The organism is Arthrobacter sp. Y3221159 (assembly GCF_059089885.1).
This window is the reverse complement of the sequence record NZ_JBNHFC010000022.1, coordinates 1-54,008: the sequence shown is the minus strand read 5'-3', so window position 1 is coordinate 54,008 and position 54,008 is coordinate 1. Positions and strand designations below refer to the sequence as shown.

58 protein-coding genes and 1 pseudogene (1 of these 59 running past the window's edge) are annotated in these 54,008 nt (G+C 67.5%); 20 read left to right on the top strand and 39 right to left on the bottom strand.

Annotated elements, in window-relative coordinates:
• Positions 1–1,153 carry the 3' portion of an acetate kinase gene (locus AC5RT3_RS18325; protein WP_494102742.1) on the top strand. Its footprint begins 2 nt before the window's first position, so the window shows 1,153 of its 1,155 coding nt (coding positions 3–1,155); only part of the start codon is in view: it crosses the left edge, with 1 base visible at position 1; its stop codon occupies positions 1,151–1,153.
• Here AC5RT3_RS18325 and AC5RT3_RS18320 read toward each other — a convergent pair.
• From AC5RT3_RS18320 to AC5RT3_RS18305, 4 genes are read right to left on the bottom strand one after another with little or no spacing between them, the layout of a single operon-like run.
• Positions 1,150–2,346 (bottom strand): NAD(P)/FAD-dependent oxidoreductase, encoded by a 1,197-nt coding sequence (locus tag AC5RT3_RS18320; RefSeq protein WP_494124867.1) that lies wholly within the window; start codon positions 2,344–2,346, stop codon positions 1,150–1,152. The two genes, AC5RT3_RS18325 and AC5RT3_RS18320, sit on opposite strands and share 4 nt — an antisense overlap.
• A gap of 4 nt (positions 2,347–2,350) precedes the next feature.
• Entirely contained in the window at positions 2,351–2,557 is a 207-nt protein-coding gene (locus AC5RT3_RS18315) for a hypervirulence associated TUDOR domain-containing protein (RefSeq protein ID WP_494124866.1), read from the bottom strand.
• A gap of 8 nt (positions 2,558–2,565) precedes the next feature.
• A complete protein-coding gene (locus AC5RT3_RS18310) occupies positions 2,566–4,977 on the bottom strand; it encodes a zinc metalloprotease (RefSeq protein ID WP_494124865.1) in 2,412 nt (803 codons plus the stop codon).
• Between the two features lie 6 nt (positions 4,978–4,983).
• Positions 4,984–5,652: a peptidoglycan-binding protein gene (locus AC5RT3_RS18305; protein ID WP_494010045.1), complete on the bottom strand. Its 669-nt coding sequence runs from the start codon at positions 5,650–5,652 to the stop codon at positions 4,984–4,986.
• Positions 5,653–5,886: 234 nt separating this feature from the next.
• On the opposite strand from AC5RT3_RS18305, the gene AC5RT3_RS18300 reads away from it, so the two are divergent.
• Complete coding sequence (locus AC5RT3_RS18300) at positions 5,887–6,339, top strand: SRPBCC family protein (protein WP_494010046.1); 453 nt, start codon at positions 5,887–5,889, stop codon at positions 6,337–6,339.
• Between the two features lie 17 nt (positions 6,340–6,356).
• Here AC5RT3_RS18300 and AC5RT3_RS18295 read toward each other — a convergent pair whose 3' ends face one another.
• The gene (locus AC5RT3_RS18295) at positions 6,357–8,591 is read right to left on the bottom strand and encodes a S9 family peptidase (RefSeq protein ID WP_494124864.1); all 2,235 of its coding nucleotides are present in this window, start codon (positions 8,589–8,591) and stop codon (positions 6,357–6,359) included.
• Positions 8,592–9,213: 622 nt separating this feature from the next.
• On the opposite strand from AC5RT3_RS18295, the gene AC5RT3_RS18290 reads away from it, so the two are divergent.
• The gene (locus AC5RT3_RS18290) at positions 9,214–9,636 is read left to right on the top strand and encodes an Hsp20/alpha crystallin family protein (RefSeq protein ID WP_494010048.1); all 423 of its coding nucleotides are present in this window, start codon (positions 9,214–9,216) and stop codon (positions 9,634–9,636) included.
• A 387-nt stretch (positions 9,637–10,023) separates the two neighbouring features.
• On the opposite strand, the gene AC5RT3_RS18285 is transcribed toward AC5RT3_RS18290, so the two are convergent.
• The 6 genes and pseudogenes from AC5RT3_RS18285 to AC5RT3_RS18260 form a co-directional block, all read right to left on the bottom strand.
• Positions 10,024–10,965 carry an NAD(P)H-hydrate dehydratase gene (locus AC5RT3_RS18285; protein ID WP_494051312.1) on the bottom strand — a complete coding sequence of 314 codons (942 nt, stop codon included), beginning with the start codon at positions 10,963–10,965 and terminating at the stop codon, positions 10,024–10,026.
• Positions 10,934–11,710 carry a histidine phosphatase family protein gene (locus AC5RT3_RS18280; RefSeq protein ID WP_494010050.1) on the bottom strand — a complete coding sequence of 259 codons (777 nt, stop codon included), beginning with the start codon at positions 11,708–11,710 and terminating at the stop codon, positions 10,934–10,936. The genes AC5RT3_RS18285 and AC5RT3_RS18280 overlap by 32 nt, the downstream gene beginning before the upstream one ends.
• 129 nt (positions 11,711–11,839) lie before the next feature.
• Positions 11,840–13,528 carry an alkaline phosphatase D family protein gene (locus AC5RT3_RS18275; RefSeq protein ID WP_494124863.1) on the bottom strand — a complete coding sequence of 563 codons (1,689 nt, stop codon included), beginning with the start codon at positions 13,526–13,528 and terminating at the stop codon, positions 11,840–11,842.
• 187 nt (positions 13,529–13,715) lie between these two features.
• Entirely contained in the window at positions 13,716–14,831 is a 1,116-nt protein-coding gene (locus AC5RT3_RS18270) for an LCP family protein (RefSeq protein WP_494124862.1), read from the bottom strand.
• A gap of 218 nt (positions 14,832–15,049) precedes the next feature.
• On the bottom strand, positions 15,050–15,712 hold the full coding sequence (locus tag AC5RT3_RS18265) for an arsenate reductase/protein-tyrosine-phosphatase family protein (RefSeq protein WP_494124861.1): 663 nt from the start codon (positions 15,710–15,712) through the stop codon (positions 15,050–15,052).
• A gap of 135 nt (positions 15,713–15,847) precedes the next feature.
• A pseudogene (locus AC5RT3_RS18260) lies at positions 15,848–17,006 on the bottom strand (IS30 family transposase).
• A gap of 178 nt (positions 17,007–17,184) precedes the next feature.
• Between AC5RT3_RS18260 and AC5RT3_RS18255 the strand changes: the two are divergent.
• Complete coding sequence (locus tag AC5RT3_RS18255; RefSeq protein ID WP_494124860.1) at positions 17,185–18,441, top strand: FAD-dependent oxidoreductase; 1,257 nt, start codon at positions 17,185–17,187, stop codon at positions 18,439–18,441.
• Positions 18,442–18,537: 96 nt separating this feature from the next.
• Here the strand turns inward: AC5RT3_RS18255 and AC5RT3_RS18250 are convergent, their stop codons facing one another.
• The 4 genes from AC5RT3_RS18250 to AC5RT3_RS18235 all read right to left on the bottom strand — a co-directional run bounded on the left by AC5RT3_RS18250 (position 18,538) and on the right by AC5RT3_RS18235 (position 22,132).
• Positions 18,538–19,161 (bottom strand): DUF305 domain-containing protein, encoded by a 624-nt coding sequence (locus AC5RT3_RS18250; RefSeq protein ID WP_494124859.1) that lies wholly within the window; start codon positions 19,159–19,161, stop codon positions 18,538–18,540.
• Between the two features lie 73 nt (positions 19,162–19,234).
• The gene (locus AC5RT3_RS18245; protein WP_494124858.1) at positions 19,235–19,723 is read right to left on the bottom strand and encodes a hypothetical protein; all 489 of its coding nucleotides are present in this window, start codon (positions 19,721–19,723) and stop codon (positions 19,235–19,237) included.
• A gap of 41 nt (positions 19,724–19,764) precedes the next feature.
• Positions 19,765–21,906, bottom strand: a complete 2,142-nt coding sequence (locus tag AC5RT3_RS18240) for a heavy metal translocating P-type ATPase (RefSeq protein ID WP_494124857.1) — start codon at positions 21,904–21,906, stop codon at positions 19,765–19,767.
• A 58-nt stretch (positions 21,907–21,964) separates the two neighbouring features.
• Positions 21,965–22,132, bottom strand: coding sequence for a hypothetical protein (locus AC5RT3_RS18235; protein WP_494124856.1), 168 nt, complete (start codon positions 22,130–22,132; stop codon positions 21,965–21,967).
• A 290-nt stretch (positions 22,133–22,422) separates the two neighbouring features.
• On the opposite strand from AC5RT3_RS18235, the gene AC5RT3_RS18230 reads away from it, so the two are divergent.
• Both AC5RT3_RS18230 and nhaA read left to right on the top strand, forming a co-directional pair.
• Positions 22,423–23,097 carry a PAS and ANTAR domain-containing protein gene (locus tag AC5RT3_RS18230; RefSeq protein ID WP_494051303.1) on the top strand — a complete coding sequence of 225 codons (675 nt, stop codon included), beginning with the start codon at positions 22,423–22,425 and terminating at the stop codon, positions 23,095–23,097.
• Positions 23,098–23,245: 148 nt separating this feature from the next.
• Positions 23,246–24,598 carry a Na+/H+ antiporter NhaA gene (gene nhaA, locus AC5RT3_RS18225; protein WP_494124855.1) on the top strand — a complete coding sequence of 451 codons (1,353 nt, stop codon included), beginning with the start codon at positions 23,246–23,248 and terminating at the stop codon, positions 24,596–24,598.
• Positions 24,599–24,697: 99 nt separating this feature from the next.
• On the opposite strand, the gene AC5RT3_RS18220 is transcribed toward nhaA, so the two are convergent.
• From AC5RT3_RS18220 to AC5RT3_RS18180, 9 genes are all read right to left on the bottom strand, one after another.
• Entirely contained in the window at positions 24,698–24,961 is a 264-nt protein-coding gene (locus tag AC5RT3_RS18220) for a GlsB/YeaQ/YmgE family stress response membrane protein (RefSeq protein ID WP_461172356.1), read from the bottom strand.
• Positions 24,962–25,030: 69 nt separating this feature from the next.
• Entirely contained in the window at positions 25,031–25,276 is a 246-nt protein-coding gene (locus AC5RT3_RS18215; protein WP_494051301.1) for a hypothetical protein, read from the bottom strand.
• Between the two features lie 89 nt (positions 25,277–25,365).
• The gene (locus AC5RT3_RS18210; protein ID WP_494051300.1) at positions 25,366–25,590 is read right to left on the bottom strand and encodes a hypothetical protein; all 225 of its coding nucleotides are present in this window, start codon (positions 25,588–25,590) and stop codon (positions 25,366–25,368) included.
• Between the two features lie 143 nt (positions 25,591–25,733).
• Positions 25,734–26,219, bottom strand: a complete 486-nt coding sequence (locus tag AC5RT3_RS18205) for a universal stress protein (RefSeq protein ID WP_494124854.1) — start codon at positions 26,217–26,219, stop codon at positions 25,734–25,736.
• A gap of 12 nt (positions 26,220–26,231) precedes the next feature.
• Positions 26,232–26,672, bottom strand: a complete 441-nt coding sequence (locus AC5RT3_RS18200) for an arsenate-mycothiol transferase ArsC (RefSeq protein WP_494124853.1) — start codon at positions 26,670–26,672, stop codon at positions 26,232–26,234.
• A 25-nt stretch (positions 26,673–26,697) separates the two neighbouring features.
• Positions 26,698–28,089, bottom strand: coding sequence for an FAD-dependent oxidoreductase (locus AC5RT3_RS18195; protein WP_494051297.1), 1,392 nt, complete (start codon positions 28,087–28,089; stop codon positions 26,698–26,700).
• A 140-nt stretch (positions 28,090–28,229) separates the two neighbouring features.
• The gene (gene trxB / locus AC5RT3_RS18190) at positions 28,230–29,207 is read right to left on the bottom strand and encodes a thioredoxin-disulfide reductase (protein WP_494051296.1); all 978 of its coding nucleotides are present in this window, start codon (positions 29,205–29,207) and stop codon (positions 28,230–28,232) included.
• Between the two features lie 15 nt (positions 29,208–29,222).
• Positions 29,223–29,657 carry an arsenate reductase ArsC gene (locus AC5RT3_RS18185; protein WP_494124852.1) on the bottom strand — a complete coding sequence of 145 codons (435 nt, stop codon included), beginning with the start codon at positions 29,655–29,657 and terminating at the stop codon, positions 29,223–29,225.
• Between the two features lie 142 nt (positions 29,658–29,799).
• On the bottom strand, positions 29,800–30,474 hold the full coding sequence (locus AC5RT3_RS18180) for an arsenate reductase/protein-tyrosine-phosphatase family protein (RefSeq protein WP_494124851.1): 675 nt from the start codon (positions 30,472–30,474) through the stop codon (positions 29,800–29,802).
• A 46-nt stretch (positions 30,475–30,520) separates the two neighbouring features.
• Here AC5RT3_RS18180 and AC5RT3_RS18175 point away from each other — a divergent pair, with 46 nt between their 5' ends.
• From AC5RT3_RS18175 to chrA, 3 genes are all read left to right on the top strand, one after another.
• Positions 30,521–31,261, top strand: a complete 741-nt coding sequence (locus tag AC5RT3_RS18175) for an aquaporin (RefSeq protein ID WP_494124850.1) — start codon at positions 30,521–30,523, stop codon at positions 31,259–31,261.
• A 71-nt stretch (positions 31,262–31,332) separates the two neighbouring features.
• A complete protein-coding gene (locus AC5RT3_RS18170; RefSeq protein ID WP_494010070.1) occupies positions 31,333–31,701 on the top strand; it encodes an ArsR/SmtB family transcription factor in 369 nt (122 codons plus the stop codon).
• The gene (gene chrA / locus AC5RT3_RS18165) at positions 31,698–32,906 is read left to right on the top strand and encodes a chromate efflux transporter (RefSeq protein WP_494124849.1); all 1,209 of its coding nucleotides are present in this window, start codon (positions 31,698–31,700) and stop codon (positions 32,904–32,906) included. The genes AC5RT3_RS18170 and chrA overlap by 4 nt, the downstream gene beginning before the upstream one ends.
• 278 nt (positions 32,907–33,184) lie before the next feature.
• Here chrA and AC5RT3_RS18160 read toward each other — a convergent pair whose 3' ends face one another.
• From AC5RT3_RS18160 to AC5RT3_RS18150, 3 genes are all read right to left on the bottom strand, one after another.
• On the bottom strand, positions 33,185–33,553 hold the full coding sequence (locus AC5RT3_RS18160; RefSeq protein ID WP_494124848.1) for an ANTAR domain-containing protein: 369 nt from the start codon (positions 33,551–33,553) through the stop codon (positions 33,185–33,187).
• A gap of 233 nt (positions 33,554–33,786) precedes the next feature.
• Positions 33,787–33,927, bottom strand: a complete 141-nt coding sequence (locus AC5RT3_RS18155; protein ID WP_494010073.1) for a hypothetical protein — start codon at positions 33,925–33,927, stop codon at positions 33,787–33,789.
• Between the two features lie 338 nt (positions 33,928–34,265).
• On the bottom strand, positions 34,266–34,517 hold the full coding sequence (locus tag AC5RT3_RS18150) for a hypothetical protein (protein WP_494010074.1): 252 nt from the start codon (positions 34,515–34,517) through the stop codon (positions 34,266–34,268).
• A gap of 406 nt (positions 34,518–34,923) precedes the next feature.
• Here AC5RT3_RS18150 and AC5RT3_RS18145 point away from each other — a divergent pair, with 406 nt between their 5' ends.
• The gene (locus AC5RT3_RS18145; RefSeq protein ID WP_494051286.1) at positions 34,924–35,673 is read left to right on the top strand and encodes a TetR/AcrR family transcriptional regulator C-terminal domain-containing protein; all 750 of its coding nucleotides are present in this window, start codon (positions 34,924–34,926) and stop codon (positions 35,671–35,673) included.
• An 80-nt stretch (positions 35,674–35,753) separates the two neighbouring features.
• A complete protein-coding gene (locus tag AC5RT3_RS18140) occupies positions 35,754–36,098 on the top strand; it encodes a hypothetical protein (protein ID WP_494051285.1) in 345 nt (114 codons plus the stop codon).
• A gap of 173 nt (positions 36,099–36,271) precedes the next feature.
• On the opposite strand, the gene AC5RT3_RS18135 is transcribed toward AC5RT3_RS18140, so the two are convergent.
• A complete protein-coding gene (locus AC5RT3_RS18135) occupies positions 36,272–36,853 on the bottom strand; it encodes a hypothetical protein (protein ID WP_494051284.1) in 582 nt (193 codons plus the stop codon).
• A gap of 19 nt (positions 36,854–36,872) precedes the next feature.
• Positions 36,873–38,021: a zinc-dependent alcohol dehydrogenase gene (locus AC5RT3_RS18130; protein WP_494124847.1), complete on the bottom strand. Its 1,149-nt coding sequence runs from the start codon at positions 38,019–38,021 to the stop codon at positions 36,873–36,875.
• 220 nt (positions 38,022–38,241) lie between these two features.
• On the opposite strand from AC5RT3_RS18130, the gene AC5RT3_RS18125 reads away from it, so the two are divergent.
• Both AC5RT3_RS18125 and AC5RT3_RS18120 read left to right on the top strand, forming a co-directional pair.
• Positions 38,242–38,736 (top strand): DUF2243 domain-containing protein, encoded by a 495-nt coding sequence (locus AC5RT3_RS18125; protein ID WP_494051282.1) that lies wholly within the window; start codon positions 38,242–38,244, stop codon positions 38,734–38,736.
• Between the two features lie 284 nt (positions 38,737–39,020).
• Positions 39,021–39,767, top strand: coding sequence for a GAF and ANTAR domain-containing protein (locus AC5RT3_RS18120; RefSeq protein ID WP_494051281.1), 747 nt, complete (start codon positions 39,021–39,023; stop codon positions 39,765–39,767).
• Positions 39,768–39,803: 36 nt separating this feature from the next.
• Here AC5RT3_RS18120 and AC5RT3_RS18115 read toward each other — a convergent pair whose 3' ends face one another.
• The 4 genes from AC5RT3_RS18115 to AC5RT3_RS18100 all read right to left on the bottom strand — a co-directional run bounded on the left by AC5RT3_RS18115 (position 39,804) and on the right by AC5RT3_RS18100 (position 41,359).
• On the bottom strand, positions 39,804–40,049 hold the full coding sequence (locus AC5RT3_RS18115; protein WP_494124846.1) for a hypothetical protein: 246 nt from the start codon (positions 40,047–40,049) through the stop codon (positions 39,804–39,806).
• Positions 40,050–40,113: 64 nt separating this feature from the next.
• Positions 40,114–40,551, bottom strand: a complete 438-nt coding sequence (locus tag AC5RT3_RS18110) for a hypothetical protein (RefSeq protein ID WP_494051279.1) — start codon at positions 40,549–40,551, stop codon at positions 40,114–40,116.
• The gene (locus AC5RT3_RS18105) at positions 40,551–40,808 is read right to left on the bottom strand and encodes a hypothetical protein (RefSeq protein WP_494051278.1); all 258 of its coding nucleotides are present in this window, start codon (positions 40,806–40,808) and stop codon (positions 40,551–40,553) included. The genes AC5RT3_RS18110 and AC5RT3_RS18105 overlap by 1 nt, the downstream gene beginning before the upstream one ends.
• A gap of 266 nt (positions 40,809–41,074) precedes the next feature.
• A complete protein-coding gene (locus AC5RT3_RS18100) occupies positions 41,075–41,359 on the bottom strand; it encodes a DUF1540 domain-containing protein (RefSeq protein WP_494051277.1) in 285 nt (94 codons plus the stop codon).
• 308 nt (positions 41,360–41,667) lie between these two features.
• Between AC5RT3_RS18100 and AC5RT3_RS18095 the strand changes: the two genes are divergently transcribed.
• From AC5RT3_RS18095 to AC5RT3_RS18075, 5 genes are all read left to right on the top strand, one after another.
• Positions 41,668–42,039 carry a DUF8129 domain-containing protein gene (locus tag AC5RT3_RS18095; protein WP_494124845.1) on the top strand — a complete coding sequence of 124 codons (372 nt, stop codon included), beginning with the start codon at positions 41,668–41,670 and terminating at the stop codon, positions 42,037–42,039.
• 14 nt (positions 42,040–42,053) lie between these two features.
• Positions 42,054–43,607, top strand: coding sequence for a M20/M25/M40 family metallo-hydrolase (locus AC5RT3_RS18090; protein WP_494124844.1), 1,554 nt, complete (start codon positions 42,054–42,056; stop codon positions 43,605–43,607).
• The gene (locus AC5RT3_RS18085) at positions 43,588–44,757 is read left to right on the top strand and encodes a carboxylate-amine ligase (RefSeq protein ID WP_494051274.1); all 1,170 of its coding nucleotides are present in this window, start codon (positions 43,588–43,590) and stop codon (positions 44,755–44,757) included. Before AC5RT3_RS18090 ends, AC5RT3_RS18085 begins: the two co-directional genes overlap by 20 nt.
• Before the next feature lie 148 nt (positions 44,758–44,905).
• A complete protein-coding gene (locus AC5RT3_RS18080; RefSeq protein ID WP_494051273.1) occupies positions 44,906–46,294 on the top strand; it encodes a phosphoribosyltransferase family protein in 1,389 nt (462 codons plus the stop codon).
• Positions 46,291–46,413, top strand: a complete 123-nt coding sequence (locus AC5RT3_RS18075) for a hypothetical protein (RefSeq protein ID WP_494124843.1) — start codon at positions 46,291–46,293, stop codon at positions 46,411–46,413. The genes AC5RT3_RS18080 and AC5RT3_RS18075 overlap by 4 nt, the downstream gene beginning before the upstream one ends.
• On the opposite strand, the gene AC5RT3_RS18070 is transcribed toward AC5RT3_RS18075, so the two are convergent.
• The 6 genes from AC5RT3_RS18070 to AC5RT3_RS18045 form a co-directional block, all read right to left on the bottom strand.
• Entirely contained in the window at positions 46,410–47,159 is a 750-nt protein-coding gene (locus AC5RT3_RS18070) for an ABC transporter permease (protein ID WP_494124842.1), read from the bottom strand. The two genes, AC5RT3_RS18075 and AC5RT3_RS18070, sit on opposite strands and share 4 nt — an antisense overlap.
• Before the next feature lie 69 nt (positions 47,160–47,228).
• Positions 47,229–47,429 (bottom strand): DUF2795 domain-containing protein, encoded by a 201-nt coding sequence (locus AC5RT3_RS18065; protein WP_494010097.1) that lies wholly within the window; start codon positions 47,427–47,429, stop codon positions 47,229–47,231.
• A gap of 116 nt (positions 47,430–47,545) precedes the next feature.
• The gene (locus AC5RT3_RS18060) at positions 47,546–48,226 is read right to left on the bottom strand and encodes a potassium channel family protein (protein WP_494010098.1); all 681 of its coding nucleotides are present in this window, start codon (positions 48,224–48,226) and stop codon (positions 47,546–47,548) included.
• Between the two features lie 4 nt (positions 48,227–48,230).
• A complete protein-coding gene (locus tag AC5RT3_RS18055; RefSeq protein WP_494051269.1) occupies positions 48,231–49,697 on the bottom strand; it encodes a TrkH family potassium uptake protein in 1,467 nt (488 codons plus the stop codon).
• Between the two features lie 59 nt (positions 49,698–49,756).
• Positions 49,757–50,254 (bottom strand): hypothetical protein, encoded by a 498-nt coding sequence (locus tag AC5RT3_RS18050; RefSeq protein WP_494051268.1) that lies wholly within the window; start codon positions 50,252–50,254, stop codon positions 49,757–49,759.
• Positions 50,251–51,540, bottom strand: a complete 1,290-nt coding sequence (locus tag AC5RT3_RS18045) for a serine/threonine-protein kinase (protein ID WP_494124841.1) — start codon at positions 51,538–51,540, stop codon at positions 50,251–50,253. The genes AC5RT3_RS18050 and AC5RT3_RS18045 overlap by 4 nt, the downstream gene beginning before the upstream one ends.
• A gap of 217 nt (positions 51,541–51,757) precedes the next feature.
• Between AC5RT3_RS18045 and AC5RT3_RS18040 the strand changes: the two genes are divergently transcribed.
• Both AC5RT3_RS18040 and AC5RT3_RS18035 read left to right on the top strand, forming a co-directional pair.
• The gene (locus AC5RT3_RS18040; RefSeq protein WP_494124840.1) at positions 51,758–52,726 is read left to right on the top strand and encodes an ABC transporter ATP-binding protein; all 969 of its coding nucleotides are present in this window, start codon (positions 51,758–51,760) and stop codon (positions 52,724–52,726) included.
• A partial coding sequence (locus AC5RT3_RS18035) for an ABC transporter permease (protein WP_494124839.1) occupies positions 52,726–54,008 on the top strand: 1,283 nt, incomplete at its 3' end. The genes AC5RT3_RS18040 and AC5RT3_RS18035, both read left to right, overlap by 1 nt.

Genomic DNA, 54,008 nt, shown 5'->3' with positions numbered 1-54,008 from the left:
GCTCGTCCTCGTCATCAACTCCGGCTCGTCCTCGCTCAAGTACCAGGTGCGTGACGTCGCGGCCGGAACCGTCCTTACGGAGGGCCTGATCGAAAAGATCGGGATGGGCAACGGGGGAGAAGGCGACGGGGAGATCGTGGGCCCGCGGGACCATGCGGCAGCGTTGGAGCAGGTGGACGAAGCCATCCACCAGGAACTGGGCGACCTGCAGCTGGGGGCGGTGGGGCACCGGGTGGTCCACGGCGGCGAGCGGTTCGCCGAGCCGGTGCTGATCGACAACGAAATCACCCGTGCAATCGAGCGGCTCAACCCGCTGGCGCCGCTGCACAACCCCGCCAACGTCCTGGGTATCCGGGCCATCACCAAGAAGTGGCCGGACATGCCGCAGGTGGCCGTGTTCGATACCGCCTTCCACCGCACCCTCCCCGAGCACGCCTGGCGGTACGCCGTCCCGGACGAGCTCTACACAAACCACGGCATCCGCCGCTACGGCTTCCACGGCACTTCCCACGAGTACGTGACGCGCCGCGCCGCAGCGCTGCTGGACGTCCCGGTGGAGGAGTTCGACGGCGTCATCGCGCACCTGGGCAACGGCGCCTCCGTGACGGCCATCCAGGGCGGCCGGTCCGTGGACACGTCCATGGGCTTCACCCCGCTGGAGGGCCTGGTGATGGGCACCCGCTCCGGCGACCTGGACCCCTCCATCCTGGTGTTCCTGGGCAGGGCCGGCTGGACCCCCGAGGACATCGACACCATGCTGAACCGCGAATCCGGACTCAAGGGCCTGGCCGGCAACAACGACATGCGCTCCGTGGTGGAGGCCTCGGAAGACGGCGATGCGCGGGCAGCGACGGCGCTCGCGGTCACCTCCTACCGGCTGGCCAAGTACATCGGCGGCTACCACGTGGCGGTGGGTGGAGCCAAGGCCCTCGTGTTCACGGCGGGGATCGGCGAGAACTCCCACCAGTTCCGCGCACTGGTGGCGGACAAGCTGGGCGCTCTGGGAGTGGAGCTCGACGGCGGCCTGAACGCGGAGCGGTCCAAGGAACCGCGCGTGATCTCCACGCAGCAGTCGGCCATCCCCATCCTGGTGGTTCCCACCGACGAGGAGCGCGCCATCGCGGAGGCGACGGCCGCCGTCGTGAATCCCTAGGCCCGGCCCTTGAGGATCAGGTTCCAGTAGATCTGCGGGAACATGTCCCGGTCCACCACCCAGGACAGCTTGCTCTCGTTCCAGGTGGGCACCCGGGGGATGGTGGGCATGGGCCGGTACCGGTCGTCGAACTCGGCGAACACCACTGTGTCGCGTGAAACGGTAAACGGGCACACCGAGTAGCCGTTGTACTTCTGGGTCAGCGGCTTGCCCTTCCGCGCCGCCACCAGGTTCTTCGCCAGCACCTTGGTCTGCTTGCGCAGCGAACCTCCTGACTTGGAGTTGGTGGTGCCGGCGGCATCCCCCAGCGACCACACGTTGTGGTACCGGATGTGCCGCAGCGTCTGCCGGTCCACCTCCACGAAGCCGCCCTTGTCCCCGGCCGCCGGCAGGTCTGTGGCCTTCAGCCAGTCCGGCGCCGACTGCGGCGGCACGCCGTTGAGGACGTCGTAGTGCAGGGACTCCTGCTCACCGGTCTCAACATTGCGGATGTTGGCCGTCTGGCCGGCGGCGTCCACCGAGACCAATTCGCTGTTGGTCCACAGTTCGATCCCGTACTCGGCGATCTTGCGGTCCAGCTCCCGGTCCACCTCCGGCACGCCGAAGACGGTGGGGTAGGGCTGGACCATCACCACGCGGATCTCGTCCAAGACGCCCTGCTCCTGCCAGTAGTCGCAGGCCAGGTACATGGGCTTCTGGCTGGCGCCTCCACACTTGATGGGCCCTGCCGGCATGGTGAACACCGCGGTGCCGGAGGTCAGCCCGCTGAGGAGCGTCCAGGCCTTGGGGGCCAGTTCGAACTCGTAGTGCGAGGCGCCGTGGGGGGAGTGAACGGCCTCGGCCAGTCCGGGCACCGCGTCCCAGTCGTACTGCAGGCCCGGGCAGACCACCAGCTGCCCGTAGGCCACGGTGGAGCCGGACGCGAGCGTGACGGTGTTGGCGTTGGCATCTACGTCCACCGCGCTGTCGCGGATCCAGGTGACACCATTGGGGGTCACGGACTCCTGGCTGCGGACCGCCTCCTTGGCCGACGCGCGGCCCCCGGCGATATGCGAAAACAGGGGCTGGAAAAGGTGGTGGTCCTTCGGCTCGATGAGTGCCACGTCCTTGACCCCGTAGCGCTCCAGCCGCGCCGCCAGCGAGACGCCGGCATTGCCGCCGCCGATGATCACCACCTCGTGCTGCCCGGCCACGGCGCTACTTCTTCTCGGTCAGGGCGGAGGCCTTGTGCGCGGCCCGGGCACCTGTCTTGGCCGATTCCACCACATACTGCGGCTCGTCCTCGCTGGCCCGGTGCGTGTGGCCGTCCAGCTCGAAGTCGCTGGTTTTCTTCTCGATGATCTTGCCGTGCGTCCTGCCCTGCGACGTATTCCACTCCACGGATGTTCCCTTGCTCAACGACATTTGTTCTCCTAGCTGGGGTTTGCGGTGGGTTGGGGCTCCACGGCGGGGGCCGTGCCCCCAGTATCCGCCGTTGGCAGCGGTGTCTCAACGGGTGCGTACGACGGCGGCGCATCACTTGTCGCAGGCTGCGTTGCCGGGGCTGGTGCCGGCGCCGTTCCTGCCGGAGCCGGTGCCGTCCCACCCGGTGCCGGTTGGGAGGGAGCCGCCGTGCTTCCCGCTGGACCGTCTGTTCCCGCGGGGGCCTGCGCCGCGGAGGACGTGGCGGTACTGCCCGTGTTGCCGGAGGCGGCCGGAGCTGCTTTGACGATGGCGGTGATCTGTTCCTTGTACGCTGCGAGCCGGGCCTGGATTTCCGAGAGTGGAACGTTTTGGAGGTTCCGCCCGTATTCGGCAATCTCGGCCCACAGGGCGTTGAGCTGCGCCAGGCTGTCCCCGTCCAGAGGTCCGTCAAGCGTAAGGACCAACTGGCTGGCCAGCGCGTACGCAAGGCAATCGATGCAGTTGTAGTTCGCGGCTGCGGACCGGTTCTCCGGGACGATGACATCCGCCTGGCCAACGATGAGGACCACCTGGAAGCCGACAGCCACCGCCGCGCAGCCGCTGCAACTGGCGAACGCGTAGGCCTCGTTGCGGGTATCCACCGGCTCGCCGTCCTCGGCCCACACCAGGGCGAAGGCCACGCTGTAGGTGACCGAGCCGCCGGCGGTATTCACGGCCAAGGCCTGGTTGCCGTCCTCTTCCGGGGCGGCGGGCCGGTCGAACGGGAACACCCAGGAGGGGGCGGCCATGACTGGATCGCCCGTGGCTGCGGGCGCGGCGGCTGCTTCCGCCGGCACCAGCACCATGGCCAGCTGGGGATTGTCGCGGGTTGGTTTCGGGCTGCCTTCAGGCCAGAGCGCAACAGTGCGTCCGCTGCCGCCCTCGCGCAGCGAAGTAGTGCTGGCCTGGGGAAGGACTGTTGCGGTGGCATCAGCCAGCGTGCCGCGCTCGTAAGGCTGCACCGGACGGTACGTCCCGCCGTCGGGCCACCATGCCCACGCGAGGCCGGAAAGCAAAGCGGCAATGGCGGCCATGGCAGCCGTGCGCTGCAGGGCCTTCCCGCGGGTCTTCTTCCAGAGGCCGGTGACCAGCTGGCGCAGGAGCCGGACCAGGATGTACAGCATGCCAAGCATTGGCAGTGCGACGGCGCCGATCGCGAGGACCCGTACGGCGGCGCCGGCCAGGTCACCCGCGGCCAGGCCCGCGGCCAGCATCTCCTGCTGCGTGACCACGCTGTCCCAGGCCGTTGCCAACAGCCGCGGCAGTGCGATCACCATGACGGCCAGGCTGAGGAGGAGCAGCGGCACGGTTACCAGGACCCAGAGCGCCACCACCGCTCGGGCCCACGGCTTGAGCACGCGGTTTTCAGGCTTTCCCCAGTGCCACGGCAGCAGGCCCAGCAGTGTGGGCCTGATGCGCTGGAACAGGTCCGGGACGCCGGTGGTGTCCGCCAGGATGTGGTACCCGTCGAACCGGACCAGGGGGAGGAGCTGCCGGACCATCTGGAGGATCTGGGTCACCACCACCAGCAGCAGGGCATCGAACCCGGTGGCCCACCAGACGCCCATGATGGCGACCGCCACGATCGCGTTGAAATAGAGCCCGCCCAGGTCGGTGCGGAGCCTGCCCCCGCGGCCAAGCCGGTACGAATCCGTGACGTCCGTGAAGAAGGCGGGCCAGACCAGATACAGCCCTGCCCCCATGGCGCCTGGTGTTGCACCGCCCTTGCGCGCCGCGGCGGCGTGGCCGAACTCGTGGAACCCGGCCGAGAGGATGGTGATGGCGAAGATCAGCAGCAGCAGCCCGGGATTGGCGAAGGCCTCGTGCGTGGCGGAGCCCAGGCCCTTGACCATCAGAACCCACCAGCAGGCTGCAAGGAACGCGGCGGTAACGGCCACGATGATCAGTGGGTTGAAAAGCACTGTGAACGGGCCCGTGATCCTGCGGGTGCGCTCCGGGTCCGTCACGGTGTAGCGGAAGCGCATGCCCAGCAGGGGGTCGGCCTTGCGGACCTCGGGTTCTGACCCGTCGGCCAGGCGCAGCAGGCCCATCGGCAGCAGTTGCGAGTCCATCAGGGTGCGCACGTTGTCGGCGCTGACCTGCCGGCCCGAGCCCTGGCTCGCGTGCCGGGCAATGTCCTCCACGTCCCGTGTCCCGTCAGCCGCCTCCAGCACCAGATAGAGCAGGCGGGTCAGCTGCAGTGTCTGGCCGTCCGAGCGGCGCACCAGTGAGGGCGCTTCGCGGTAGCCGGACCCTTCGGACTGGCCGAGGAGCTGGACACCGCCGGCCCGGGCCGGAAACTTCCGCGGGTGCCTGGCAGCGGGGGCAAGGGACGACGGCGGGCCGGCCTGGGAGCGCGGCCCGCCGGTGACGTGGCTCATTTGGGCTTACTGCTGCAGGTCGGACTGCTGGTCGGCAGAGGCGTTGGCTGCGCCGTCGATGTTCTGCGAGATGATGGCGTCCTGCTCGGCCACCGCGTAGGCCTGGCTGTCGATGGAGCCGATGTTCGCGGCGACGGCGGCATCGATCGGGGCGGCCACGTTGGCGTTGGCTGCGACAGCACCGTTGATGGGTGCGGCGATGTCCGCGTCCGCGGCGAGGTCCACGTTGACGTTGAGCAGGTCCCCGTCCAGGGCAGCTGTGGGGTCGGTGGGCAGGGCGCCGACGTCCGGCAGGCTGCCGTCGGGAAGGACAGTGCCGCCGTCGACCGTTTCGGTGGCGTCTGGGGTGCCGCCGTCGATGGTGTCGTTGCTTTGGTCGATGGTGCTGTCCTGGGTGGACTCGGCGTTCGCGTCGGCGGTGATGCCCTGCTCGATCACCACGCCCTGGTCGGCCAGCGCCTGGGCGTCGGAACCGAAGGAGAGGATGTTGGCCGAGGCGGCGGCGTCAATCGGTGCTGCCACGTTGGCGTTGGCGGCGACGGCCAGGTCGATGGGTGCCGCGGCGTCGATGCCCAGATCGAGGTCCGCGTTCAGGTCCAGGACCGAGGCAACCTCCTTGTCCGGCAAAGCGGTGGCCTGCTCCGCGAGCAGTTCATCATCAGTCAGGGGACGCATTTCATGTTCCATGTTTCTGCAACCTCCGGTACGCGCGGGTTGGCCTGCCCCCAGCGGGCAGCCCTGCGCGAACCAATAGTAAGCATGATTAGCATTTTGGCGTACAGTCGGTTGCCAGTGTTAACGCACGTCAGATGCTATTGACAGGAGTTGGAGGCAGGTCCAAGCTGGCGCTGTGCCTGCCTTCCTGCCGGCAGAGCCGCCGGCATCAGGCGCCCTTCAAAGGAGAACCCAATGCCTGTTGTAGAAGAAAGCGTTGTTATTGCCCGGCCGCCGCAGGAGGTCTTTGACTTCGTGTCGAAGTTCCAGAACGTTGCGGTATTCGATTCCTCCGTCACCTCCTCGGAGCAGGTGGGGGACGGCCCCCTGGGCGTCGGCACCCGCGGGCGCGGTACCAGCAAAGTCATGGGCCGGCAGTTCGACTGGACTGTCGAGGTCACCGAGTTCGATCCGCCCCGGCGCATGGTGTCCCGTTCCGTTGAGGGCAAGCTGGACTTCACCATCACTTTTCAGGTTGAACCGGCCGACGGCGGCACCCGCCTCACCCAGCGCATCGATGCCGCATCAGGCCTGGGCGGCGTCTTCGGCAAGCTGGCTGATCCGTTGGTGGAGCGCGCGCAGGGGCGGACGGTCCGCGCCAACCTCGAAACCCTGGCGGAGTGGCTGGCAGAGCACCCGCAGACCTGAGTGGCCGGCGGAAGGCCTTACTTGAGCCCCGCGCCGGGGAGCAGTTCGGTGGCGCCGAGGGAATCGGCGATGAACGCGTAGTCCCACGCCCGCTCGCGCCACTGCACGTACCGGCCGGAGGCGCCGCCGTGCCCGCCGTCCATCTCGATTTTCATGAGGATGGGCTCGGATCCGGTGGTCCGGTTCCGCAGCTCCTGCACCCACTTGGCCGGCTCCACGTACAGCACCCGGGTGTCGTTGAAGGATGTGACGGCCGCGATCTTCGGATAGGCCACCTCCCGCACGTTCTCGTAGGGGGAGTAGGACTTCATGTACTGGTACACCTGCGGGTCCGTGATCGGGTTGCCCCATTCCTCCCACTCGAGGGCGGACAGCGGCAGGTCCGGGTCCAGGATGCTGGTGAGCGGATCCACGAACGGCACCTGCGCCACGATGGCGGCGTACTTTTCGGGTGCGATGTTCGCCACCGCGCCCATCAGCAGGCCGCCGGCGGAGCCGCCCAGTGCCGCGATCCGCGCCGGGTCCACCCAGCCCGAGCCGGCCAGCCAGTCGGTGGCGGCGATGAAGTCGGTGAAGGTGTTCTTCTTGGTGAGCTTCTTGCCGTCCTCGTACCAGTGCCGGCCCAGCTCACCGCCGCCGCGGATGTGCGCGATCACGAACACCACGCCGCGGTCCAGCAGCGAAAGGCGCGCAATGCCGAAGCCCGGATCCATGCTCAGCTCGTAGGAGCCGTACCCGTACACCAGGCCCGCCGCCGTCGAATCCTGCTTGACGCCCTTGTGCCGCAGCACCGAGAGCGGGATCCGGGTGCCGTCCGCCGCCGTCGCCCATTCGCGGGTGGCCACGTAGTCGCTGCCGTCGTAGCCGCCCAGCACCGGGCTTTCCTTCCGCAGCAGCAGCTCGCCGGCGGGCTGTTCCGGGGTGGGCAGGACGAAGTCGTAGACGCGCGACGGCGTGAAATAGGAGGTGTAGCCCAGCCGGATGACGGGGGCCTCATAGTCTGATCCGCTGACGCCTGCGGTGTAGAGCTCCTCGTCGAATGCCGGCTCCACCGGGGATTCTTGTGCCGGCGTGCCCAGCCCGGCGAGGCCCATCACCTGTACCCGTTCAATGGTGTCCTTCCGGATGGACACGATCAGGTGCGTGGCGGTGACGCCCGCGCCGTTGACCCGGACGTCGTCGGAATGTGCGACGACGGTCTGCCACGTCTGCTGGGCCAGCGGCTTCTCCAGCTCGGCCGGATCCGCCAGCGAAACCATGGAGTTGATGGCGCCGCGGTTGTGCGTGAGGAGGATACGCTCTGATTTCCCGTCCGGGCCCTCCAGCAGGAACGGCTCGGCCTCGTAAAGGACCCGCTCGTTGCGGGAAATAACCGTCCGGACGGTCCCGGAGGGGTCGTCGAAACGGAGCAGCCGGGTTTCGCTGTATTCGGAGCAGCCGATGCCCAGCACCAGGTAGCGCCGGTCCGCGGAGAGCTCAAAGCCCAGCCACATCGCGGCGTCGTCTTCCTGGTAGATAACCACGTCGTCGGTGACGGGCGTGCCCAGCACGTGCGCCTTCACCTGGTACGGGCGCCAGGAATCATCCACCACGGTGTAGAAGATGCGCGCGCCGTCCGGGGAGAACGAGACGCCGTAGAAGACGTTCTCGATGACGTCCGGCAGCAGTTCGCTGGTGCGGAGGTCCTTGATCCGGAGGGTGAAGCGCTCGTCGCCGGAGTTGTCCACGGCGTAGGCGTAGAGGTTGCCGTCCACGGTTACGGCCGAGCCGCCCACGGAAAAGAAGGGCTTGCCTTCAGCCTCGACGTTGCCGTCCAGCAGGACTTCCTCACCGGGAATCGCGACGCCGGGCTCCACGGCCGGCGGGGTCCAGTCGGCAATCCTGTCCCCGGTGTCGGAGGCCCTGACCCGGCACTGGATGCCGTATTCCTTGCCCTCCACGGAGCGGCTGTAGTACCACCAGTCGTCCTTGCGGTGCGGAACCGAGAGGTCGGTTTCCTGGGTGCGGCCCTTGATCTCCTGGAAGATGGCTTCGCGGAGCGGCTCCTGGTGGGCGGTGACCGCTTCCTGGTAGGCGTTCTCGGCCTTCAGGTGCTCCACAACCTCGGCGGATTCCTTGTCCCGCAGCCACTCGTAGTTGTCAACGAAAGTGTCCCCGTGGTGCGTCCGCTCCAGGGGGACCTTCCTGGCCACAGGCGGCGTGGCGGCGGACGCGGGCGTGCTGGCGGAATCCTGCAGCGGAGTGGAGGTCATGCCTTCAATATATCCACCGCCTCCGCGAAAGGCCGGGCCCGTTCGCTACCGGGGGACTGAACCAACGACCGCCGTCGCGATGCCCTGTCACTTATGGTCCCCAAACTGAAGTTTTGACGACCATAACTGACAGGGCAACCGGCCGGGACGGGGGCCTAGTGGCCTTCAGGCGGCAGGCGTATCCTGATCACGCCAGGCACATCAGCCACGCGTGAGAGGGGAAGTTTATGACCATCCCGCCAGTGCACGAACCCGAGCCGTTTCCGCCGGAACCAGGCCCTGAACCCACACCGCCAGATCCCACCCAGCCCCAGCCCGGGCATCCGTCCCCCAACCCGTTCCCGGCGCCGCCGTCTCCCGGCCCGCTGCCCGTGCCCGATCCGGGGCCGGCGCCGCTGCGCCCGGACCCAACCCGGAGCTAGCAGGGACCAGCCGGAGGGGGCCTTCCGCGGACCGTGGGAGGCCCCTTTTCCTTGCCCAAAACCGGTCCAAAAAAGTTGCAAATTTCCTTCCTGCACCGCTTGCGGATCTGCTTTTGCGGTGCTAAAAAATCTATATCAGCCAATACAGATCGGCTGATACTCGAAACGATGTTGGACCATCTCTTACGAGGAGGGAAGCCATGTTGATGCGAACCGATCCGTTCCGCGAGCTGGACAGGCTGGCCCAGCAGGTCCTCGGAACGGCAGCGCGTCCGGCAGCTATGCCGATGGACGCCTGGCGGGAGGACAAGGAATTTGTCGTGGCCTTCGATCTGCCCGGCGTCGCGGTGGATTCAGTGGATCTGGATGTGGAACGGAATGTCCTGACGGTGCGGGCCGAGCGGCCTGACGTTGCGGGCAAGGACACCGAATTGGTCGCCTCCGAGAGGCCGCGCGGCGTCTTCAGCCGCCAGCTGATCCTCGGGGACACCCTGGATGTCGACAAGATCAAGGCAAGCTACGATGCCGGTGTCCTGACGCTGCGGATTCCTGTCGCCGAAAAGGCCCAGCCGCGGAAGATCGAGATCGAGACAAAGGGGACAAAGCAGGAGATCGCGGCCTAGTTCCCTCCAGGGATCGGGACGTCGGGTTCTCTGTTGACTGCCATGATGGGGCGGGTCGCACCGAGTGCACGCCACAGCGCCAGACAGCGCATCGGCAGCGTCAACCCGTACTTCCCGATACGGTGGCCCCCGGCTCCGGCCGGGGGTCGTCCAAAGTTACCGGCGGGGATGCCTTGTCTTGGTCCGCATGCTGGTGCTAGAACAGGGTTACCGGGAGGATCCGAACGCGTTGTATCTGCCAGTTTTGGGCGGTTTGCCTTTAAGGAACGCCACAGCGCCGGTAGCGCATCGGCAGTTGCGAGTGATCCCCTCCGATACGATGGCCCCCGAGCTTCCAAGCAGGGGGCCATCCCTTTGCGCACGGGCAGGGTTTCCTTGTCCCGGGACTCAGGTGTTCAGTTCCAGCATCAGCGCGGGCAGTTCGTCGGCGAGTTCGCGGGCAAGGAACCCGAGCGGGCCCATCCTGCTGGCCAGCCGGTCGGCAGCCGCCGCGTGCAGGTGCGTTCCCCAGCACGCCGCCTGTGCCCCGCTGGTCCCGCGGGCCTTCAGGCCGGCAATTGCCCCGGCCAGGACATCCCCGCTGCCGGAGGTCCCCAGGCCGCCGTACCCGGTGGTGATCTTCCACAGCTCCGGTTCCCCGCCGCCCTCCGCACCGGGTGGCTGGGCAACGATGCCCTGGCAGCTCACCACGGCGTCGAACCGCCTGGCAACAGCGGCCACGTCGCTTTCCAGGTCCCCGAGGTCCCGGCCCAGCAGGATCTCCGTTTCCTTCGGGTTCGGGGTCAGGATCAGCCGTCCGCGCCACGGTTCCAGCTGCTCTTCAACCTTGGTCAGGCCGCCCAGGGCATAGGCGTCAAGCACGACGGCGGCGCCCCCTTCACCATCCGGCCCGCCGTCGGCGGACTCCCGCTCCAGCAGGGCCCGCAACAGTTCTTCAGCCAGTCCGGGGTCGTCCAGGCCCGGGCCCACCAGGATGGCGTCCGCCCGGTCCAGGTAGGAGGAGATCCGGTCCAGCCCATCAGCCTTGACCGATCCGTCGGCGGTCTCCGGCAGGGCGATCGCACCGCACTCCGGCAGCGCCACCCCCATCTGCACGGCCACAGACTCTGCAACGGCCACCGTCAGCTTCCCGGCACCGGCGCGCAGCGCTGCGGTTCCGGCGAGCAGGACAGCGCCGGGAGTGGCCCGCGCCCCGCCGATCACCAGCACCGAGCCCCGTGAATACTTGTCCTCACCCGGAGCCGGCAGCGGCCACTCGCGCAGCAGCGACGGCGTCACCAGCACGGGGCTGGTCCCGTCACCGCGGGTGGACACTCGTGTCCCCTGCATGCTCGGTGACCTCCACGCCCTGCTCCGTGAGGTGGTCGGCCACATTGAAGCTCTCCAAGGTCCACGGCCCGGCGCCGGACGGACGCACATACCTGGTGATCGACGCGTTCAGGATGGATGTGCTCGCAGCAAGGTCCAGGAGTTCCCGCTCGGACATGCCCTCCAGCACGTAGCGGAACAGCATGATCACGGCGTCGTGGCAGACGAGCATCACGCGGTGGCCGCTGCCCAGGTTGTTCAGCTCATCGAGGACCGAACGCAGCCGGAGGGCCACGTCCGCCCAGGACTCACCGCCCGGCGGCCGGTAGTACAGCTTGCCCAGCCAGGACCGGCGTTCCACCTCGTCCGGGTAGCGCTTCTCCACGCCCAGCCGGGTCAGCCGGTCCAGGATGCCCAGTTCACGGTCGCGCAGCCGTTCATCGGCGCGCACTTCCACCGGCCAGCCCGCCGCCTCCACGGCAATCTCCGCCGTCTGCCGGGCCCGGGCGTATGGGGAGGACACCACTGCATCGGGCCGGAACTCCTCGGCGATCCGGGCCAGCGCGGTGCCCAGCGCCTTGGCCTGTTCCTGCCCCGTGCCGGACAGGTTTACGTCGGCATCGCGGGCCGGCACGTCGATGACCTCCGCCCCCGCAAGCCGGGCCTCCGTGGCCGCCACGTTGCCTTCGCTTTCACCGTGCCGGATGAGCAGCAGCTCCACCGCCCCGGCCTCCTGCACAGCCTGTGTCAGTCCGTTTTCGTTCAAGAAAGATCACCCCGTCCGTGTGCGTGCCGAATGCAGGAACACTACCAGCGGCGTACCCACGGGGCGGGGAAAATAACCGGATTACGACGGCGGCGGCACCCTGGGCCGCCGCCGCCGCCGTCGAAAGACCTACCGCTCCGGCGTCAGCACCTTGGAGAACACGGTGGCGCCGTTGGCGTTGCGCAGGCTCACCGTGAAGGTTTCGGAATCAAGCTGGACGTGCCCGAAGAACTGGTTTTCGCCGTCGCGCGGTGACTCACCCGGGAAGCGGCCGGCCTTCGAGAACACCACCTCCGGCCCGAACGTGCCGTCCATCGCGTTCGGCCCGAAGGATCCGGCGGCGATGGGCCCGGCCACGAACTCCCAGAAGGGGTCGAAGTCTGTGAACGCGGCACGCTCGGGGGAGTAGTGGTGCGCGGCGCAGTAGTGCACGTCCGCGGTCAGCCACACGATGTTCTTCACCCGGTTCCGCTTGAACTCGCTGAGCACCCCCGCGATTTCCAGCTCGCGGCCCAGCGGAACACCGGCGTCGCGGTTGGCAACGCTTTCCTGGTTGACCGGACCGTCCGGCACGATGACGCCCAGGGGCATGTCCGCTGCGATTACCTTCCAGGTGGCCTTCGACGCCGACACTTCCCGGATCAGCCAGTCCACCTGCTCCTGGCCCAGGATGTTGGTGGTGTAGGTTTCCTTGCCGTCGGTGTTCGGGGATTTGAAGGCCCGCATGTCCAGGCAGAAGATGTCCAGCTGCGGGCCGCGGGAGATTTTCCGGTAGATGCGCGCGGGCTGGTACTGGCCGGCGTCGTCGAACGTTCCCGGGCGCCACAGCGCGGCACTGTCCGCGATGGGCATATTCTCCTGCCACGCCTGCCGGCCGCGGGCGGCGAGCGTGTTCACGTCGCGCACCGTGTAGCGGGGGTCCTCCAGGATCTCGCCGGGGTACCAGTTGTTGGTGGTTTCGTGGTCGTCCCACTGCGCGATCACGGGCACGTCCGCGAACATGGCCCGCATGTTCGCGTCCATCGAGTTATACCGGTGCCGGCCGCGGAACTCGGCCAGCGTTTCGGCCACCTTGGACACCTCCTGGGTCACCAGGTTCCGCCACACCTGCCCGTCCTTCTCCACAACGGTTTCGGTGATCGGTCCGTCCGCATACACGGTGTCGCCGGAGTGGATGAAGAAGTCCGGACGGGTCTGGTGCATGGCCCGGTAGCCGCGCATCCCGCCGATCTCCTCGTTGATGCCCCAGCCCTGCCCGGCAGTATCGCCGGTCCAGACGAAGCTTTGCGCGGACGACGCCGGGACCCCACCTCCGTTGCTCGTCTCGCCGGTGCGGCCCTTGCCGTTGTACGTCCCGGCGTCGGGGGCCGTGCGGAAGGTCCCGCGGACCGTCTCACTGGCTGCGCCGCCGTCGTCCTCGAAGCTGATCTCCAGCGCGAACCGCGTGTTGGACGGCAGGTTCCCGGCGTGGATCTTGGCGGTGAAGTCGGACGCCTGGGTGGCCCTTGGCCCGCGCAGGGTGCGCTCAAAGGCGCCGCGCCCGCGCAGGATCGCGCCGGCGTCGTCCACTGCGCGGAGGACCGCCGTCATCCGGCCGGCACCCGACGCGCGGGACCACAGCACCGCCGAATCGGAGGTGACGTCGCCGGTGGCGATGCCGCTGGGCAGGGTGAGCCGGTTGCGGACCAGCGCCACGCCGGCAGGGGAGCGGGTGGGTCCGGCGCTGGCGGCGGCGGGCACGGACGCCAATGCGGCGGCCAGGACCGAGCCCTTGACGATGGTGCGGCGGGAAATCTCAGTGCGGGAAGCGGAAGTCATGCCCTCAGGTTTCCGCCAGCCGGGGCATGGAGCTTTTCTCGCGGGTGAACTCCCGGTAAGGCGGGGCTGAACAGCGCGAATCGACGCTCAAATGCACCCGCGACACGGAAATTCCCTGGCGCGGCCGATCTCAGCCGCGCCAGGGAGTTTGCGCGTCGTCAGGGACCCTGCGCGTCGCCCGCGAACCCTAGGGCCTGGCGAACTCCGCGATCCGCCCATCCCGCAGGGCAGCCCCCACCGCAGCAATGGCGCCGTAGTCCGGGAACAGCACGGACTGGCCCGCCACGAACCCGGAACCTGCCGTGGGCAAGGTCATGGTGCCGATCGCGTTGGGGTCGAGGTTGCGGAGGCTGTAGGCCAGCATGGCGGCCTGCACGGGATCGAAGCCGCGGTTCACGGTGAGGCAGCAGGACGCGAAATCGACCAGGCCGCGGACGGCGTTGACGTCATTCAGCGCCCCTCCGCCGGTAAGGCGGGCCAGGATGGCACGCAGCAGGATCTGCTGGTTGCGGACCCGCTGGAAGTCGCCGTCCGAAAACGCGTAGCGCTCGCGGGCGAACTCCAGGGCTGACTGCCCGTCCAGGTGGTTCACCCCGGCAGCGAAGACACGCTGGGTGTCGTGCGTGGACTGGAACGCGATGGGCACGTTGACGTCGATCCCGCCCAGCCCGTCGATGAGTCCGCGGAAGCCGTGGAAGTCCAGCATCAGGGTGTGGTCGATGGTGATCCCCAGCAGCGACTGCACGGCCGAGGTCTGCATGTCAATGCCGCCGTACTGCAGTGCCGCATTGATCTTGGCACCGCCGAAGCCCGGGATGTCCACCCAGGTGTCGCGGTTGATGGACACGATGTAAAGCGTCCGGCGGTCGGCGGGGACGTGGACCACCATCAGCGTGTCGGCGCGGTGGTCGATGGGTTCGCCGGTCCTGGCCGTGTGGTCAGCGGCCTCCCGGGCACTGGCGCGGCTGTCGCTGCCGATCACCAACACGTTCATGGGGACCGCCGGCAGTTCCGGGATGGGCGGTGGCGGCGGGGGTGGCGGAGGCGGCGCGGGCGTTGTCTCCGTGGGTGTTGGCGAGGGCGTCGGCGTCGGGCTCGGCGACTCGGCCTGGGTCGCCGCCGGCTGCGCTTCCTGGCCGGCCCGGTTCAGGCTGATCACGGCCACCACGGCAGCCGCCACGAGCACCAGCGCCAGCAGCGCCGCGATCCAGCGACGCCGACCGTGCGCCACCATGCCGTGGCCTGCCGGGTCCGCGCCCGAACCTGTGGGTCCGGAAGGGCCGGAACCGCCTGGAGTGCTCATATTGCCTCCACATCATCGTGATTGGTGGGATCAGTGTCCGCCCACCAGCCCCTTGCTGGCTACCAACTTGTCCAAACTGTCATCTGCCAGTTCCCGGGCCGGTTTTCTGCAACGGCGCTGTGATCCGGGCACTGTCCTTCGGGGGAAAGCTAGCACCGGGAGCACGGCGGCACATCGGGGGAATCCGCACGAAAGCCGCACACTAGTCCGCAGTTTCGTTACAGCGTCCTGGCAGCCTTCCGGCGGTCGGGGGCATGCAGGCGTGCGTGCCGGAGGATGGAGACGATGGCCGGGGCGAGCTCGTCTTCCATCTGCCGGTATACCTCCGGGGCGCGGCGGTAGGGGTCGATGACGTCATTGTCGGCCGCATCAGCGGGGAGCGAGAGGTGGCGCACGCCAGCCGCCCGGGCGGGCAGGCTGCGCCAGAGGGCGGTGTTGGCAGCGAGGGGATCGCCGCCGTCGGGCCCCTCTGAAACTGCGGCGGGCGGCTGGGAGGAGGCGCCCCGCTGGTCCAGCACGTCGAGCATGCGGGCGAATTCGCGGATGGTGAACGTCCGCTTCAACAGGGAGGCGTCCAGCTGCAGCACCTCCCCGCGGTGGCCCGAGGTCATGGTGAGCACCAGGTCAACGCCGCGGAGGATTTTCGGGGTGAGCTGGCGGGCCGCGAAGCCATCCGGGTTGCCGCCAAAGGTCCGCACGATGTCCGCGGAGATGGGCTGGATGGGGTCGCCCACCATGGCGCGGGTTCCGGCGCTGGCCACCTCGAAACCACCCGGCAGCACCTGGTCGAGCCCTGCCTGCAGCAGCCGTTCGGCCACGGGCGAGCGGCAGATGTTGCCGGTGCAGACGGTGAGGATTCGTACTGGTGCGGATGTGTCCAAGGAGATGTCCCTCTTCCCAGCTGGCGGACGGACGTTCAGCCCGTGCCTTTCAACTTAACACGCAACACCCCGCGACGCTCTTTCACATCCTGCGCCTCCTGCCTGGGCGGATTCAAGTGGTGGTTGCAACACGTTCTATGCGGCTGATTCTTCCAGTATTTGCTGGAGGGCTTGAGCGGGTGTTTTCCAGCCGAGGGTTTTGCGTAGGCGTCCATTGAGTCCGGCGGCGGCGTAGTCGAGGTCCTCTGGGGTGACTTTGGTGAGATCCATGCCTTTGGGGAAGTACTGGCGCAGGAGTCCGTTGGTGTTCTCGTTGCTGCCGCGCTGCCAGGGTGAGTGAGGGTCGCAGAAGTAGACGTCCGCTCCGGTGGCGATCTTCACGCGTTCGTGAATGCCGACCATCTCCGCGCCCTGGTCCCAGGTCAGGGACCGGCGCAGCTGGGCCGGGAGCGTGGGCAAGGTGTCCTGGATGGCGGCCAGTACCTGCTCGCCGGTGTGCCCGTTGGGCAGGTGCAAGAGCATCACGAAGCGGCTGCTGCGTTCCACGAGTGTTCCGATCGCCCCGGTGCCGGGGGTACCGATGATCAGATCGCCCTCCCAGTGTCCGGGCACGGCCCGGTCATCGGCCTCCGCCGGGCGTTCGCTGATCAGCAGTTCCTTCGGGACCCGGGGCCGGCGCACTCCCGCACGCCGGTTTGGCTGCCGCACGGCCCGGCCGGTGCGCAGGGCCGCGGCGAGCTCGGCCTTCAGCCCGCCGCGGCCCTGGATATAGATGCACTGATAGATCGTCTCGGGGCTGATGCGCATGCTCTCATCATCGGGGAAATCGATCCGCAGCCGGACACTGATCTGTTCCGGGGACAACCGTTCCCGGGCCGTCAGCATCCCGGCGACGTAGAGTGCCAAGGCCTCGTTGGAAGCCAGTTTCCGGATCTTAGGCCTGCGTGCCAGCTTCTGCGCCCGTTTTTGGGCCGAGGACGCCAGATAAGGGCGCTTGCCTTCATTACGGATGTTCCCGGCCCAGTTCCCTGCTGATCGTGGACGGGCTCCGACCCAAACGCCGGCCGATCTCACGCACCCCGCACCCGGCCGCCCGCCAGACGGCAATCAACTCGCGTTCATCAAAGGACAAGAACCGTCGGCAGGCAGGCCTAATTCCAGGATTCACTCCACCATGCTGACGGACGATCAGCCGGGCCGCTGACAGGGAAAGACCGGCCGCCTCTGCCGCCATCTCATCAGATGATCCAGAAGACCTCGCCTCCCAGAAAACCCGGACCACCTCACGCAACATCTCAGGCCGACCAAAACGTCCCACAACACCACCAATCACTCAGGTGTTGCAACAACCCCTTGAACCCGCCCTGCACCCTCTCTCACCTATTGCGGCATTTCCCGCGAGGCTCCCGCACTACCCATCCCGTCCAGCTCACGCCACCATGGAAGCAGCCCGGAAACGGAAAGGGGATGACGTGACCGGAGAGACCTCGGAACATGATTGCGTGATCGCTGGCGGCGGACCGGCCGGCATGGTGCTCGGCTACCTGCTCGCGCGGGCCGGCCTCAAGGTTGCCGTGCTGGAAAAGCACGGCGACTTCTTCCGCGACTTCCGCGGCGACACCGTCCACCCCTCAACCGTGACCCTGCTGGGCGAACTCGGGCTGCGCGGGAATTTCCTGAAGCTGCCCCTGACACGCCTGTCAACGATGGACGCGGTGGTGGATGGCCAGCGCTTCACCCTCGTTGACTTCCACAGCCTCCGCGGTCAGGACAACTTCCTGGTCCTCGCTCCGCAGTGGGACTTCCTCAACTTCCTGGCCGGTGAGGCTGCGGCCTTCCCCACCTTCGAGCTGCACATGGAGACCGAGGCCACCGGACTCATCGTGGAGCAGGACCAGGTGCGGGGCATCCGGGCAACAGGGCCCGACGGCGGGCAAGAGTTCCGCGCACCGCTGACCGTCGCTGCCGACGGGCGGGCATCAGTGCTCTGCGCGGCGGCCGGGCTGACCCCCGACGAGTTCGGTGTGCCCATCGACGTGCTCTGGTTCGGCCTGCCCAAACCGCCCGACCCGCCGCCCGTAACCCTCGCCTACGTGTCATCGCGGGGAATGGTCCTCACCATCGACCGCGGCGACAGGTACCAGTCAGGCATGGTCATTGAGAAGGGTGGCTTCGAGGGCCTGGAAAAGGCGGGGCTCGGCGCACTACGTGAACGCATCACATACGCGGCACCCTTCCTGCAGCCGGTTGTTGACACGCTGCAGGACTGGGACCAGGTCAAGCTACTCTCCGTCCGGATCAACAGGCTCCGGCGCTGGCACCGCCCCGGCTTTATCGCGATCGGCGATGCCGCGCATGCGATGTCCCCGATGTTCGGCGTCGGCGTGAACTTCGCGATCCAGGATGCGGTGGCACTGGCCAACGCCATTGCCGGAGACCTTGCCGCCGGCACCGCACCGCCGGAGAAGCTCGCCGCCGTGCAGCGTCGGCGCGAGATACCCGTGAAGATCATGCAGCGGCTTCAGCGTGCAGGACACCGGGCCCTTGCCAGGGCAACCAAAGGCAGCCGGGTTGCGCCGCGCTGGCTGCCTCCTGTCCTCCGGCTCGCCTCGCCGGTGCTGCGGCGCGTGACCGCCCGGTTTGTCGGCGTCGGGATCCTGCCCGAACATGTGAAGCCGGTGGCACCAAGAGTCAGGCGCCGCCGGCCAGGACGACGCTCGCTCACTTAACGCAACTCCGGAACGCACGCTCGCTCACTTCCTTCAGGATAGTGAGCGAGCGTTGGCCGGTTGGTGCGGTAAGTGAGAGAGCGTCGCGGGTGAGGGTCAGAGCGTGCCGAGCAGCTCCTTCATCTCGGTGATCTCGGCTTCCTGTGCGGTGACGATGTCCCGGGCGAGCTGGATGGACTCCGGGTACTTGCCGGCGCCGATTTCCTGCTGGGCCATGTCGACGGCGCCCTCGTGGTGCTCGATCATGTGTTCGAGGAAGAGCCGGACGGCGTCGGTCCCCTCGGCGGCCTTGAACGTCTCGATGCCGTCAGCGTCCACCATGCCGCTCATGCCGTGCCCGGAGTGGTCGGACATCATGGTGGGCACGTTCCAGCTTTCCAGCCAGCCGGTCATGGTCTCGATCTCCGGCGCCTGGGCGTCCTTGATTCTGGTGGCCAGGGCAGTGACCTCGGCCGGGACGTCCTGCTTGGCCAGGATGATGTCGCTCATCTCCACGGCCTGGGCATGGTGCGGAATCATCATCTGGGAGAACACGATGTCCGCCTGGTTATGGTCTGCGCTGGCGTCCGGCATCATGCTGGACGTCGGGGCGGATGAACCGCCGTGATGCATGGGCATGGTGCTTCCGCCGGAGCTTCCGGAGCCGGCCGCGCAGCCGGCAAGGCCGAGCGAGGCAGCCAGGGCGGCGGCGAGGGAGAGGGTCTTGATTTTGCTGTTCATGGGAAATGTCCTTCAAGCGGGTCAGTGGAACTGGGCCGAAACGATGCGTGCAGCGGCGCGCCGCAGGGCTCGTTTACGTCCGGCTGATGGACAGTTCGCAGGGCGTGGGACCCGAAGGGATGTAGTTGTAGGCGGCGTACCGGGCTCCTGCCGCCAGGGGAAGCAGAGCTGCCAAGGTGCCAGGGGGAGGGGCGACGCCGGGCGATCCCGCCGGAACCAGCGGGATGCAGGCCGCTCCGGCTTCCTCCGCCCCTTGGCAGCCGGAGCTGCAGGAACCCGAGGCGGCGAAGGACCCGGCCGCGGGCCGGGTGAAGTGCCCTGCGTGGCCGTTATGGGACTGCCCGACGGCGGCCTCCCCGGCATGGCGGGAAGCGTCGCCGTCGTGCGCGGCACCGGTATGGCCGGCAGGCGCAGGAGCTGCGGAGGCCGCCGTCGCGTGGACTGAATGGCCTGCGGTCAGCACGTGCATCCCCAGGATCCCGGCCAGCAGGGCCAGGACTGCAGCGGCCAGCGCGGCCGGGCGGAGGGCAGCCACGACGGCGGTGCGGATGCCTGCCTTCATGCTGTTCCCTCCTTTCCCGTGGACCCGGAAGGCCACGCCTTTCAACGTACCCCGGACGGGTTCAGTTTCAGGCGCCGCAGCAGCTGGGCGTTCAGCGCCACCACAATAGTGGAGGCGGACATCAGCACGGCACCCGCCGCGGGCGATAGGACAACGCCCGCGAACGCCAGGACGCCTGCCGCCAGGGGCACGGACAGGATGTTGTAGCCCGTTGCCCACACCAGGTTCTGCCACATCTTCCGGTAGCTCGCCCGGGACAGGTCCACCATGGACAGCACCGCCCGGGGATCGTTTCCGGCCAGGACCACGCCGGCGGACTCCATGGCCACGTCGGTGCCGGCGCCGATCGCGATGCCCACCTCCGCGCGGGCCAGGGCCGGCGAATCGTTGACGCCGTCGCCCACCATGGCCACTTTCAGCCCGCGGGCCTGGAGTTCGGCCACCTTCTTGTCCTTGTCCGCCGGCAGGACCTCGGCGAACACCTCGTGGATCCGCAGGTCCGCCGCCACAGCCCGGGCCACCTGCCGCGCGTCGCCGGTGACCATGGCCACCTTGACGCCCCGGTTCTGCAGCGCCGCCACGGCCTGCCGGGACTCCGGACGCACCGCGTCCTCCAGGCTGACGGCGCCCAGGACGCGGCCGCCGTCGAGCACGTGCAGGACTGCCGCGCCGCGGTCCCTCCAGCCACGGGTCACCGCGGCCAGGGCAGGGGGTTCGACGGCGGCAAGCTCGCGCAGGAGTGCGGGTCCGCCCACGTGTAGCGTCCGTCCGTCCACGCTGGCCCGCACGCCGCGCCCGGTCAGCGCGGTGAACGAGCCGACGGCCGGCAGCGCCAGGTTCCGTTCCCGGGCGGCGCGGACGATGGCCCGCGCCACGGGATGCTCGCTGTCCGACTCGACGGCCGCGGCGAGGGCCAGCAACTGGCCGGCGTCAACGCCCTCGGCCACTGCCACGTCGTTCAGCTCGGGTTCACCGGTGGTGAGGGTGCCGGTCTTGTCGAAGAGGACAACGTCAACGGTCCGCATGCGTTCCAGTGCCATCCGGTTCTTGATCAGCACGCCGGCCCGGGCGGCCTGCTCGGTGGAGATGGCGATGACCAGCGGAATGGCCAGGCCCAGGGCATGCGGGCAGGCGATCACCAGCACGGTCACGGTCCGGGTGACCGCGTCCGGAACACTGCCAAGCAGCGTCCAGGCGATAAAGGTCAGCACGCCCGCGGCGGCGGCGAAGTAGAAGAGGAACGCTGCCGCGCGGTCAGCCAGCGCCTGGGCACGCGAGGACGAGGCCTGGGCTTCGGCCACGAGCCGCTGGATTCCGGCGAGTGCGGTGTCGTCGCCCACGGCCGTGACCCGGACGCGGACGCTGCTGTCCGTGGCGATGGTTCCGGCCACCACCGGAGCGCCGGGGCCCCGGAGAACGGTCTTGGACTCGCCGGTGATCATGGATTCATCGAACTCGGCCTGCCCTTCCACCACTGTTCCGTCGGCGGGCATCCGGGCGCCGGGCCGGACCAGGACCAGGTCGTCCGGGCGGAGTTCGGAGACCGGGACCGTTTCGGTGCCGCCGTCCGTGACGCGCTCGGCCTCGTCGGGCAGCAGCGCGGCGAGGGCGTCCAGGGCGCCCTGCGCGGAACCCAGGGCGCGCATCTCGATCCAGTGGCCCAGGAGCATGATGGCCACCAGCAGCGCGAGCTCCCACCAGAAGTCCAGGTCGAAGCCGCCCAGCCCCAGGCTGGTGATCCAGGAGGCCGCGAAGGCCACGGTGATGGCCATGGCGATGAGCAGCATCATCCCCGGCCGCCGGTCCTTCAGTTCCTGGAGGCCGCCTTTGAGGAACGGCTGCCCGCCGTACAGGAAAATGACGCTGCCGAGGACCGGCGGGATCCAGGCCGAGCCGGGAAACATAGGCGCCATGTAGCCCAGGATGTGGCCCACCATCGGGCTGAAGTAGACCACGGGGACGGACAGCGCCAGGGTGAGCCAGAACCGGTTCTTGAACATGGCGGTGCTGTGCCCGGCGTGCTGGCCGGACGTATGGACGGTGTGGTCGTCGTCGCCGTGGTGCTGGTGTGCCGTCTGGTGGTGCTGGTGCCCCTCGGGGGCGGCGGTGTGGCGGGTGAGCGTGCCGCCCGCCTGCCTGCCGTCGTCGTGATGGTGCGTTGGGTGGTGCGTGTGGTCCTGCATGGTTTCCTCCTTGGAGGACTGGTGCTGCGCCGGGCATTGCCCTTGGAGGCGCGAGAGGTCAGGATGCGGCCAGGAAATACCCGGCAGTGGTGACGGCGGTGCGGCCGGGCGCTTCAGGGGAATGCGCGACGGCGGCCGTGGTCTTGGGTGCGTGGCCTGCGGGGGAGCAGCAGCTGCAGCCGTTGGAGGATGCCAGGGGGAGCGCTGTGCGGTGTTCGAGGTTCATGTCAGTTCCATTTCCTTGACGAAGGATGAGTCCTTGGTAAGCAGGGTGCTGGGGTTGAACGGCTGTGGAGGCGGTGGTACCGCCGGGACATACCACTTCACTGACAACACCTCGAGAATACCCCTAGGGGGTATTTGCGTCAAGGGGTCCAGCCAGGTGGAAAACCCCCCTGGTTCCCGCAGGTGGTCCATGCCCTACCCGTAGGAGTCCGCCCCGGCCATACTGGTAGTAGCGCCCCCGGACTGATCTGTTCCGCCGCGGGTGCTGGATGCTACATGGAGGTGGCCCCTGTGACAACGGACCCGACCGGCCCATATACGTACTCGAGCGCCCTGGGCGACAACGAATGTACCGCCGGAACCTTCCATGTGGACGTGACCGGGTGGAAGGTCTCCTGGTCGGACGGCATGTACCAGCTGCATGGATACCGGCGGGGAGACGTGGTGCCCACGCTGGAGCTGCTGTACTCGCACAAGCATCCCGAGGACCGGCCGAGGTGCGAGGCAATCGTTGCCCAGGTTGCACAAACCGGAGGCTATTTCGCCATGTACCACCGGATCATTGACGCCAAGGGACGGACCCGGCGGGTGCTCACGTCGGGTGAGGGCATCCTGGACGGGGCAGGCAAAGTCGCCGCCATGGAGGGGGTGATGGTGGACCTCACCACCACCCTGCAGCGGGAAACGGAGCAAACCGCACGGGATGCGGTGGCCGGTGCCACCTCCACCCGCAGCGTGGTGGACCAGGCCCGGGGCATCCTGATGGGCCAGCTGAAGATGGGCGCTGATGATGCTTTCAAGATGCTGGTGAGCACCAGCAGCCACCGGAACGTCAAGTTGGTGGTGGTGGCCGCGGAGCTCGTGAAGCTGGCCAACTCGGGGGAAGCCCGGGACTACCTTGACCACGCCGTCAGGGCCATCGCCGCCGAAGGCCGGCAGTCCGGTTCACGGCGCCGGGCGGGGTGACCGCGGGGCGCCGGGCGGGGCTGGGGGACCCGCATCAGCGGGCTGCTGCATTTTGGTGCCCGCAGCGCCGCCCCTAGAATGGATCGAAGGTGCGCCGGGAAGTCTGGTCGGCAGTAATTTTGTCGAGCCCAAACGTTAGGACTCCTTCATGAACTCCACCCCGCCATCAACACCGCCGCCCGCCGCGCCCCGGGGCACGGTCTTTGCCCGCGGCTCCTACTCCGAGGCCCTGCGGATCGGGGAAATCCTCCGCAAGGAAACGGTGGGTGGCGCCCTGCTGGTGGCAGCGGCAATCATCGCCCTGGTTTGGGCCAACTCGCCGGCTTCGGACAGCTACTTCGCGCTGCGTGACTTCAAGATCGGTTACGAGCCCTGGCACCTGGAGCTGAGCCTCGGTGCCTGGGCTGCGGACGGCCTGCTCGCCATTTTCTTCTTCCTGGTGGGCCTGGAACTCAAGCGCGAATTCGTGGCCGGCGACCTGCGGCAGATCAGCAAGTCGATCGTCCCGGTGGCGGCCGCAGTCGGCGGCGTGGTGGTCCCGGCGGTGATCTACGCCGTCGTCAACCTCGCCAGCCCGGAGACCCTGCGCGGCTGGGCGATCCCCACCGCCACGGACATTGCATTCGCCGTCGCCGTGCTCGCCATTATCGGCTCCCACCTGCCCAGCGCGCTGCGGATCTTCCTGCTGACCCTGGCCGTGGTGGATGACCTGATCGCCATCAGCATCATCGCGTTCTTCTACACCAGCGACCTCCATGTCGCACCGTTGCTGCTGGCCCTTATTCCGCTGGCGGTCTACGCATTCCTGGCGCACCGGTTCCGCTACTTCTTCGGCATGAAGGCTCCGGCCGCCTGGCTGATCCTGCTGCCGCTGGGCGTTGTGACCTGGGCGCTCGTCCATGCCTCGGGCATCCACGCCACCGTGGCAGGTGTCCTGCTGGGCTTCGCAGTACCGGTCATCCGGTCGCAGGCCGGTGGCGGTCCGGAGGCCGGGCCCGGGCTGGCGGAGATCTTCGAGCACCGCTTCCGGCCCATTTCCGCTGGTATCGCCGTCCCCATATTCGCGTTCTTCTCGGCCGGCGTCGCCGTGGGCGGCTGGGACGGGCTGGTCTCGGCACTGGCCGACCCGGTGGCGCTCGGCATCATCCTGGGCCTGGTGCTCGGCAAGCCGATCGGCATCCTTGGCACCACCTGGATCCTGACCAAAGCCACCAGGGCAACCCTGGACAGCTCGTTCAAATGGATCGACATTTTCGGCGTGGCGCTGCTGGCCGGCATCGGCTTTACCGTGTCCCTGCTGGTGGCCGAGCTCAGCTTCGGCCACGGCAGCCTCCACGACGACCACGCAAAGGTGGGAATCCTCGGCGCCTCACTGCTCGCCGCCGTGCTGGCCACCCTGGTGTTGCGGACCAGGAACCGGCAGTACCGGCAGGCCGAGGAACTGGAGAAGGTGGACGCGGACCAGGACGGCATCCCGGACGTCTACCAGGACCGGACCTAGGACACCCCGGCGGCGGCACCCGCCATCGCCCTGCGGGCGTGGGTCAGGCGCCGCCGTCGGGGGTTCCTGCCTTAGGCCGTCAGGGTTCCTGCCCCTAGGTCAGCGGCGGACGGACCGCCGCCGGCCGGCCACTGCCTCGGCGGTGCCCACCAGGAGCACCGAGGCGATGACCGCCACAATGAAGCCCAGGAAATTCAGTTCGAAGATGTCCCCGGTCCCCAGCAGCGATGCCACCACTCCGCCGATCACTGAGCCGACCAGGCCCAGCAGCAGGGTGGCGAGCAGGCCCAGGTTCTGCTTGCCCGGCTTGATGAGGCGGGCAAGCGCCCCGATGATCAGCCCGGCAACGATGAATCCAATCACGGTGTGCTCCTTCGTCGTGTTTCTGCCGCAGCAGCATTCCAGGACTGACCCTACCCCTGCCGCCGGACGTTATGCAGGTTCGAGCCTGGTGGCCGGCTGGGCCGGTTGCTCCACGGGCTCTTCCACGTGCCGGATCTCCAAGGCCTCGGGGTCCAGCAGCTTGCGGGTGCCGGTCCTCGCGTCAAGGATCCAGAACAGTTCCAGGGCAGGCACCACGCCGGTCACCCGGCCGCGGTGGAAAAGCCTGCCCCGGTGCCAGGCCTCGATGTGGTCTCCAATGCGGAGTTGGTCCGTGCGTACTCCTTGTGCCTCCATGATGGGCTGCCTCCTGCTGTTGTATCCCCGTACGCACAGCTTGCCGTGAGGAGGTTGCCGCAGTGTTTCAGCAGGGTGTTTTTTCTGTGTCAGGTGTGATCTGAGCGCTGGATGCTCAGCATGTGCATCAACAGGGCGCGCTGCGGCTGGCCGGGATTGGCGCTGACGAACCATCGGAGCGAGCTGCGGGCATCGGCCTCGCAGGCGGCGGTTCCGCTGAGGATTTCGTCAATAATTTCAAGGACCTGCAGTTGTAGCTCCAGATGGGCAACTTCCCCGCAAATGCTGCGGGGGAGCTTCCGGTTTCCGTGCATGGGTGCCGCCTTCGCGCCTTAACAGGCTCCCTCCGGAGGAGCGTCGCTGCTGGTCCCCAGCCCGCCGGATGAATAAGCTAAGTGTACTGACAGGGGCATTGCCCACCAAGCATTTTTTGTAGGGCGGCGCACGCTTGTTTTGGTTAGTGGCCAACCGCCGGAACCACCACAACGGGACGCCGCTGGGAGTGCTGCAGGGCCTCCGCGACTGAGCCTTCCAGGACCCGCTCGAACCGGGACAGGATGCCCGGGCGGCGGCCGCCCACAATGAACAGGGAAGCGCCAAGGCTGTCTGCCAGCCGCATCAGCGCCGGGGCAACGGCGCCGTTTAGGACCCGGAAGGACCACTCCACATCGTCGGTCCCGGCCAGGATTTTCTGCAGGCGCCCATAGACTTCCCGTGAGGGAAAGGCCGCCTCATCGTTGACGGCAGGGTCCAGCGAGGCCCCCGGCAGCTCGGGCGCCCATTCCACCAGATAGCTTGCCGGGTCAACGAAGGCACAGACGAGGTGGAGGTCCATGGCGCCGGCGAATTCGGCAGCCGTCAGCACCAGGTGCTCCGGGCATTCCCAGGGCACGCCCAGGATGGCGGGCCCGGTGGACCCGCCGGACCGGTCCTGGTTGTCCATCGCGCCGGTCCGTCAGGAAGCGGTGAGGTCCTGGTGCAGCTTTTGGACCCGCGCCCGGATGTCGGCCCGCACCAGGCGCATGCGTTCCATGCCTTCAATGCCGCGTTCCGAGGGCTCGTCAGTTTCCCAGAGCTCGAAGCGGGTGCCCTCGTGCGGCTCCAGCTTTGCCTCGGTGCCCAGGACCACCACCACGTCCGCAGCCTCAAGCGCCTCCTCGCTGACGGGCTTGGGGTACTCGCCCTCCACGGTGATGCCGAGCTCGGCCAGTGATTCGACAGCGAGCGGGTTGAGGTCTTTTCCCGGCTTCGTGCCGGCCGAAAAAACGTCCACGCTGCTGCCGGCGAGCTGGTGCATCAGCCCGGCTGCCAGCTGCGACTTGCCGCCGTTCTTGCTGCAGACGAACAGGACAGCGGGCGTCTTTTCCCTGGCGGTGGCGGGAACTGCGTTAGTCATGGGCTTCCTTTGCGGGCTTGGGTTTTCAGTTTTCTGCGGAGCGGCCGTGGGCGAGGCCGGTGGGAAAGCCCACCAGGACCGGTTCGGGAGCGGCGCAGCAGCCGGACTCCCCGCCGGCCTCCACAGCGCCGGCTGCGGGCGGGGCAGCGGGAACATCACGGCTGGTTCCGGCATCGGTGGAGCAGACGCCGGTTTCCGGAAGTTCGAGCTGGACGGTGTCGGCGGCCTTACGGTCCCCGGCCAGGGCAGCGGCAACGGAACGGACCTGCTCGTAGCCGGTGGCCAGCAGGAAGGTGGGGGCCCTGCCATAAGACTTCATGCCCACAATGTAGAAGTCCTTGTCCGGGTGGGCCAGGAGGCTGGCGCCGTGCGGCGGCACCGTGCCGCAGGAGTGGAATTCCGGGTCGATCAGCGGGCCAAGTTCCAGCGGTGCCTCGACGGCGGGGTCCAGGTTGAGCCGGAGTTCGCGCAGGATGTCCAGGTCCGGCCGGAACCCGGTGCAGGGCACCACGACGTCGGCCTCCAGGGTGCGGCCGTCCACGGCGCCGACGGTGACGCCGGAGTCCAGGAATTTGAAGGAGCTGATGCCGAAGGCGGTGTGCAGTTCGATCGTCCCCGCCTCCACCAGGCGGCGGAGCCGGGCACCGAGCTGGCCGCGGGCGGGCAGCCCGTCAGCGTCCCCGCCGCCGTAGGTCTTGGCGGGGGAGGCGCCCCGGATGGCCCACAGGATCCTGGTATCGGGTGCCTCTTTGGCCAGGGCGGTTAGGTTGAGCAGGGTGTTGGCAGCGGAGTGTCCGGCGCCGACCACCAGGACGCGCTTGCCAGCAAAGGCCTTGCGGTCCCGGCCCAGCACGTCGGGCAGCGGAGAGGAGATGCGGGCCGCGGCCGCCTCCTCGCCGATTGCCGGCAGTCCGGAGGTGCCCAGCGGGTTGCGGGTGGACCAGGTGCCGGAGGCATCGATCACCGCAGCCACGGTGTGGTCGCGGGTATCGCCGTCCGAGTGAACCACCCGGACAGTGAAGGGGGCGGTGTCCCGGTTGCGGACGTGGGTCTTGTCCATGCCCTGCCGGGTCACGGCCACTACCCGGGCGCCGGTCTCCAGCCGCGTGGCCAGCGCCGGCAGCGCCGCCAGGGGAGCGAGGTAGTTGTCGATAAGCTCGCCGCCGTACGGCAGGGCGGTGGGCCGGGGCGCTTCCCAGCCGGATGCCCCAAGCAGCCGCACGGCTGCGGCGTCGATGTTGAACCGCCATGGCGAGAACAGGCGGATGTGGCGCCATTCCTCAATGGCCGCCCCCGCCGTCGGACCTGCCTCGAAAACCAGCGGCTCCAGGCCGCGCTCCAACAGGTGCGCTGCGGCGGCAAGTCCCACCGGCCCAGCGCCGATCACTGCAACGGGGAGGGTGGGGGTGTGCTCCATGGCGGTTCCTGTTCGTTCGTCGGTTCGTGGCCGGGTGGGGAATCAGGGGCTAGCAGCAGTCCTGATCGTCGTCGTCGCAGCAACCGTTGTCGCCGCAGCATTCCGTGTTCATTCAGCCCACCCCCTTCCTGCCCGGGTTGTCAGCTGTGGGTAGGTTCTTCGACCAGAGCTGTGGCGATGCTGTCTGCGTCGTCCAGGGCTGCTAGGTAGCGTTCGGCGTCCAGGGCGGCGGCGCAGCCGGTCCCGGCGGCGGTGATGGCCTGGCGGTAGCGGTGGTCCACGGCGTCGCCACAGGCGAAGACGCCGGACAGGTTGGTCACCGTGGTGGGGGATTCCACCTTGATGTAGCCGTCCGCGTCCAGGTCCACCTGGCCGGCCACCAGTTCGGTCCGGGGGACATGGCCGATGGCCACGAAGATTCCGGTGGCCGCCTGGTGCCGGGTTTCGCCGGAGCGGGTGTCCGTGAGGGTCACGCCGGTGACCTTGCCGTTGCCGTGGATGGCGGTGACGGCGGAGTTCCAGGCGAAATTGATCTTCGGGTTGTCCTTGGCCCGCTGCGCCATAATCCGGGAGGCCCGCAGTTCCTCACGGCGTACGACGACGGTCACCGACTTCCCGAACCGGGTGAGGAACGTGGCTTCCTCCATGGCGGAGTCGCCGCCGCCTACCACGATGATGTCCTGGTCACGGAAGAAGAAGCCGTCGCAGGTGGCGCACCAGGAGACGCCGTGGCCGCTGAGCTTCTTCTCCTCCGGCAGGCCGAGTTCCTTGTAGGCCGAGCCGGTGGCCAGGATGACGGCCGGGGCCTGGTGGGTTTCGCCGCCGCCGGTGACCACGGTCTTCAGGTGGCCTTTGAGGTCAACCGAGGTGGCGTCGTCGAACACCACTTTGGCGCCGAACTTCTCGGCCTGTTCCTGCAGGCCGTCCATCAGCTCCGGGCCTTGGATACCGCTGGGGAAACCGGGGAAGTTCTCCACCTCGGTGGTGTTCATCAGCGCGCCGCCCGCGGTGACCGAGCCGGCCAGCACCAGCGGTGCCAGGCCTGCTCGTGCGGCGTAGATGGCTGCGGTGTAGCCCGCGGGGCCGGAGCCGATGATGATCAGCTGTTCGTTCGTCATGGAGATCTCCTGGAGTTACTGGGCGTCCGGGTGCTGCGCGGGCACCAGTTCGGTGATGAGGGCTTCGATGCGGGTCCTGATTTCGTCCCGGATGGGGCGGACGGATTCTACGCCCTTGCCTGCCGGATCCTCCAGCACCCAGTCCTCGTAGCGCTTGCCGGGGAAGTACGGGCACTCGTCGCCGCAGCCCATGGTGATCACCACGTCGGAGTCCTTGACGGCCTCTGTGGTGAGGACCTTGGGAACTTCCGCGGACATGTCGATGCCCACCTCCGCCATGGCCTCGACCGCGGCGGGGTTAATCTTCTCGGCGGGCTGGGACCCGGCGGAGCGGACATCCACGGAACCCTTGGACAGGGACGTCAGGAAGGCTGCCGCCATCTGCGAACGGCCTGCGTTGTGGACGCAGACGAAAAGGACGGAGGGCTTCTTGGCTGTCTCGGTGGTCACGCTGTTCTCCTAATGATGACGTACGGCGGGAGGTGCCGTTGTGGGTGGTTGTGCTCCCGCCCGATCCCATCAGTCCCGAAAGATTGATGATGATCGATATAGGGAGTATTGCGCTACATATTGATGATTGTCAATGTATTCCTCAGGCCGCGGCGAGGCGGGGAGCCAGGTCGCTGATGCGGTATGAAATCTGCCCGAACGCCTCCTCAAAAGCCTCGGCCGTGCCCCGCCTGACGGGGTCCGGGATGGACCAGTGGACCCCCTGCAGGCCGGGAACCTCCTCGTGGGCGTTGTCGCAGACGGTTACCACGAAATCGCCATCACCCAGGACCTGGTCCAGTTGCTGCGGTGCGGCGTCGGCCAGGTCCAGCCCATGGCGTGCGGCCACCTCCAGGGCGCCGCGGGAAATCCGGTCCGCGGGATGCGTTCCCGCCGATGCGACGGGAATGCGGCTGGCCTGGCGCCAGAGGGCCGCCGCGAGCTGGGAGCGTGCACTGTTGCGGGTGCACACGAAAAGGACACGGTATGCCGTGTGTTCGCTGCCGGGAACCAGGTCCTCCAGCGACCCGGCCACCAGGCGGATGTAGCTCCGCCGCCGGTCCGCCTCGGAGCGGTGCCTCGCCGCCAGCCCCGCGTCCTGGAGGATGCGGAGGTGGTGGGCGAGCAGGTTGGATGTCATTCCCAGCTCCGCCTGCAGTTCCGACGGCGAGCGGTCGCCCAGCGTCAGCAGGTCCACGATGCGCAGCCGGCCCGCGTCGGCCAGGGCTGCATGCCTGGCAAGCCGCTGGCGGAATCCTGCACTTAGTTCAGTTTCCATTGACTCAAGTTTGACTGAGGTAATTTCCGTGGGTCAAGCTGGTTGCATGCACACACCCCAGCCTCCCCTCTGGCGCCGCGCCCTGGCCGAGCTGCTCGGCACCGGTCTTTTGGTGGCCGTCGTTGTCGGCTCGGGGATCGCGGCCCAGCAGCTTTCCCCCAGCGACGTCGGGTTGCAGCTGCTCCAGAACAGCACCGCCACGGTCCTGGGCCTGACAGTGCTCATCCTGATGTTGGGGCCGGTCAGCGGCGCGCACTTCAATCCGGTCGTCTCCCTGGCCGACTGGGCCCTCGGCCGGCGCAGCGGCAAGGGCCTGACGCTGCCGGAGGTCGGTGCCTACGCTGCGGCCCAGGTGGCCGGGGCCATCGGGGGGAGCGTGCTGGCCAACGCAATGTTCGACGTCGGGACCTCCATATCCACGAAGGAGCGCCTCACCGGCGGGCATGTCCTGGGCGAAGTGGTGGCCACGGCCGGGCTCATCCTGCTGATCTTCGCCCTGGCCCGGACCTCGCAAGGAATGCTGGCCGCCCCGGCCGTAGGTGCCTACATTGGCGCGGCTTACTGGTTTACCTCCTCCACTTCCTTCGCCAACCCCGCCGTGACGGTGGGCCGGATGTTCAGCGATACCTTCTCGGGAATTGCGCCTGGCTCCGTGCCCGGGTTCGTCCTGGCGCAGTTGGCGGGCGCCGCCGTCGGACTCGGACTCCTCCTGGCCCTCTTTCCCGCCGCCGGCCAGGCCGCCGACAACGTGGTGATCCCCCACCGCGAGGAACCGGCAGATACGTAACCCCCCACGTAGCCGGTTCCATCCCAAGACCGTTATGCCGTCACATTGATGAATGTCGATATGGCGGCATAATGGTGTCCATGACCGCTGCCCTGCCATTGACCCGGTCCGTCACGGGGACGGACCCTTCCTGCTGCCCGCCGCCCGCCGGTACAGCCCTCGGGGTGGAGGAGGCCAAGCAGGCCGCGCTGGTTTTCAAGGCACTCGCGGATCCCAACCGCGTGCGGCTGCTCTCGCTGGTGAAGGCGGGGGAGGCGGGCGAGCGCTGCGTTTGCGACCTGACCGAACCGCTCAGCCTGGGCCAGCCCACCGTCTCGCACCACCTGAAGATCCTGGTGGATGCGGGCCTGCTGCACCGTGAAAAGCGGGGCACCTGGGCCTATTATTCCGTGGTTCCGGGCGCGCTGGACCGGGTTGCCGGACTCGTGACGGCCCTGTGACGGCCACGGTTACTTCACGTGGTTCGGCGGGGGAGGTCTTCCGGGTTTTCCTGAAGCTGGGCGTGACATCCTTCGGCGGACCCATTGCGCACCTGGGCTATTTCCGCGACGAACTGGTGGAGCGCCGCAAGTGGGTGGATGACAAGGAATACGCGGACCTCGTGGCGCTCTGCCAGTTCCTTCCGGGGCCCGCCTCCAGCCAGGTGGGATTCGGCCTGGGGCTGCACCGGGCCGGACCCCTCGGCGCCCTCGCCGCGTTCCTGGCTTTCACGTTGCCGTCCGCCGCGCTGCTGGTGGCGTTCGCCGCCGGCGTCTCCCTGTTTCAGGGGGTTCTTGGTTCAGGAATCCTTGACGGGTTGAAAATCGTGGCCGTGGCGATCGTGGCGCAGGCTGTCTGGGGGATGGCGAAGGCTCTGACGCCGGACCGGGAACGGGCGTCGATTGCCGTGGTGGCGGCATTGACCGTGGTCCTGCTGGCGGGCCCGCTGGGGCAGGTGCTGGCCATCGCCGCTGGTGCACTGGCGGGCATGTTTTTTTGCCGGGCTGGGATCGGCGACGTGACGGGCACGCTGCGGTTCCCGGTCAGCCGGAGTGCCGGGGCGGTTTGCCTGGTTCTGTTCGGAGTGCTCCTGGTGGGGCTGCCCGTGCTGGCGGCGGCCACCGCTTCCGCCGGCCTGGCACTCTTCGACGCGTTCTACCGCGCCGGCGCCCTGGTCTTTGGCGGCGGGCATGTGGTCCTGCCGCTGCTCCAGGCCGGCGTGGTCAACCCCGGCTGGGTTACCCCCGAGCAGTTCCTGGCCGGCTACGGTGCAGCGCAGGCGGTTCCCGGCCCGCTCTTCACCTTCGCGGCCTACCTGGGCACGCTCTCAACCGCAGGCCCGGGCGGTGTGGCGGGCGCCGCCGTCGCGCTCGCCGGAATCTTCCTGCCCGGCTTCCTCCTCCTTGTTGGCGTGCTGCCGTTCTGGAACAGGTTCCGCTCCCGGTCACAGGTGCAGGCTCTGATGCGCGGCGCGAACGCGGCGGTGGTGGGGATCCTGGCCGCGGCCCTCTACAACCCGGTATTTACCACGGCCATCACCGGGCCCGGGCCGTTTTGCCTGGCCCTGGTCTGCTTCGTCCTGCTCATCGCATGGAAGGCGCCGCCGTGGGTGGTGGTGCTGGTGGGGGCTGCCGGGGGAGTGCTGCTGGCCATCTCCCCCCTTTGAGTTTTTGGGCAGATATGGCGACTTTAGAGGCCCGAAAGTCGCCATATCTGGACAAAGACTCCTGTGAGTCCTACAGCGGCTGGGCTGGGACTAGCTGGCAGTGGTGATGCCGGTCGTTCTGCTTGGCGAGTGACTCGAAAAAACAATTGCTCCTCGAGGGTGCATTCCCACGACTCGTCCGCGCTGGGTGGAGCGGCCGGCGTTGATCGAGGAGCTTCAGCTGGTCTTGAATGAAGCGGTCCCGCGCGTGTCTGGGAGCAGGGCTGTCGGCATTCAGGTTAAGCGTCGAAGTGCGTCTGGATCTTCGGGTCCTGGGCCAGGGATGCAATCACTGACGCTGCAACGTCACGGAGTTTGGTGTTGCGGGTACTGGAAGCTATCTTCAGGATTCTCATTGCCGCGTCCTGGCTGCAGCGGTTTTGGGCCATGACTGCCCCGGCTGCCAGGTCGATCACGGTCCGTGATTCCAGTGCTGCAGCCAGATGGTTTTTGGATTCGGTTAGTTGACTGATGCGCACGGCCAGCAGGAGAGCTTTGGATGCGTGATAGGCGTAGGACTGGACGTTTTCGATGTCCTCCCCGCTAAATCCGTGGGAGCGGGTGGAGTACATGTTCAGGCCCGCTTCCGCTTCGCCTGCCAGGACCAACGGTTGCTGGCAACTGTCAGTGGCTTCTTTTGCCGCATGAGTGTGATGCTGCAGAAGGCAATGGCAGGGTCAGACAGTGTGAGAGCGGTGAAATCGGCCAGTTCGTCCAGCATCACCTTCACGTCTTGGGTATTTAGGACGAGGTCCTGGAGGTGGTCGATGAGCAGTTCTGGCTGCAGATGACCTGATTCGTGGGCGATGATGGGATCTTTTCTCTTTCTGGGGTGAGCGTTCTAGCTGTTTCCTGTATGGACGATGCTTTCAGGGTCCTGCTGGTGCGCGGGGGCGTCGGAGAGGCCCTCGGGGGTGAGATCGAGGTCCTCGACCTCATTGTTAGTTGTTGTCTGGGCAGTGGTGTCGCTGATGTCCGTCATGACCGATATACCTTCACTTCTGGCAGGTGATGAATGATGTTGATTCTGGTTCAACGAGTGCAATGGGGCAGTTCCATCTGGAAGCCGCATTGGCAGCCTAGGACCGTGGTGGCGAGGCAGGCGGCAAGGGACTCCCTCGGGTCGGAGGGGTTATGGATGGCGAATGTCTGCATCGTGGTTTCTGTCTGCGGCGCCGGCGATGCCGTCGGCTCGCCGCAGTGAAACTATCCGTTGTCCCGGTGAACGGGGTCCTTTTGCCCTGTTGCACCAAGGGCGTATCGCCCGCGGCTGATTCTCATTGCGGGGCACGTACTGTTCGGGGCTATGGTCACAGCCGGTTACACCACGGCCTGGTAGCTGGAGAGGATGTAGTCCGCCGCTGCAGGGCCCTTCATCCGAAGATGCTGAGTAGAACCTGCGCGCTGTCGCATTGCTGCCCAGAAGGTCTCTTCGGGACGCGGTGTTTGGTGGGACATCAGGCACCAGCTGGTGTACAGGCCGTAAAGGGAGTCCCCGTCAAGAGTCGTCTCGGACTCCTGGTCACAGTAGGTGGCTTCCTGGAGGAACTGGTCAAATGGTGAATGTGCCATGACGGCTCTTTTCAACAAGGTGCAGTTGTCCACCGTTCGGCTACAGCGGTCTCAAACTCAACGCCTTGCACAGGGACATTGAGCGGAACTGCCGGATCATCGTGAGGTCTCCGGCAGGGTGAAACAAAAGGAAGGAGTTTTTGTCGTGGTGCAGCGACTGTTTGCATCGGTGCCGCTTCGAGGTCCGGGCGCGGACGCCGGAAAGATGCTGTCAGGTCTGGATCTTCGCGTTCATAGGTCTCCCAATGTGGAGAGAGCGGCCAAGTGGCCTTGCAAACCCAGATCCAGGGGAACCATGTCAACAACTTCTCTACACTGTAGACTGTAGGCGTAGAAGAGCTCGTGAGCAAGCTTACGTTTCCCGCCAAGGGCGCGGGCCTGACGCTACCAGCAGGACGGATCCTTCATGCCTTCCCCCAAGAACCCCGCCACAAGGTCAGCGCCGCGGAAGGCGCGGCTAAGCAGGGAAATCGTGCTCAGAACAGCCCTAGAACTGGTGGACTCCGAAGGCCTGGACGCGTTGAGCATGCGGCGGCTGGGCCAGGAACTCGGGTGCGACCCGATGAGTCTTTACCGGCACGCAGCCAACCGGGCAGCCCTGCTGGACGGGGTCACCGAAATCGTGTTGGACGAACTGGCGATCTTTCCCGACGACCCGGACTGGCAGAAACAGTTGCGCCGGATCGCCCACGACCTGAGGCTCTTGGCCCTGCGACATCCTAACGTCGTGCCCCTGTTGGTTACCCGTCCACTCTCCACTCCTTTAGGCCTGCGCCCGTTCGGGACAATCCGCCCGCTCGAACAAATCCTGGGGCTGCTCATAAGGGCGGGCTTCGCCCCCGCAGATGCCCTTCACGTGTACCGCGCCTACTACGGCTTTCTCTACGGCCACATCCTCAATGAACTCCAGGAATTCGTGGTTGACCCGGAAGAAAACGAAGCGCTCCTGCGCTTGGGCCTGCATCGCCTGCCGCCAAAACAGTTCCCACACCTCCGGGCGCTGGGCCCGGTCCTGGCCGACTACGACGGCGACGCCGAACTGGACCAAGGCCTCAACATCCTGCTCAACGGACTCACCTCGCAACTTTCCGTGCATCAACCCCCCGGTTCCGACAGGGTGTCAGAAGGCGGACCCCGGGGCACTCCGGGCCGGTAGGACCCATAGGCGGCGACCTGCCCGTCTCCGGCGCCGCGTTCCAGCAGTAAAGCCTCATTCAAGCAGAAGGGAATATCGAAGTGGGCTCTTCAGATATCGCTAGATTCCAAGGAAGCTTCAATGTCATCAACGGGCTGTGGCCGCTGGTGCACATGCGCAGCTTCGAGGCGGTTAGCGGACCCAAAACCGATAAGTGGCTGGTTCGAACGGTTTCAGGCCTGCTCATCACCGTTGGCCTGGAGCAAGTCCGTGCAAGCTCCCATGCAGAAGGTGTGATCACAGCCAAGCGCCTTGGCGTTGGGACAGCTGCCACACTGGCAGCCATTGACTTGATCTACGTGGCCAAAGGTCGGATCAGCAAGATATACCTGCTGGACGCCGCCGTCGAACTACTCATCATCCGGCGTTGGCTGATAAAAACCTAGGCCGGGTCCGCCCCGCAGCCGCGAGGTTCCGGATGCGAGAATCCCCCCGCCGGCAAGGAAGACCGCCGGGAGGGGTTGCCGTCGTTCCTGTCCGGGCGTCGACAGCGTCACTCCTTGGATGAACCGACGTGCCATCCTCAGGTGGGCAGCCGAGCATAGAAGCGCCGGCGAGGTTAGCGGCGGCGGGTCAGCGCGCGCACCGCGGCCGCGGCCCCCAGCCCGGCCAGCACCCAGGGCCCGCCTACCAATAGCGGATCGATCCACTGGTGGTTCACGTCCGCCCGCTTCTTCCCCAACCGGGAGCCCAGGCCGTCCCGGGAGAACTCGCTGAGCACCCCCGTTTCCGTCACGGGGTTGTCCGGCCGGGCGGAAGCCAGGGACTTCAGGTGGTGCTCCCAGGCGTCCACCCGGTCCGCGGCGATCAGCAGCAGCCAGTGCGCGGCCCGGCCCTCGCTGTACTTCCGGTAGGCAAACTTCCGGATGGCACCCGAGACGCCCTTGGGAGGAGTGGAAGTCCCGAACACGGGCGTGAGCATGGCATGCTCAATGGACCGCTCCCGGGGCCAGGACTCCGGCTGCCGTTCCGGAAAGTCCCAGTGCGCCCCGGTTTGGATGCCGGGCTGTTCGCGGGGGTAGGACGGCCGGTCCGCCGGGTTTAGGTCCGCTCCCCAGCCCGGAATGCGTGCCCGCAAAGCGTCCGCGGTTTCCCTGGCGCCGGAGTTTCCGGCAATATATGGCGTTGCTGTCTCAGACATGGACTCTTCCCTTCAGCATTCAGGACGCGGTGGCGACGATGAGGGGCTTGATGCAGTCATCGAGCTTGGCGGAGAACATGTGGTACCCCTCGGCGATGTGTTCCAGCGGGATGCGGTGGGTGACGATGTCGCTGGGCTTCAGGTACCCGTTCCGGATGTGCTCGAACAAACGCGGCCACTGCCGTTTCACCGGGCACTGGTTCATCCGCAGGGTCAGCCCCTTGTTTACGGCGTCACCGAATTTCACAGCACTGAAAATCGGCCCGTACGCGCCCACCACGGACACGGTGCCGCCCTTGCGGACGGAATCGATGGCCCAGTTGAGTGCAATGGGGGATCCGCCCTGCAGCTTCAGCTTGGTGCCGGTCACGTGCTGGAGGAAGTTGCCGTCCGCCTCGGCCCCCACCGCATCAATCACGACGTCGGCGCCCAGGTAGTCGGTGGCTTTCTTCAGGTGCACCACAATGTCGTCGTACTCCGCGAAGTTGTACGTCTCGGCGTGCGCGAAGGTCCGGGCCTTCTCCAGCCGGTATTCCAGGTGGTCGATGACGATCACCCGGCCGGCGCCCATAAACCAGGCGGACTTGGCGGCGAACAGACCCACGGGCCCGGCGCCGAACACCGCCACCGTGTCGCCTTCGACGATGTCGCCCAGTTGGGCGCCGAAGTAGCCGGTGGGCAGGGCGTCGGTGAGCAGGACCGCGTCCTCTTCGTCCATCCAGTCGGGAATCTTCGAGGGCCCCACGTCCGCAAAGGGGACCCGCACGAACTCGGCCTGGCCGCCGTCGTAGCCGCCGCAGGTGTGGGAGTAGCCGTAGATGCCGCCCACCGCCGTCGCGTTCGGGTTCACGTTATGGCAGTTTGAATACAGCCCGCGGGAGCAGAAGTAGCAGGACCCGCAGTACACGTTGAACGGGACCATCACGCGATCGCCCACCGTCAGGTTCTGCACCGAGGAACCCACTTCGTGCACCACGCCCACGAACTCATGCCCGAACGTCATGCCCACCCGCGTGTCCGGCATCATGCCGTGATAGAGGTGCAGGTCGGAGCCGCAGATGGCGCCGGTGCTGACCCGCACGATCGCATCGTTGGGGTGCTCGACTTTGGGGATGTCTTTTTCCTCGACCCGGATTTTGTATGGGCCGCGGTAAACCATTGCTCGCAAGGGTGCCGCCTCAATGTTGGCTGGCAGTGGGAAGGTCCCGTCATGCAGGAGCCGCCCCTTGGCTCGAGGTCCCACCGCAGTGCTTCACAGGCTTCCATCTCCGGTGCAGGTGGTCAAGGTCCTTTCAGCGGTGGACTTTGGGAGGTCCGCGCCGGTTAGCGCGTACGACGGGGGGTAGGGACTAGGTGGACAGGGCACCTTACCGAGGGGGAACAGGGATATGTCACGAGAGACCACCGTCCAGCGCACCGCATCAGCGGCTGCGGCACCCGCGTTCGTGTTCGGGATGGGCGTGGGCGGCTTCGTGGACGGAATCGTGCTGCACCAGCTGCTGCAGTGGCACCACATGCTCAGCCACACCGAGCCCGGCAACACCAAAACCGTGGCCGGGCTGGAGCTGAACACGCTGGCGGACGGGTTCTTCCACAGCGCCATGTGGGTGCTGGTGGTGGCCGCCGCCGTGTTGGCCATCCGGGCTCGGCGGCAGGGGCGCCTGTCCCCGAGCTGGAGGTTCCACACCGGGCTGGCCCTCGCCGGCTGGGGCGTGTTCAACGTGGTGGAGGGCCTGGTCAACCACCAGCTGCTCGGCATCCACCATGTCCGTGACGATCTGGGCGGGCCCCTTGCGTGGGACCTGGGGTTCCTGGGCCTGAGCGTGGTGCTGGCCGCCGTCGGCTGGTTTTTGTACCGGAACGGCAGGCAGCGCCAAGACTAGCTGGCCACGCGCATCTCAATCCGTGGGTCGCAGAAATCACGACGGCGGCGGGCCGGCCTGGGTGCCGCCCCGGGAGGCGGGCGTGAAGCGGAGCGAGAAGAGTTTTTGTCCAGATATGGCGACTTCAGTGGTCCGGAAGTCGCCATATCTGGACAAAAACTCGGGGGGTGAGGGGGTGGATTTCGGGCGTAGTCTTGGGGGAAAGGCTCTCTCTTTCCCTCTCTTGGGCAGCATGGTTCGCGCCTTGTGCCAGGGCAGGGTGCGAGTGCAAGGAACTACCAGGAATGGGGCCCGCCGTGGCCGAAGAACTGATGTGGGATGCGGGACACGGCCGCCTGGGCGAGTTTGTGCTTGCCAGTTCCCAGGTGGAGGACTTCCTGCACGATCTTGCCGTCTTCGCGGCCAACGACCTGTCAGCCCCGGACTCCGTTGTCAGCTGCGGAATTACCCTCGTGCGCCACAAGAAGCCCACCACAGTCGCCAGCAGCGACGACCGGGCAAGGGCAATGGACGAGGTGCAGTACCAATCCAAGGACGGGCCCTGCTTGACGTCCATCCGGGAGGGCGTCACCGTGCACGTCCCGGACCTTGTGAATGACGGGCGCTGGCCGGACTATGTCGCGGCGATAGGCGACGACAAAATCAACTCCGTCCTCGCCGTACCTTTCCTCGCCGAGGGCGGGGCCAAGGCAGCGCTGAACCTCTATGCCGAGGGAAGCCATGCGTTCTCGGACGAGGCCATCCGCCGGGCCGAGGACTTCGCCCTGCATGCCAGTACGTCCCTGCGCCTGGCACTGCGGATCGCGCAACTCACTGACAACAGCAACGACCTCACCGAGGCCATGAAATCCCGGACCACCATCGATCTCGCCGCCGGCGTCATCATGGCCGAGAACAGGTGCAGCCAGGAGGTTGCAATGGACATCCTCAAGAAGGCGTCGAGCAGCCGCAACATCAAGCTGAGGGATGTGGCTGCGGCCGTACTTGCATCCATCAGCAATGAGATGGTCTACACTCACTTTGATGCCTGAGGGCACCGGCGGGCCCCGGGCTGTCAGCGGGGTAACTCAAGACACCTCGTCCGCGTAGGGGGCGTGCAGTGACGGGGTCCCGGCCACCATCTCGTTTGCCGCCATCGCCAGCAGGTCGCGTTCGGTGGCGGGCAGGGACAGCATGCCTTCCACGTAGGCCTGGACCTCGTACTCGCCGGCCGAACCGGTCATGCCAAAATACTGCAGCCACAGTTCACTGATGGTGATGTCGGCTGCCTGCAGAACCTCCATGAGTCGGCTGCGCTGTTCCGGCTCATGCATGTCGAAGCCCACAATTTCCCCTCACTGTTCCGGCGTCGCCTTATGGATCAGCCTTTCACTGGCTTCAAAGGCTCTGGTCCGGGATCTCCATCTGGAAACCGCACACGCAGCGCAGCACCCGGGTGGCCAGGTACACGCCCAGCGTCTCAGGCAGCCGCCGCTCGTTGTAGGTGCTGTGGATGCTGCGGACCTCCGCTCCGGCGGCCCGCATGGGCTGTCCGCAGTGGATGTAATGTCCCCCGAACGCCAGTACGTTGGGAGTGCTGCCGGCCCGGTTCAGGATCCGTGCCACCTCCGTGACGTCAGCCGCCTGGGTGAAAGGCATACCGCAGCCGGTGCACCGGAAGGACACCTCTACCAGGGCGGCACGGGATGCAGAATCCGCGGGAAGCGCATCAATCGAGGTGATCTCCAGGTAGTGGTCATGGCCGCACCGCCGGCATGCCAGCGGGCCGGGCCGGAACTGCGGTGCGTCCCGGTAGCCGTTCGCAGGGGTGGGCATCAAGCCACGGCCGGGTAGCTGTAAAGGATGTAGTCCGCTGCGGCGGGGCCGGTCATGTGCAGCCGGGAATCGTGGATGTCCACTCCGCACCGGTGCATCCCGGCCCGGAAGGCCTGATCCGATTTAGGAGTGAATCCGTGCAGGTTTGCCCAGCTGATGTACAGGCCGTACAGGCAGTCAGGGCCCAGCATCGTATCGCTGGAAGGATCAAAGATGGTTGCTTCTTCAAGGAACTGTTCGAAATGCGAGGCTGCCACGATGGGGCCCTTCCGCTCCTGCATCATACGCCGCCGTTGGACTGCAGCAGCTACTCCCGGGGCCTGTGCAGATGGGCCGGGGAGGGCGGGCCATGACGCCCGTCACAGTTCCGAATGTACCGGTGATCGGGAGGGAAGTACAGGGCTTGGCGTACGACGGCGGGACGGCAGGGGGTGCCCGTGGGAGGGAAAATCCCCGCCCGGACACGACGGAGCACCCGGGGGCGTTGCCGTCCCGGGTGCTCCGGATCCTTCAGGTGTGCTGGCTACGCGTGCGAGTACGTCAGGCAGTCGGCGTTGTCCCGGCCGGGGCCGACGTGCACCTCAGGCGCCTTGCACATCAGGTGGTCGTTGTGGATGCATTCGCTGCGCTGGCAGGCTCCGACGTCGGCCAGGACCTTGGGAAGGCCGCCGTGAACTCCGGTTTCAATGAACGTGGCGCAGTGCGCGTGGTTTTCGGCGCCGCCCACGGTGATGGCGGCTGCGTTGCAGTTGGTGTGGTCGTTAAAGGAACAGTTCGTTACGCTGCAGTCCGCGACGTGCGTTGTCATTGGAAAGTCCTCCTTGGCCGGCCGCCCGGGATAGGCGGCCCTCGTGCGTCTACCGTAAGCCCGCCGGAACCAATCAAAAAGACCCAATAATGTTCGCTAATTTCCAGCCTTCCGGCCTGTGGCGGCCACGCAGAGGCCTTCCCGTCCCGGAAAAACGGGAGGCGCTGACCCTTTCCGCGGATTGATAAGGGTGCTTATTATGTTGTTCTCTTCGGCGGTAAGCAGAGTCCGTCATCACTTCCGTCCGCCGCTGCAGCCGGCGGACTGGCCAGCATACGGGTAGCGAAGAGATTGGAAGAAAAGCCAAGATGAATGACATTCCTGAGCACAATGTCCCCGGGCAAAGCGTCCCTGAACACAAGGACCTGGCCCTGCCGGACTACGACCATCTGCCTTTGGGGACGCTTCCCACGCGCATCACGGGTTTGGCGGAAGCCGACGTGGCGCAGCTGATCGGCTACGAGAAGGAGCACGGGAACCGGCTGCCTGTCCTGCAAGTCCTGGAGAAGAGGCTGCAGGACCTGCAGGCGGGTGCGGAGCCGAGCGGGCCACAGGCGCCTAGTACCCCGGAAGTGACACCAGGTGCCGCGCCCGCGCAGCAGCCCACATCGGTGCCCGGTCCGCCGGTCAACCCGCCCTCCCACGGTGACCCCACGAACCCGGCGCAGCCGCGGTTATGACCTGAGGAGCGGGCATGGACAGGCAGGACAGCCCCGCCGCCGCTGCCTCAACGGACGACGGCGGCGCGGACCCGCACGCCTATGTCCACTCCCGGCGGGCAGACCTGAAGCGTCAGTTGGCCGAGTGGGTGCAAGTCCCGGGAATATTGGGGGAACCCGGGCACACCAAGGACCTGCTCCGCTCGGCCAACTGGCTGGCCGCCGCGTTCCGGGACATCGGCTTCCCTGTTGTCGAGGTGCAACCCACGGGGGACTCGCACGCGGTGTACGCGGAGTGGTGTGCGGCCCCCGGCGCTCCTACCGTCCTGGTCTACAGCCACCACGACGTCCGTGCCGTGAAGCCGGACAACTGGAACCAGACGGCACCGTTCCAGCCGGCGGTGCGCGAGGGCAGGCTGTACGGCCGGGGAAGCTCGGATGCCAAGGGCCAGGTCCTGGCCCACCTCGAGGGAGTCCGCGCCCACCTCCACCAACGCTCTCTCACTTCCGGCGCCCAAAACCCCAACGCCCGCTCACTTGTGGCGGCAAAAACCGAAACGCACGCTCACCCCACTTTCCCCCAACAGGCAGGTCCCGTGCCCGCCGTCAACCTGAAATTCCTCGTCGAGGGCGAGGAGGAAGGCGGCTCCCCGAACCTGGCCAAGCTCCTGGAGGAACAGACGGAAACGTTCCAGGCCGACGTCGTGCTTTTCTCCGACACCCTGCTCTGGCGCGAAGACCACCCCGCCCTGTGCGTGGGCCTGCGCGGAATGCTCAGCGCGCAGCTGGAGGTGTTCGGCCCCGAGCGCGACGTCCACAGCGGAGCCGTCTCAGGCAACGCCCCGAATCCGGTGTTCGAACTGAGCCGGCTGCTGGCGCAGCTGCACGACGAGGACGGCCGGATCGCCATCCCGGGGTTTTACGACGACGTGGAGCCGCTGCCAGCAGACCTGCGGCAGGCTGTTGCGGACCTTCCGTACAGCGACGAGGACTGGCTCGCGCATTCCGAGAGCGGCGCCATTACAGGGGAGGAGGGCTACACGGTGCTGGAACGGCTGTGGCTGCGGCCCGCCGTCGAGGTCACCTCCCTGGTTGCCGGCGATCCCGGGGAAGTCTCCCGCGCTGCCGTGCCGGCCGTCGCCGCCGCGGACCTCAGCTTCCGCACCGTGCCCGGCCAGCGGGTGGAGAAGGTGGCCGAACTGCTGCGGCAATGGGTGGACGCCACCATCAGCGGCGCCTTCCACCACCGGCTGACCCCGGACCTTGAAACGGCGCAGGAGCCGTACCGGACCCCGGACCACCCCGCAGTTCACGCGCTGGAGCGGGCCATGGCGCGGGGCTTCGGGTCCGGCAGCGTAGGCAGGATGGGCAACGCGGGCGGAGGGCCAGCCGAGCTTCTGTCCCGCGTGCTCCATGCGCCGGTGCTGTTTTTCGGAACCGGGCTTGTGGAGGACCACTGGCATGACAGCGACGAGAGCGTCAGCCTGGACGTCCTGGAGAACGGCGCCGTGACGCTGGCCTGTTTCTGGGACGAACTTGCAAGGATGCAACGAGTAAAGGACGACGGCGATGGACACCTTTCCGAATAACGGCACCGGCGGTCCGGGCACGGGCAGCGGCGGGAACGTCAGGACCTTCGGTGTGGAGGAGGAACTGCTCCTGGTGGACCCGGGCAGCGGGGACGCCGTGCCGATGGCGGGGGCGCTCCTGGATCTGTATGTCCGGCCGCTCGAGTCCAGTGCCGGTCCCGTCCTGACAGCCGAATTCCAGCAGGAAATGATCGAGGTGGTCACCCCGCCGCATTCCACCATGGCTGCCCTGGAGGCCGACATCGTGGCCGGCCGGGCCATCGCGCACCAGGCGGGGGAGGACGTGGGGGTGCGGGTGGCCGCACTGGGCACCTCGCCGCTGCCCTGCGACCCGCACCCGGTGAAGCTGCGGCGCTTCGCAGCCATGGCGGAGGAGTACGGGCTGACCGCACGGGAACAGCTCACCTGCGGCTGCCACATCCACGTCTCGATCGAATCACCGGAGGAGGGCGTGGGGGTGCTGGACAGGATCCGGAACTGGCTGCCGGTGCTGACCGCGCTCAGCGCAAACTCGCCCTTCTGGCACGGGCAGGACACCGGCTACGCCAGCTACCGGTCGCAGGTGTGGAACCGCTGGCCGTCCGCCGGGCCGCTGGAAATCCTGCGGACACCGGACGCCTACTACCAGCTGGTGCATGACATGGTGGACACCGGCGTCGCGTTGGACGAGGGCATGATCTACTTCGACGCCCGGCTCTCCCGGCACTACCCCACGGTGGAGGTCCGGCTCGCCGATGTCTGCCTGCGGCCGGAGAACACGGTGCTGCTCGCCGGGATCTCCCGGGGACTGGTGGAAACGGCCGCGCGGGAGTGGCGGGCCGGCGTCGAACCGGTGGCCGTGCCCACGGCGCTGCTGCGGCTGGCCGGCTGGAAGGCCAGTCGCTGGGGACTGCGCGGGGAACTCCTGGATCCGGTGACCAGCAGGCCTGCGCCGGCGCTCGCCGTCGTCAATTCCCTGCTGAACCATATCCGCCCTGCACTGGAGGACATTGGGGACCTGCAGCGGGTGGAGGAGCTGACGGACAACCTGCTGCATGTGGGCACCGGCGCCGTCCGGCAACTCGAGGTGCTGCACCGCACCGGCGACCTCGAGGACGTGGTGGACGACGCCGCCAACTGCACGGTGGGGGTCGCAGCGGGCGGCGCCTAGGAATTCTGGAGCGGAACGGGTGCGGCGTCAGCAGACTTGGGTCTTTCTGCCCTAGAAGGCGGTGCTGCCCGGGCGTTGACTGGAATTGCGGGCGGACCGCCCGCGGGAGGTTAACTAGCAGGGAGGCTTTTCCCGGGAGGACGCGGCAATGGTCGAGTTCCTTGACAGGGCCGACGCCGGCCGGCGGCTTGGGCAGCGCCTGGCCGGACTGCGGGGCCGGGACGTGGTGGTGCTGGGATTGCCCCGCGGCGGAGTTCCGGTGGCGTTCGAGGTGGCAAAAGCCCTCGACGCGCCGCTGGATGTGGTCATGGTCCGGAAACTGGGGGTTCCGTTCCAGCCGGAAGTGGCCATGGGCGCCATCGGGGAGGGCGGCGCCCGGGTCCTGGATGAGCGCGTCCTCTCCCTGGCCCGCGTCACGGACGAGGACCTGGCCGGCGTCGAAAGCGGGGAACGCGGACTGTTGGAGGACCGGACTGCGCGGTACCGGCAGGGCCGGCCGCGCACCGACCTCCACGGTCGCACGGCCGTTGTGGTGGACGACGGAATCGCCACCGGTTCCACGGCGCGGGTCGCCTGCCAGATCGCCCGTCAGCTTGGCGCGGCGCGGGTGGTCCTGGCTGTGCCGGTGGCCCCGGCCCGTGCCATTCCCTTGCTGACGGAAGCGGACGACGTCGTCTGCCTGGCTACCCCGCGGAACTTCCGGGCCGTGGGCCACTACTACGACGACTTCTCGGCCACCGGGGACGAAGAGGTGGTCCGGTTGCTGGACGACGCCGAACGCCGGCTTCGCAGGGTCCGCGGAAATACAGGGCAGGAGGGCAGGGTGCAGGGTGAATCAGGGCAGGAGGGCTTCGTGCGGGGTGAAGGGGCCGAGGAAGAAGTCGAGATCCCGGCCAACGCAGTCCGGCTGAGTGGCAGCCTCCACCGGCCTCCCGGGTGTGAAGGCATGGTCATTTTCGCCCACGGCAGCGGAAGCAGCCGGCACAGTCCGCGCAACCGGTATGTGGCGTCAGTCCTCCATGATGCCGGACTGGGCACGCTGCTGCTTGACCTTCTCACGCCGGCGGAGGAAGTGGACCGGAGCAACGTGTTTGATATCGCCCTGCTGGCCCGGCGGCTCCGCTCTGCCACCCGGTGGGTGGAATCGCGGCAGGACGGCTGGCATGGCCGGATCGGCTACTTCGGGGCGAGCACGGGGGCCGGCGCCGCGCTGTGGGCAGCCGCCGAACCGGACGCCGAGATAGCAGCCGTGGTGTCCAGGGGCGGCCGGCCGGACCTTGCCGGGACGCGGCTCGCCGCCGTGCGTGCCCCCACGCTGCTGATCGTGGGCGGCTCCGATCCCCAGGTGCTTGCCCTCAACCGGGAGGCCCAGTCCCTGATGCGGGCCACCACGCGGCTGGAAATCGTGCCGGGAGCCAGCCATCTATTCGAGGAGCCCGGAACCCTGGCCAGGGCTGCCGAACTGGCCGCGGGATGGTTCAGCCAGTACCTGCTCGCTTCATCGGACGGAAGCTCCAGGCGGGAGGTCCAGCAATGACCGGTGGGAGCGGCGATGAGGACGCCGGCCGGGGACGGGAGCTGGACGAGATCCTGGCCCGTCCCCTGGACACCGCCGCCGACCTCGGCGGGCTGGTCAGGCCCTGCAGGAGTTCTTAGGCGAGCGCTTCCGGGCGCACCTTCAGGGAGCGCAGGGATCGCATCAGCGCGACGGCGGTCAACGACCCGGCTGCCAGGATGGACGCCAGCACTACCACCTGGAAGCGGCCGGCCTCAAGGGGTGAGGCGCCTCCGAAGATGGCGCCCACAAAGGCGCCGGGCAGGGTCACCAGGCCGGTGGTTTTGGTCTGGTCAGTCGACGGGATCAGCGCTGCGTGCACGGAATCGCGGGCCTGCCGGAGCGTGGCCCGGCCGGGCGCGGCGCCGAGCGCCAGCCAGCCCTCCACCTCGTCCCACTGCTCCCGCACCGCCTCATAGAACCTGCGGCCGGCCAGGACGGCGATGGTCATGCAGTTGCCGATCACGATGCCGCCGACGGCCAGGACGTACCGCGGCGCGAATTCGATGGCTCCGGTGCCGAACACCACGCCGAGGGTCACCAGGACACCGGCCGCCATCGTGGCGGACACCACCGCGAACCGGTGCCAGGACCACGCCAGCCGGCGGGTGGCCGTCACCGCGGCCACGGTGAACATGACCAGCAGCGCCGCCCCCACCCAGAAGGGATCGGTGATGATGCCGCCCAGGACCAGGCTGATGAGCGCCAGTTGGGCCGCCCCGCGGAGGATGGCGGCAGCGGGAGCAGCGTACGACGGCGTCCGCGAGCCCCACAGGACGCCCACCGTGAGTGCCACCAGGAGGGCGAGGGCCACGAGTGTGGGCACCAGGGCGGCAAGGTCAGGCATGCTGCCAGCTTAGGCGGGCCGGCAGGGACAGGCGCTGTACGACAGGCCCTGTCCCCGCCCGGTGACGCTTTAGGAGTTGCTGTCGGAGATTGCGGAGCTGACGGCCGTGGGGCTGTCGTATTCCTTGTCCGGAATAGCTTCGAGTGCCTGGATCACGTTGCTGTCGGCGCCCGAGTCCTTCGCCCTGGACAGCAGGGCGTCACGCTTGGCGGGATAGTCCACGCCGCCGAGGAACTTCTGGATCTGGATCGGGTTTGGGGTGTCGGCCATCGGGTTTCCTTTCTCGTGCCGGCTCTGAATCCGCGCACCGCCCCCGGCAGGAGGCGGGCGCGGACGGCTTCATCGTAGCCGCGACTGCTCCCGGTGGGAACGGGTGCGGGTGGATCCTAGGCCTGCTGGCTGAACCCCTCCGCCAGGTTTTTGGGACCCTGCACAATGATCTGGTCGTCGTCGTACAGGACGGTCTGGGCGGTGGTGTGCGTCCAGGTCCCGCCGGGCCGCTTCACGGCCACGATGGTGATCCCGTACTGGTCGCGGAGGCCGAGGACACCGAGCGGCCGGTCCCGGGCAACCAGAGGCGGCTGGGTGCGGATCATCACGAAGTCGTCCTCGAATTCCACGTAGTCCAGGATTGAGCCGCGGACCAGGTGCGCCACCCGCTTCCCCATGTCGTGCTCGGGCCGGATCACGTTCTCGACGCCGAGCTGGGCCAGGATTTCGGCGTGCGGTTCGCTGATGGCCTTGGCCCAGATCTGCGGATGCTTGAAGGTGAGCAGCCGGGAGGTGGTCAGGATGCTGGCCTCAAGGTCCGTGCCGATGCCCACCACTACCCTGTCGAACTCGTGGACTGACAGCTGCCGCAGCACAGCCTCCTTGGTGGAGTCGGCGCGGACCACGTGCGTGAGGACGCCGTTGTAGGACTGCACGATCTCCTCGTTGCTGTCGATGCCCAGCACCTCCGTGCCCTGCGCTTCCAGCTCCAGCGCCAGTGACCCGCCGAACCGGCCCAGCCCGATCACTGCCACGGAGTCGGCCTGGGCGGCGCGTCCTGCTCGCCGGGAAAACATGTCCTTAGCCAATGAGGGGCCTTTCCTTCGGGTATTCGTACATGATGGGGCGGCTGCGGAGAGCCAGGGCGGTGCCGAGCGTGACGGGACCCAGGCGGCCGATGAACATGAGCAAGATCAGCACCACCTGGCCTGCCGGGGGCATTCCCGCCGTGATGCCGGTGGAGAGCCCCACCGTGGCGAAGGCGGAGACCACCTCGAAGAGGATCCGTTCCTGGCCGAAGTCGGTGATGAGCATCAGGAACATCGTGGACGCCGTGATGAGGGCGATGGCCAGCAGGACCACGGTAATGGCCTGGCGGTGGACGGCCCGGGAGAGGCGTTTGCCGAAGATGTTCACCGCCGTGCCGCCGCGCAGTTCGGTGGCCATGATGAAGAACAGGACGGCGAACGTGGTGATCTTGAGGCCGCCCGCCGTCCCGGCCGGGCCGCCGCCAATGAACATCAGGATGTCCATGCCCAGCCAGGACACCGGGTGCATCTGGCTGATGTCAATGCTGTTGAATCCCGCGGTGCGGGTGATTGTGGACTGGAAGAACCCGCCCAGGACCCGCTCACCGGGAGGCAGCGCACCCAGCGTGGCGGAATTTGTCCACTCCGCGGCCGTCAGGAACACCGTGCCGCCAACCAGGAGGACAGCGCTGCCCAGCAATACCAGCTTGGTGTGCATGCTCCAGAAGACGGGCTGGCGGAACTGGCGGCGCAGTTCGAACAGGACGGGGAACCCAAGGCCGCCGATGATCACGGCCGCGGCAATGGGCAGGCATACCCAGGGATCGCTCACGAACCCCATGAGATTGTCCGAGTACAGCGCAAACCCGGCATTGTTGAAGGCGGAGATCGAGTGGAACACCCCGTGCCACAGTGCCTCGCCGGGGGAGTAGCCGTAGCTGAGCAGGAACCGCAGCATCAGCACCAGGGCCAGCGTGACCTCAACGAGCAGGGTGATGATGAAGACACCCAGCAGGACCCGGCGGACGTCGCCGAAGCCGGCGCTCTTGGTTTCCGCGGCGGCCAGCATTTTGGAGCGCAGGCCCAGCCGCCGGGCGGTCAGGACGCCCAGCAGGGTGCCGAAGGACATCACGCCGAAACCACCCACCTGGATCAGGGCCAGGATCACCACTTGCCCGAAGCCGCTCCAGAACACCGGGGTGTCCACGGTCACCAGTCCCGTCACGCAAACGGCCGACGTCGCGGTGAACAGGGCCTCCAGGAAGGATGCGCCGCCGCCGCCGTTCCTCGCGATCGGCAGCATCAACAGCCCGGTTCCAACGGCGATAACTAGCGCAAACCCGAGGACGATGAGCTGGGCAGGGTGCCGAGGCAGCAGGCGCCGCACGAGCTTTTGCAGGGTGGAGAGCTGCTGGTTCTGGAAGGCTGCGACAGAGCGGCTGTAGCCAGCAAGAATTAGGCTTGGTTTTCGCCTCCGGTGCGGTGGCGTGGGGCCGCGCTGGTAGGCCTTCAAATGCATAGGCGTCACCGTACCACCTGGGCAGTACGTTGCTGGAAGGGCAGGGGCCAACGCAGGTATCAGCCGTTGCCGCGTTTTTTCTCGGCTTCCTTCTGCGCCTCTTCCAGCTTCTTTTCCGCTTCCTTGCGCAGTTCCTCGGCTTCCTCCTGGGCCTTCTCCCGCTGTTCCTCGGCTTCCTTCCTGGCCTCCTCCGCCTGTTCCAGCTGCTCCTCGGTCAGGGTCGCCGGGGCGGAAGGCTGCGGGGCAGGAGCCGCGGCTGCCGCCAGATCATTGCGGATGCTACTGATCGCGGCCTCGATCCGGCTCTTCCGCTGCTCGGACATCCGGCCCTGTCCGGCTGCCGTCGCCACGTCCTGGCTCAGCTGCTGAAGCTCGGCCCGGGCCGCGGGAAAGTCCTGCTGGGCCGCGTGCTGCTTGGCCACGGCTACCCGCTGCTGCAGCTGTTCGGCCACCCCGCCGTCCAGGTCGGGTCCGGCGGAACATCCGGCCAGGAGCCAAAGGCCAAGGCAGGCGGCCAGGATCAGGGCCGTGAATCTTCGGACCGGGGTGTGCCTCATGGCGTGACGCTCTCTTCCAGTTCCTTGAAGTGTTCGCCCAGCTGCCCCGGAATCGTGGGGCCCGGAGTTTCCGCCGGGCCTGGCCCCGGCTGCCGGATTGACGTCAGCAACACCACGGCGAGGACCACGACGACGGCGGCCGCCGCGGCCAGGATCCACAACCGGCTGCCGCGCAAGACAGCAGGCTTCCGCCACTGGCGCCGCGAGGGCCCCGCCTGGCGGGCCGGCTTTTCCCCGGCGGAGGCCGGCGCGTGGGACGGCATCTGCGGGGCAGGCTGCCAGGAGGTGGCATTGGTTGCCTGGTGTTCCGGCAGAAGGGGAAGCCGGGCAGCCGCTGCCGGGCTGGCCGGCTGCGGCAGGGCAGCGCCCGCGTCCAGGACACGGGTTGCCGGAAACGATGTCTCCGCGGCTGGCGAACCCTTCGCCCCTTCGGCGGGAAGCGCCCAACCGGCTGCGGCGCCCATCGTTGCCGCCACATCCGCCGCAGCGGGCCGGTCCTGCGGGTTCCTCGACGTCATGGCCGTGAGCAGCGACGTCCACTGCGGCCCCAGACCGTCGGGGATGCGCGGGCCGCGGGAGAGCCGGGCGACGGCGGCTTCCATGGGCGGCCCGGGAAATGCCACGCTCCCAGTGAGTGCTTCCAGCAGGACAAGGCCCAGCGAATAGATATCAGCCGGCGGCCCCACCGCGTCGCCCCTTGCCTGCTCCGGACTCAGGTAGGCAGCCGTTCCGGGGACCATGTTGGTTGCGGTGACCCGGACGCCGTCGAGCATCCGCGCGATGCCGAAATCGGCAAGCTTGGGGCGGAGCGGGGCGTCGGCCGCGTAGCGGGTGAGGAGGATGTTGGCAGGCTTCACGTCCCGGTGCACCACGCCGCGCTGGTGGATGTAGTGCAGTGCCTCGGCCAGTTCGGCTCCCAGCCGCGCGGCGTCATTACCGGCCAACGGCCCGTCCGCCAGCTGCCGGTGGAGGTCTGTTCCCTGCACCAGTTCCATGACCAGGAACGGCACTTCGCGCTGCCCGCGGACCAGCGTGCCGGTGTCGAAGAGCGTGACGAGGCCATGGTGGTTCAGCTGCGCCAGCATCCGGGCCTCCGACTGCTGCCTCGCGAGCTCGTTGGCGTCGGTGATGTCCTCGCGGAAAATCTTCAGCGCCACCGGCCGGTCCAGAACCTGGTCGGTCCCCCGGTATACGCTCCCCATCCCGCCGTGGCCCAGCACTTCGTCCACCCTGTAGCGCCCGCCCAGGACGGTCCCGGCCAGGCCGGTTGCCGTGTATTCGGTCATGGTTGCCGCCTTCCGTCTGCATCCACTCTAGGCGCATCGCCCCCTGCAGCAGGGGGTCTCGAGGCAGCTGCGAAGGCCTCTACCGCGGCACATCTGCCGCTTGTATGATGTGGACCGGAGAGCCGGGAAGCCTGGTCGGCCCGCAGACCTGCACGCCTGCGGCACGTACCTGGCAGCCGCCTGGGGCGTGAGCTGCGAGACCACGAACGGAACCGCCATGCACACAGATTCAACCCCCGTTGTCCACACCTCCGGACTTGTGAAGAACTTCGGGCGGACCACCGCGCTGGCAGGCCTGGACCTGACTGTCCTGCCCGGCGAGGTCCACGGCTTCCTCGGGCCCAACGGCGCCGGAAAGTCCACCACCCTCCGAATCCTCCTGGGGCTGATCAAGCCCAGCTCCGGAACCGCCAGGGTTTTCGGGATCGACCCCTGGGCCGAACCGGTCCGGGCGCACCAGGACGTCGCCTACGTTCCCGGAGACGTGACGCTCTGGCCCAACTTGTCCGGCGGCGAGGTCATAGACTTGCTGGCCGGGCTCCGCGGCGGGGCCGACGAAGCCCTGCGCCGGCAGCTGATCGAGGAATTCGACTTCGATCCGCGGCGGAAGGCCCGCACCTATTCCAAAGGGAACAGGCAAAAGGCAGCACTGATCGCCGCGTTTTCCCGCCGCGCCAGGCTGTACCTGCTGGATGAGCCAAGTTCGGGCCTGGACCCGGTGATGGACGCCGTCTTCCGCCGGCATGTCCGGCGGGTCACCGGCGAGGGGGCCACGGTGCTGCTGTCCAGCCACATCCTGGCGGAAGTGGAACAGCTGTGTGACCGGGTGACCATCATCCGGTCCGGGACCGCGGTGGAGTCGGGGACCCTGGCCGAACTACGGCACCTGACCCGAACCCGCTTCCGAGCTACCGCGGCCGTGCAACCGGACGTGCTGGCGGCCCTGCAGGGCTTCCACGACGTGCGGACAGACGGGGACGTCATCGAGTTCGACGCCGACGCCGCCCACCTTGGTGCCGTGCTGGACGCGCTCGCGTCGGCGGGCGTCACCGGCATCACGGCCGCGCCGCCGTCGTTGGAAGAGCTGTTCCTGCGGCATTACAGCGACCAGCCGCCCGTGCCGCAGATCCAGGCCCGGCAGGGCCAGGCCCAGCAGGGCCAGGCCCAGCAGGGCCAGGTGCTCTGATGGGCGCCGTCCTGCGCCTGGCACTGCTCCAGGCACGGCGTGACTGGGCAATCCTTGCCGCGTGGATCGTGGGCATTGCCGGGCTGGGGTATGCCGCAGCCACAGCCATCATCATCCAGTTCGCGGCGGACAATGAGCGGGCCGCCCTGGTTGCCGTGGCCGCCGCCAGTCCGGCTTTCCTGTTCCTGCGCGGCCTCCCGGACGGCATCAGCTCCGGCGCGGTCACGTTCTTCCAGGGCTATTCCTTCACCGCGGTTCTGGCGGGGCTGATGGGCACGTTCCTGGTGGTCAGGCACACTCGGGCGGATGAGGACCAGGGCCGCCTCGAACTCCTCGGCTCCACGGGCATGACCCGGGCTGCGCCGCTGCAAGCCACGCTGCTGCTTGGAACCTGCGCCAACGTGGTCCTCGCCCTGGCCGTGGCCGGTGGTTTCGCAGGGGCTGGCCTGCCGGTTGAGGGTTCCTTCCTGGCGGGGGCGGCTGTGGGTGCCGTCGGACTGTTCTTCGTTGGCGCCGCGGCGCTGGTGGCCCAGGTGATGCCGTCCGCCCGCACTGCCAACGGAACTGGTGCAGCGCTGGTAGGTGCCGCCTATATGGTCCGGGGCGCCGGAGACGCCCTCGGCACCGCCGATCTCTCAACCCTGCAGGTCACCCCCGCCTGGCCTTCCCTTCTGTCGCCGGTCGGCTGGGGGCAGCGCATCCGGCCCTTTACGGAGGCCGATCCGCTGCCGCTGCTGGTCCTGGCCAGTGCCGCCTTGATTCTGGGGGCGGCGGCCGTGGTGCTCCGCCGGGAGCGGGACCTGGGTGCCAGCTATATCGCGGCCAACGAGTCGGGCCCGGAGCACGCCCGCCCGGACTTAGTGTCGATGCCCGGGCTCGCATGGAGGCTGCAGCGCGGAAGTGTGGCCAGCTGGTGCTTCACCGCGGCCGTGATGGGGTCAGTGGCCGGCGGACTGGGCCCGGTGGTCGAGGATGCGCTGGCTGGCAACCGTGCGCTGATGGAACTGATGGGCCGCCTGGTTCCGGGGGAGTCGGCCATGGTGGACCTGTTCACCACGGCCATGCTCGGCATTGTCGGAGTACTGGCGGCCGCCGCGGGAATCCAGGCGGTGCTGCGGCTGAGGGCGGAAGAAGCCGAGGGGCGGGCCGAGCTGCTCCTGGCCGTTCCGGCGTCGCGCCTCCGTTGGCTGGCCGGGACACTCGCCGTCGCCGTCATCACCACGACGGCGGTCGCGGCCGCCGCGGGAGCCGCGGCGGCCGCAGGGCGCACCGTCTCCCAACC

Bases quoted from the DNA above. Each gene is read 5' to 3' on its own strand.
- AC5RT3_RS18055 (WP_494051269.1), bottom strand. From the start codon at position 49,697: ATGCATTTGAAGGCCTACCAGCGCGGCCCCACGCCACCGCACCGGAGG.
- AC5RT3_RS18100 (WP_494051277.1), bottom strand. From the start codon at position 41,359: ATGACAACGCACGTCGCGGACTGCAGCGTAACGAACTGTTCCTTTAAC.
- AC5RT3_RS18075 (WP_494124843.1), top strand. From the start codon at position 46,291: ATGACCGGTGGGAGCGGCGATGAGGACGCCGGCCGGGGACGGGAGCTG.
- AC5RT3_RS18115 (WP_494124846.1), bottom strand. From the start codon at position 40,049: ATGCATGAGCCGGAACAGCGCAGCCGACTCATGGAGGTTCTGCAGGCA.
- AC5RT3_RS18250 (WP_494124859.1), bottom strand. From the start codon at position 19,161: ATGAACAGCAAAATCAAGACCCTCTCCCTCGCCGCCGCCCTGGCTGCC.
- AC5RT3_RS18090 (WP_494124844.1), top strand. From the start codon at position 42,054: ATGGACAGGCAGGACAGCCCCGCCGCCGCTGCCTCAACGGACGACGGC.
- AC5RT3_RS18290 (WP_494010048.1), top strand. From the start codon at position 9,214: ATGTTGATGCGAACCGATCCGTTCCGCGAGCTGGACAGGCTGGCCCAG.
- AC5RT3_RS18270 (WP_494124862.1), bottom strand. From the start codon at position 14,831: ATGAGCACTCCAGGCGGTTCCGGCCCTTCCGGACCCACAGGTTCGGGC.
- AC5RT3_RS18110 (WP_494051279.1), bottom strand. From the start codon at position 40,551: ATGCCCACCCCTGCGAACGGCTACCGGGACGCACCGCAGTTCCGGCCC.
- AC5RT3_RS18180 (WP_494124851.1), bottom strand. From the start codon at position 30,474: ATGGAAACTGAACTAAGTGCAGGATTCCGCCAGCGGCTTGCCAGGCAT.
- AC5RT3_RS18120 (WP_494051281.1), top strand. From the start codon at position 39,021: ATGGGGCCCGCCGTGGCCGAAGAACTGATGTGGGATGCGGGACACGGC.
- AC5RT3_RS18045 (WP_494124841.1), bottom strand. From the start codon at position 51,540: ATGACCGAATACACGGCAACCGGCCTGGCCGGGACCGTCCTGGGCGGG.
- AC5RT3_RS18295 (WP_494124864.1), bottom strand. From the start codon at position 8,591: ATGACCTCCACTCCGCTGCAGGATTCCGCCAGCACGCCCGCGTCCGCC.
- AC5RT3_RS18085 (WP_494051274.1), top strand. From the start codon at position 43,588: ATGGACACCTTTCCGAATAACGGCACCGGCGGTCCGGGCACGGGCAGC.
- trxB (WP_494051296.1), bottom strand. From the start codon at position 29,207: ATGACGAACGAACAGCTGATCATCATCGGCTCCGGCCCCGCGGGCTAC.
- AC5RT3_RS18210 (WP_494051300.1), bottom strand. From the start codon at position 25,590: ATGCACGGAAACCGGAAGCTCCCCCGCAGCATTTGCGGGGAAGTTGCC.
- AC5RT3_RS18195 (WP_494051297.1), bottom strand. From the start codon at position 28,089: ATGGAGCACACCCCCACCCTCCCCGTTGCAGTGATCGGCGCTGGGCCG.
- AC5RT3_RS18125 (WP_494051282.1), top strand. From the start codon at position 38,242: ATGTCACGAGAGACCACCGTCCAGCGCACCGCATCAGCGGCTGCGGCA.
- AC5RT3_RS18300 (WP_494010046.1), top strand. From the start codon at position 5,887: ATGCCTGTTGTAGAAGAAAGCGTTGTTATTGCCCGGCCGCCGCAGGAG.
- AC5RT3_RS18245 (WP_494124858.1), bottom strand. From the start codon at position 19,723: ATGAAGGCAGGCATCCGCACCGCCGTCGTGGCTGCCCTCCGCCCGGCC.
- AC5RT3_RS18070 (WP_494124842.1), bottom strand. From the start codon at position 47,159: ATGCCTGACCTTGCCGCCCTGGTGCCCACACTCGTGGCCCTCGCCCTC.
- AC5RT3_RS18095 (WP_494124845.1), top strand. From the start codon at position 41,668: ATGAATGACATTCCTGAGCACAATGTCCCCGGGCAAAGCGTCCCTGAA.
- AC5RT3_RS18275 (WP_494124863.1), bottom strand. From the start codon at position 13,528: ATGACTTCCGCTTCCCGCACTGAGATTTCCCGCCGCACCATCGTCAAG.
- AC5RT3_RS18080 (WP_494051273.1), top strand. From the start codon at position 44,906: ATGGTCGAGTTCCTTGACAGGGCCGACGCCGGCCGGCGGCTTGGGCAG.
- AC5RT3_RS18315 (WP_494124866.1), bottom strand. From the start codon at position 2,557: ATGTCGTTGAGCAAGGGAACATCCGTGGAGTGGAATACGTCGCAGGGC.
- AC5RT3_RS18060 (WP_494010098.1), bottom strand. From the start codon at position 48,226: ATGTTTTCCCGGCGAGCAGGACGCGCCGCCCAGGCCGACTCCGTGGCA.
- AC5RT3_RS18285 (WP_494051312.1), bottom strand. From the start codon at position 10,965: ATGCAGGGGACACGAGTGTCCACCCGCGGTGACGGGACCAGCCCCGTG.
- AC5RT3_RS18240 (WP_494124857.1), bottom strand. From the start codon at position 21,906: ATGCAGGACCACACGCACCACCCAACGCACCATCACGACGACGGCAGG.
- AC5RT3_RS18065 (WP_494010097.1), bottom strand. From the start codon at position 47,429: ATGGCCGACACCCCAAACCCGATCCAGATCCAGAAGTTCCTCGGCGGC.
- AC5RT3_RS18175 (WP_494124850.1), top strand. From the start codon at position 30,521: ATGCACACACCCCAGCCTCCCCTCTGGCGCCGCGCCCTGGCCGAGCTG.
- AC5RT3_RS18150 (WP_494010074.1), bottom strand. From the start codon at position 34,517: ATGGCACATTCACCATTTGACCAGTTCCTCCAGGAAGCCACCTACTGT.
- AC5RT3_RS18155 (WP_494010073.1), bottom strand. From the start codon at position 33,927: ATGACGGACATCAGCGACACCACTGCCCAGACAACAACTAACAATGAG.
- AC5RT3_RS18235 (WP_494124856.1), bottom strand. From the start codon at position 22,132: ATGAACCTCGAACACCGCACAGCGCTCCCCCTGGCATCCTCCAACGGC.
- AC5RT3_RS18050 (WP_494051268.1), bottom strand. From the start codon at position 50,254: ATGAGGCACACCCCGGTCCGAAGATTCACGGCCCTGATCCTGGCCGCC.
- AC5RT3_RS18170 (WP_494010070.1), top strand. From the start codon at position 31,333: ATGGTGTCCATGACCGCTGCCCTGCCATTGACCCGGTCCGTCACGGGG.
- AC5RT3_RS18145 (WP_494051286.1), top strand. From the start codon at position 34,924: ATGCCTTCCCCCAAGAACCCCGCCACAAGGTCAGCGCCGCGGAAGGCG.
- AC5RT3_RS18310 (WP_494124865.1), bottom strand. From the start codon at position 4,977: ATGAGCCACGTCACCGGCGGGCCGCGCTCCCAGGCCGGCCCGCCGTCG.
- AC5RT3_RS18205 (WP_494124854.1), bottom strand. From the start codon at position 26,219: ATGGACAACCAGGACCGGTCCGGCGGGTCCACCGGGCCCGCCATCCTG.
- nhaA (WP_494124855.1), top strand. From the start codon at position 23,246: ATGAACTCCACCCCGCCATCAACACCGCCGCCCGCCGCGCCCCGGGGC.
- AC5RT3_RS18040 (WP_494124840.1), top strand. From the start codon at position 51,758: ATGCACACAGATTCAACCCCCGTTGTCCACACCTCCGGACTTGTGAAG.
- AC5RT3_RS18215 (WP_494051301.1), bottom strand. From the start codon at position 25,276: ATGGAGGCACAAGGAGTACGCACGGACCAACTCCGCATTGGAGACCAC.
- AC5RT3_RS18135 (WP_494051284.1), bottom strand. From the start codon at position 36,853: ATGTCTGAGACAGCAACGCCATATATTGCCGGAAACTCCGGCGCCAGG.
- AC5RT3_RS18200 (WP_494124853.1), bottom strand. From the start codon at position 26,672: ATGACTAACGCAGTTCCCGCCACCGCCAGGGAAAAGACGCCCGCTGTC.
- AC5RT3_RS18305 (WP_494010045.1), bottom strand. From the start codon at position 5,652: ATGCGTCCCCTGACTGATGATGAACTGCTCGCGGAGCAGGCCACCGCT.